Annotated in this window: 55 protein-coding genes, 2 tRNA genes and 1 rRNA gene (1 of these 58 running past the window's edge); 30 read left to right on the top strand and 28 right to left on the bottom strand. The window is 33.8% G+C overall.

All coding sequences use genetic code 11. The annotated features are described in order from the left end of the window. Window positions 1-447: the 5' portion of a DUF4251 domain-containing protein gene (locus tag BLR17_RS15665; RefSeq protein WP_066324588.1), read on the bottom strand. The gene continues 75 nt to the left of window position 1, outside the view; the window shows 447 of its 522 coding nt (coding positions 1-447); its start codon is at window positions 445-447; its stop codon lies off the left edge, out of view. A gap of 250 nt (window positions 448-697) precedes the next feature. On the opposite strand from BLR17_RS15665, the gene BLR17_RS15660 reads away from it, so the two are divergent. The 3 genes from BLR17_RS15660 (at window position 698) to BLR17_RS15650 (ending at window position 3,143) form a co-directional block, all read left to right on the top strand. Further along, the gene (locus tag BLR17_RS15660) at window positions 698-1,222 is read left to right on the top strand and encodes a hypothetical protein (RefSeq protein ID WP_066324586.1); all 525 of its coding nucleotides are present in this window, start codon (window positions 698-700) and stop codon (window positions 1,220-1,222) included. Between the two features lie 71 nt (window positions 1,223-1,293). Beyond that, a complete protein-coding gene (locus BLR17_RS15655; RefSeq protein WP_066324581.1) occupies window positions 1,294-1,821 on the top strand; it encodes a superoxide dismutase family protein in 528 nt (175 codons plus the stop codon). 122 nt (window positions 1,822-1,943) lie between these two features. Then, window positions 1,944-3,143, top strand: coding sequence for an LETM1-related biofilm-associated protein (locus BLR17_RS15650; RefSeq protein WP_066324574.1), 1,200 nt, complete (start codon window positions 1,944-1,946; stop codon window positions 3,141-3,143). A 37-nt stretch (window positions 3,144-3,180) separates the two neighbouring features. Here the strand turns inward: BLR17_RS15650 and pafA are convergent, their stop codons facing one another. Next, complete coding sequence (pafA, locus tag BLR17_RS15645; protein ID WP_066324568.1) at window positions 3,181-4,797, bottom strand: alkaline phosphatase PafA; 1,617 nt, start codon at window positions 4,795-4,797, stop codon at window positions 3,181-3,183. 207 nt (window positions 4,798-5,004) lie between these two features. Between pafA and BLR17_RS15640 the strand changes: the two genes are divergently transcribed. The 4 genes from BLR17_RS15640 to BLR17_RS15625 all read left to right on the top strand — a co-directional run bounded on the left by BLR17_RS15640 (window position 5,005) and on the right by BLR17_RS15625 (window position 11,311). After that, window positions 5,005-6,402, top strand: a complete 1,398-nt coding sequence (locus BLR17_RS15640) for an alpha/beta hydrolase family protein (RefSeq protein WP_066324565.1) — start codon at window positions 5,005-5,007, stop codon at window positions 6,400-6,402. 349 nt (window positions 6,403-6,751) lie between these two features. Continuing rightward, complete coding sequence (locus BLR17_RS15635; protein ID WP_066324563.1) at window positions 6,752-8,989, top strand: TonB-dependent siderophore receptor; 2,238 nt, start codon at window positions 6,752-6,754, stop codon at window positions 8,987-8,989. Window positions 8,990-9,104: 115 nt separating this feature from the next. Beyond that, complete coding sequence (locus BLR17_RS15630) at window positions 9,105-9,992, top strand: dienelactone hydrolase family protein (RefSeq protein WP_066324561.1); 888 nt, start codon at window positions 9,105-9,107, stop codon at window positions 9,990-9,992. Between the two features lie 86 nt (window positions 9,993-10,078). After that, window positions 10,079-11,311, top strand: coding sequence for an RsmB/NOP family class I SAM-dependent RNA methyltransferase (locus BLR17_RS15625; RefSeq protein WP_066324559.1), 1,233 nt, complete (start codon window positions 10,079-10,081; stop codon window positions 11,309-11,311). A 115-nt stretch (window positions 11,312-11,426) separates the two neighbouring features. On the opposite strand, the gene rho is transcribed toward BLR17_RS15625, so the two are convergent. After that, the gene (rho, locus tag BLR17_RS15620; protein WP_066324554.1) at window positions 11,427-13,271 is read right to left on the bottom strand and encodes a transcription termination factor Rho; all 1,845 of its coding nucleotides are present in this window, start codon (window positions 13,269-13,271) and stop codon (window positions 11,427-11,429) included. A 182-nt stretch (window positions 13,272-13,453) separates the two neighbouring features. Here rho and BLR17_RS15615 point away from each other — a divergent pair, with 182 nt between their 5' ends. From BLR17_RS15615 to BLR17_RS15605, 3 genes are all read left to right on the top strand, one after another. Further along, a complete protein-coding gene (locus tag BLR17_RS15615; RefSeq protein ID WP_066324552.1) occupies window positions 13,454-13,867 on the top strand; it encodes a DUF4293 domain-containing protein in 414 nt (137 codons plus the stop codon). A gap of 99 nt (window positions 13,868-13,966) precedes the next feature. Next, window positions 13,967-14,629 carry a response regulator gene (locus BLR17_RS15610; RefSeq protein WP_066324551.1) on the top strand — a complete coding sequence of 221 codons (663 nt, stop codon included), beginning with the start codon at window positions 13,967-13,969 and terminating at the stop codon, window positions 14,627-14,629. A gap of 154 nt (window positions 14,630-14,783) precedes the next feature. Beyond that, window positions 14,784-16,352 carry a tetratricopeptide repeat-containing sensor histidine kinase gene (locus tag BLR17_RS15605; RefSeq protein ID WP_245683153.1) on the top strand — a complete coding sequence of 523 codons (1,569 nt, stop codon included), beginning with the start codon at window positions 14,784-14,786 and terminating at the stop codon, window positions 16,350-16,352. On the opposite strand, the gene BLR17_RS15600 is transcribed toward BLR17_RS15605, so the two are convergent. Further along, window positions 16,353-16,850, bottom strand: a complete 498-nt coding sequence (locus tag BLR17_RS15600) for a metallophosphoesterase family protein (RefSeq protein WP_066324543.1) — start codon at window positions 16,848-16,850, stop codon at window positions 16,353-16,355. 211 nt (window positions 16,851-17,061) lie between these two features. Between BLR17_RS15600 and truA the strand changes: the two genes are divergently transcribed. The 4 genes from truA (at window position 17,062) to BLR17_RS15580 (ending at window position 21,375) form a co-directional block, all read left to right on the top strand. Next, on the top strand, window positions 17,062-17,802 hold the full coding sequence (gene truA / locus BLR17_RS15595) for a tRNA pseudouridine(38-40) synthase TruA (RefSeq protein WP_066324541.1): 741 nt from the start codon (window positions 17,062-17,064) through the stop codon (window positions 17,800-17,802). 22 nt (window positions 17,803-17,824) lie between these two features. After that, the gene (locus BLR17_RS15590; protein ID WP_066324540.1) at window positions 17,825-19,579 is read left to right on the top strand and encodes an ABC transporter ATP-binding protein; all 1,755 of its coding nucleotides are present in this window, start codon (window positions 17,825-17,827) and stop codon (window positions 19,577-19,579) included. 6 nt (window positions 19,580-19,585) lie between these two features. Then, window positions 19,586-20,371, top strand: coding sequence for an ABC transporter ATP-binding protein (locus tag BLR17_RS15585; RefSeq protein ID WP_066324538.1), 786 nt, complete (start codon window positions 19,586-19,588; stop codon window positions 20,369-20,371). Between the two features lie 149 nt (window positions 20,372-20,520). Then, on the top strand, window positions 20,521-21,375 hold the full coding sequence (locus BLR17_RS15580) for a DUF5602 domain-containing protein (RefSeq protein WP_066324534.1): 855 nt from the start codon (window positions 20,521-20,523) through the stop codon (window positions 21,373-21,375). A gap of 58 nt (window positions 21,376-21,433) precedes the next feature. Here the strand turns inward: BLR17_RS15580 and BLR17_RS15575 are convergent, their stop codons facing one another. The 5 genes from BLR17_RS15575 to BLR17_RS15555 all read right to left on the bottom strand — a co-directional run bounded on the left by BLR17_RS15575 (window position 21,434) and on the right by BLR17_RS15555 (window position 25,056). Next, window positions 21,434-21,898, bottom strand: coding sequence for a tRNA (cytidine(34)-2'-O)-methyltransferase (locus BLR17_RS15575; protein ID WP_066324531.1), 465 nt, complete (start codon window positions 21,896-21,898; stop codon window positions 21,434-21,436). Between the two features lie 54 nt (window positions 21,899-21,952). Next, window positions 21,953-22,531 (bottom strand): pseudouridine synthase, encoded by a 579-nt coding sequence (locus tag BLR17_RS15570; RefSeq protein ID WP_066324529.1) that lies wholly within the window; start codon window positions 22,529-22,531, stop codon window positions 21,953-21,955. Window positions 22,532-22,596: 65 nt separating this feature from the next. After that, a complete protein-coding gene (locus BLR17_RS15565; protein ID WP_066324528.1) occupies window positions 22,597-23,997 on the bottom strand; it encodes an outer membrane beta-barrel protein in 1,401 nt (466 codons plus the stop codon). A gap of 44 nt (window positions 23,998-24,041) precedes the next feature. Continuing rightward, window positions 24,042-24,590, bottom strand: a complete 549-nt coding sequence (locus BLR17_RS15560; RefSeq protein ID WP_066324525.1) for an RNA polymerase sigma factor — start codon at window positions 24,588-24,590, stop codon at window positions 24,042-24,044. A gap of 58 nt (window positions 24,591-24,648) precedes the next feature. Continuing rightward, window positions 24,649-25,056, bottom strand: coding sequence for a hypothetical protein (locus BLR17_RS15555; RefSeq protein ID WP_066324523.1), 408 nt, complete (start codon window positions 25,054-25,056; stop codon window positions 24,649-24,651). Window positions 25,057-25,204: 148 nt separating this feature from the next. Here BLR17_RS15555 and rmuC point away from each other — a divergent pair, with 148 nt between their 5' ends. Together rmuC and BLR17_RS15545 are read left to right on the top strand one after the other, a co-directional pair. Next, the gene (gene rmuC / locus BLR17_RS15550; RefSeq protein WP_066324522.1) at window positions 25,205-26,572 is read left to right on the top strand and encodes a DNA recombination protein RmuC; all 1,368 of its coding nucleotides are present in this window, start codon (window positions 25,205-25,207) and stop codon (window positions 26,570-26,572) included. Between the two features lie 200 nt (window positions 26,573-26,772). Continuing rightward, complete coding sequence (locus BLR17_RS15545) at window positions 26,773-27,312, top strand: YceI family protein (RefSeq protein WP_066324515.1); 540 nt, start codon at window positions 26,773-26,775, stop codon at window positions 27,310-27,312. A 24-nt stretch (window positions 27,313-27,336) separates the two neighbouring features. On the opposite strand, the gene BLR17_RS15540 is transcribed toward BLR17_RS15545, so the two are convergent. Together BLR17_RS15540 and BLR17_RS15535 are read right to left on the bottom strand one after the other, a co-directional pair. Beyond that, window positions 27,337-28,218 carry a DUF5777 family beta-barrel protein gene (locus BLR17_RS15540; RefSeq protein ID WP_066324513.1) on the bottom strand — a complete coding sequence of 294 codons (882 nt, stop codon included), beginning with the start codon at window positions 28,216-28,218 and terminating at the stop codon, window positions 27,337-27,339. Between the two features lie 6 nt (window positions 28,219-28,224). Then, window positions 28,225-28,614 carry an OB-fold protein gene (locus BLR17_RS15535; RefSeq protein ID WP_066324511.1) on the bottom strand — a complete coding sequence of 130 codons (390 nt, stop codon included), beginning with the start codon at window positions 28,612-28,614 and terminating at the stop codon, window positions 28,225-28,227. Window positions 28,615-28,705: 91 nt separating this feature from the next. On the opposite strand from BLR17_RS15535, the gene BLR17_RS15530 reads away from it, so the two are divergent. After that, window positions 28,706-29,074 (top strand): hypothetical protein, encoded by a 369-nt coding sequence (locus tag BLR17_RS15530; protein ID WP_083189163.1) that lies wholly within the window; start codon window positions 28,706-28,708, stop codon window positions 29,072-29,074. Window positions 29,075-29,079: 5 nt separating this feature from the next. Further along, the gene (locus BLR17_RS15525; protein WP_066324509.1) at window positions 29,080-29,625 is read left to right on the top strand and encodes a YceI family protein; all 546 of its coding nucleotides are present in this window, start codon (window positions 29,080-29,082) and stop codon (window positions 29,623-29,625) included. A gap of 16 nt (window positions 29,626-29,641) precedes the next feature. Here the strand turns inward: BLR17_RS15525 and BLR17_RS15520 are convergent, their stop codons facing one another. Further along, window positions 29,642-30,556, bottom strand: a complete 915-nt coding sequence (locus BLR17_RS15520; protein WP_066324501.1) for a TIGR01777 family oxidoreductase — start codon at window positions 30,554-30,556, stop codon at window positions 29,642-29,644. 108 nt (window positions 30,557-30,664) lie between these two features. Between BLR17_RS15520 and BLR17_RS15515 the strand changes: the two genes are divergently transcribed. Genes BLR17_RS15515 through BLR17_RS15480 form a run of 8 tightly spaced genes read left to right on the top strand, consistent with a single transcriptional unit; the run spans window position 30,665 to window position 37,296 of the window. After that, window positions 30,665-31,327, top strand: coding sequence for a TetR family transcriptional regulator C-terminal domain-containing protein (locus BLR17_RS15515; RefSeq protein ID WP_066324500.1), 663 nt, complete (start codon window positions 30,665-30,667; stop codon window positions 31,325-31,327). Further along, a complete protein-coding gene (locus tag BLR17_RS15510; RefSeq protein ID WP_066324497.1) occupies window positions 31,324-32,625 on the top strand; it encodes an ABC1 kinase family protein in 1,302 nt (433 codons plus the stop codon). Before BLR17_RS15515 ends, BLR17_RS15510 begins: the two co-directional genes overlap by 4 nt. Continuing rightward, the gene (locus BLR17_RS15505) at window positions 32,625-32,753 is read left to right on the top strand and encodes a DUF2256 domain-containing protein (protein WP_074517207.1); all 129 of its coding nucleotides are present in this window, start codon (window positions 32,625-32,627) and stop codon (window positions 32,751-32,753) included. The genes BLR17_RS15510 and BLR17_RS15505 overlap by 1 nt, the downstream gene beginning before the upstream one ends. After that, window positions 32,735-34,213 carry a cryptochrome/deoxyribodipyrimidine photo-lyase family protein gene (locus BLR17_RS15500; RefSeq protein ID WP_066324494.1) on the top strand — a complete coding sequence of 493 codons (1,479 nt, stop codon included), beginning with the start codon at window positions 32,735-32,737 and terminating at the stop codon, window positions 34,211-34,213. The genes BLR17_RS15505 and BLR17_RS15500 overlap by 19 nt, the downstream gene beginning before the upstream one ends. A 31-nt stretch (window positions 34,214-34,244) precedes the next feature. Continuing rightward, window positions 34,245-34,529 (top strand): TIGR03643 family protein, encoded by a 285-nt coding sequence (locus BLR17_RS15495; RefSeq protein ID WP_139068316.1) that lies wholly within the window; start codon window positions 34,245-34,247, stop codon window positions 34,527-34,529. Between the two features lie 24 nt (window positions 34,530-34,553). Continuing rightward, entirely contained in the window at window positions 34,554-35,237 is a 684-nt protein-coding gene (locus BLR17_RS15490; protein ID WP_066324491.1) for an SDR family NAD(P)-dependent oxidoreductase, read from the top strand. A gap of 12 nt (window positions 35,238-35,249) precedes the next feature. Next, window positions 35,250-35,861 (top strand): GTP cyclohydrolase I FolE, encoded by a 612-nt coding sequence (gene folE, locus BLR17_RS15485; RefSeq protein ID WP_066324489.1) that lies wholly within the window; start codon window positions 35,250-35,252, stop codon window positions 35,859-35,861. 16 nt (window positions 35,862-35,877) lie between these two features. Continuing rightward, on the top strand, window positions 35,878-37,296 hold the full coding sequence (locus BLR17_RS15480; RefSeq protein ID WP_066324487.1) for an SDR family oxidoreductase: 1,419 nt from the start codon (window positions 35,878-35,880) through the stop codon (window positions 37,294-37,296). Window positions 37,297-37,401: 105 nt separating this feature from the next. On the opposite strand, the gene BLR17_RS15475 is transcribed toward BLR17_RS15480, so the two are convergent. The 8 genes from BLR17_RS15475 to BLR17_RS15440 all read right to left on the bottom strand — a co-directional run bounded on the left by BLR17_RS15475 (window position 37,402) and on the right by BLR17_RS15440 (window position 47,615). Further along, window positions 37,402-38,697 carry a cryptochrome/photolyase family protein gene (locus BLR17_RS15475; protein WP_066324484.1) on the bottom strand — a complete coding sequence of 432 codons (1,296 nt, stop codon included), beginning with the start codon at window positions 38,695-38,697 and terminating at the stop codon, window positions 37,402-37,404. Continuing rightward, entirely contained in the window at window positions 38,697-39,158 is a 462-nt protein-coding gene (locus tag BLR17_RS15470; protein WP_066324482.1) for an SRPBCC family protein, read from the bottom strand. The genes BLR17_RS15475 and BLR17_RS15470 overlap by 1 nt, the downstream gene beginning before the upstream one ends. A gap of 156 nt (window positions 39,159-39,314) precedes the next feature. Next, window positions 39,315-39,755, bottom strand: coding sequence for a sterol desaturase family protein (locus BLR17_RS15465; protein WP_066324480.1), 441 nt, complete (start codon window positions 39,753-39,755; stop codon window positions 39,315-39,317). A gap of 24 nt (window positions 39,756-39,779) precedes the next feature. Then, on the bottom strand, window positions 39,780-40,622 hold the full coding sequence (locus BLR17_RS15460; protein WP_066324479.1) for a phytoene/squalene synthase family protein: 843 nt from the start codon (window positions 40,620-40,622) through the stop codon (window positions 39,780-39,782). Window positions 40,623-40,624: 2 nt separating this feature from the next. Further along, window positions 40,625-42,094, bottom strand: a complete 1,470-nt coding sequence (locus BLR17_RS15455) for a phytoene desaturase family protein (RefSeq protein WP_066324477.1) — start codon at window positions 42,092-42,094, stop codon at window positions 40,625-40,627. Window positions 42,095-42,128: 34 nt separating this feature from the next. Beyond that, window positions 42,129-43,025, bottom strand: coding sequence for a MerR family transcriptional regulator (locus tag BLR17_RS15450; protein ID WP_066324474.1), 897 nt, complete (start codon window positions 43,023-43,025; stop codon window positions 42,129-42,131). A gap of 69 nt (window positions 43,026-43,094) precedes the next feature. Further along, a complete protein-coding gene (locus BLR17_RS15445) occupies window positions 43,095-44,054 on the bottom strand; it encodes an ion channel (protein ID WP_066324471.1) in 960 nt (319 codons plus the stop codon). A gap of 120 nt (window positions 44,055-44,174) precedes the next feature. After that, a complete protein-coding gene (locus tag BLR17_RS15440) occupies window positions 44,175-47,615 on the bottom strand; it encodes a methylmalonyl-CoA mutase family protein (protein ID WP_066324468.1) in 3,441 nt (1,146 codons plus the stop codon). Window positions 47,616-47,734: 119 nt separating this feature from the next. Here BLR17_RS15440 and BLR17_RS15435 point away from each other — a divergent pair, with 119 nt between their 5' ends. The 3 genes from BLR17_RS15435 (at window position 47,735) to BLR17_RS16520 (ending at window position 49,956) form a co-directional block, all read left to right on the top strand. Next, window positions 47,735-48,442 (top strand): DUF4197 domain-containing protein, encoded by a 708-nt coding sequence (locus tag BLR17_RS15435; RefSeq protein WP_066324466.1) that lies wholly within the window; start codon window positions 47,735-47,737, stop codon window positions 48,440-48,442. A gap of 134 nt (window positions 48,443-48,576) precedes the next feature. Next, window positions 48,577-49,431, top strand: coding sequence for a formyltetrahydrofolate deformylase (gene purU / locus BLR17_RS15430; protein WP_066324462.1), 855 nt, complete (start codon window positions 48,577-48,579; stop codon window positions 49,429-49,431). Between the two features lie 384 nt (window positions 49,432-49,815). After that, window positions 49,816-49,956, top strand: a complete 141-nt coding sequence (locus BLR17_RS16520; protein WP_169817139.1) for a hypothetical protein — start codon at window positions 49,816-49,818, stop codon at window positions 49,954-49,956. On the opposite strand, the gene BLR17_RS15425 is transcribed toward BLR17_RS16520, so the two are convergent. The 5 genes from BLR17_RS15425 to BLR17_RS15405 all read right to left on the bottom strand — a co-directional run bounded on the left by BLR17_RS15425 (window position 49,951) and on the right by BLR17_RS15405 (window position 56,432). After that, on the bottom strand, window positions 49,951-50,751 hold the full coding sequence (locus BLR17_RS15425; protein ID WP_139068314.1) for an ABC transporter substrate-binding protein: 801 nt from the start codon (window positions 50,749-50,751) through the stop codon (window positions 49,951-49,953). The genes BLR17_RS16520 and BLR17_RS15425 overlap by 6 nt on opposite strands. Before the next feature lie 86 nt (window positions 50,752-50,837). Then, a complete protein-coding gene (gene pyrF / locus BLR17_RS15420; RefSeq protein WP_066324459.1) occupies window positions 50,838-51,653 on the bottom strand; it encodes an orotidine-5'-phosphate decarboxylase in 816 nt (271 codons plus the stop codon). Between the two features lie 197 nt (window positions 51,654-51,850). After that, on the bottom strand, window positions 51,851-53,917 hold the full coding sequence (locus tag BLR17_RS15415; protein ID WP_066324457.1) for a DUF5723 family protein: 2,067 nt from the start codon (window positions 53,915-53,917) through the stop codon (window positions 51,851-51,853). A 132-nt stretch (window positions 53,918-54,049) separates the two neighbouring features. Then, window positions 54,050-55,126, bottom strand: coding sequence for a peptide chain release factor 1 (gene prfA, locus BLR17_RS15410; RefSeq protein ID WP_066324452.1), 1,077 nt, complete (start codon window positions 55,124-55,126; stop codon window positions 54,050-54,052). 145 nt (window positions 55,127-55,271) lie between these two features. Further along, entirely contained in the window at window positions 55,272-56,432 is a 1,161-nt protein-coding gene (locus BLR17_RS15405; RefSeq protein WP_066324450.1) for an MFS transporter, read from the bottom strand. A 147-nt stretch (window positions 56,433-56,579) separates the two neighbouring features. Between BLR17_RS15405 and BLR17_RS15400 the strand changes: the two genes are divergently transcribed. Further along, entirely contained in the window at window positions 56,580-57,059 is a 480-nt protein-coding gene (locus BLR17_RS15400) for a DUF6265 family protein (RefSeq protein WP_066324448.1), read from the top strand. A 273-nt stretch (window positions 57,060-57,332) separates the two neighbouring features. Here BLR17_RS15400 and BLR17_RS15395 read toward each other — a convergent pair. From BLR17_RS15395 to rrf, 3 genes are all read right to left on the bottom strand, one after another. Continuing rightward, window positions 57,333-57,418: transfer RNA gene (locus BLR17_RS15395), tRNA-Leu, on the bottom strand. A gap of 7 nt (window positions 57,419-57,425) precedes the next feature. Then, window positions 57,426-57,498 (bottom strand) — tRNA-Phe (locus BLR17_RS15390). A gap of 59 nt (window positions 57,499-57,557) precedes the next feature. Continuing rightward, a 5S ribosomal RNA gene (rrf, locus tag BLR17_RS15385) occupies window positions 57,558-57,667 on the bottom strand. Between the last annotated feature and the right edge of the window lie 4 nt (window positions 57,668-57,671).

Below are 57,671 nucleotides of genomic sequence, written 5' to 3'. Positions count from 1 at the left end.
AGTCAAAATACCACTACCATCAAATGAAACCAGTAGTGTCAAATCAAAAAAATCATTTTGCCCCTTAACCGAAACCTTAATTTGATATTCTTTATTACTAAGTTTGGTATTGTATTTTTCAGGTTTACCTTCAAATTTTAAACCCGTATCACTGGTATAGCCTAATCCACTATACCCCCTTCCAAAAAACGGCATATCACTTTTTATAAAATCAGGTTTAAACTTTACAAAATTAGGATTCAAAGTTAAATCAATCATTCTAAAAGATTGTGAATTAGAATTGCGAGCTACAAATTGAAATTCTCTGGAATCAATCAGCTTTTCTACTTCTTTTTGCTTTTGTATTTTTTGTTCAGCTTTGATTTGTCTTCTCGTTTTTTCTTGTGAAAATCCGATTGAAACAGTAAAACAAAGTAAGAACAGAATAAGCATTTTACTTTTTTTCATAATTTTTATTTTTTAATTATATAATTAATCACTGACAAACAACAACTTAAATCAAAATAAAGATAGTACAAATGGATTTAATTAAATACTCTAATCAGAACTAATTCCTCTTTTGAAATCACAAAAATTGTTCCTATTTTAGATAAAAAGATAAGCATATGAAATGAGCATGACTAAAAATTGATTACAAGCACCAATAGTGTGATATGCGAATTACATATGACCAATAAAAACCAATAAATATCAACATATGAAAATACTAGGAATAGGATCCCGAATTACACATCCTGAATACGGAAAAGGAGTAATTACTAACGTTTCATCAACCGAATACTGGGTTACTTTTATTGACAACGGATTGGAAACAATCCCTTTGGACGACAGTTTCGAAATTATTGAAGCCGCCGAAAACGAAGTGGATACAGTAAGTTTCTCAGAAGTAGAAACAACTTTACGCAATCTTCTGAAAAAATGGTCGGATGTTTCCGAAATTGTTCCAATTGGAGACAAATGGAAAGGCGGAAAATTGATTTTGGAACCAGGTCAGGCAGGTTTGGCTTCGAAAGAAATTCCGATTGACACTTTTTTTCATAAAATAGTGATGGTGAGAGACCGACTGCGCGTAATGGAGCAAAAAGTTAATTCGAGTAATCTGGAAGAAATTGAAAAAATAGAATTACAACAATATATCACTAGAATATACGGCAGTTTAACTTCTTTCAATATTCTATTCAAATCGCCAACGAACCATTTTGTAGGAGAAAAATCAAAATAGAATGTTATTTTACTTTGATTTTCGTTGCTTTTTATAGTATTTTTATAGTTTAAAACCTATTCTACAAAATCATGAAAAATATTATTCTTCTCACACTAGGCTTAACAACAATTTTTATTGGGTGTAAACCGCAAAATAAATCAGCTGATACTAAAAAATTAAATATTGCATTTGAAGCAAAAAGTAACAGCAGTGTTTCAGGAACAGCTACTTTTATAGAAAAAAACGGAAAAGTAACTTTTGAGGCAAAATTATCAGGTTTAAAACCGGGAATTCATGCCATTCACATCCATGAAAAATCAGATTGCTCTGCTCCTGATGGAAGTTCGGCAGGCGGACATTGGAACCCAACTTTTAAAAAACATGGCAAATGGGGAGTTGGAGAATACCATAAAGGGGACATTGGCAATTTTACTGCTGATGAAAAAGGAAACGGTTCTATTAAATTAACTACCGACGAATGGTGTATCGGTTGTGGTGATCAGACTAAAGACATTTTAGGAAAAGGCTTAATCGTTCATGACGGAACAGACGATTTCACGTCTCAACCCGCAGGAAATGCGGGAGCAAGAGTAGCTTGTACAGCAATTATAAAATAGGAAACAGTATTTCGTTATTATTTGAAACCATCTTAAATTTAACAAAATTGAGATGGTTTTTTCATTTTTATATAACATCGAAACTAGAAAATAACATAGCTTTGTAGCTTCAAAACAAGACTATGATTAACCCTTCTGCATCTGGTTGGATTGATAAATTTTTTATCAAGCAGGAATTCACGAAACAGCATGTTTTCATGGATGCTGATTTATTTTATAAAAAAACCAGAGCTACTGGTTTTATCTATGGTCATATTATTTCGTTTGAAACACCATCATTTGTTGATACCAAAGGCTGGGTTCAAAATGAAACCCCTAAAGTTGCCTTATTAAACACCTTGTATAACATTTATGGATTAACCACTCAGGAAGTGGATCCGAATGCTTTTATCAAAAAATGTCTCGATTTTTATGATGACATGCATCCGCAGGGGTTTAATTTGTTTAAGAAAGTATTGCCAAACGGTGCTCCATCATTAAACTTAGAGAAAATCATTGATGAGCGCGTTCAAACCAATGTGGATATTATCAATAAAAACTTCTCCCATATTGTTACTAACGCCCTGCTTTTCATAGATATTTTAGCTTTTAGACAGTATCTAATCAATGGAAAAATTCCGGAGAAGTACCTAAAAAAGATTGAAGAAGCAGTAATTAGCGTGGTTACTTTAGCCTTAAAAATCAAAACTAATAAATCTAATTATGACGATTTATTAATCAAACTCTTTGAAGCTTCTGTACGCTACAGCAAATTTTCTAAAATTAACATTCAAAATATTGACGAACTCAAATTAGACTATTTTAATTCTGATTTAGAAAAATACTACCTGCTTGATATGGCTGGTATGGCATTATGGAGTGATGGAGAAATTGAAAACGAAGAAATTTATTTTCTACATAAGCTAGCCGAAAATCTTAAAATACCGGCTGATTTTGTATCAGAAAGCATCAAAAATACGGATACTTTTATAACTAAATACCAAAAGGAAATCCCCTATTTTAATTATTCCAATCCTGTAAAACATTTTTACGATCAAACTACGCAAAGTGTTTTTACATTAATGACGCGTAATAAAAACCGACTCATCAAGGAAATCATTCAAAGTAAGGAATTAATGATTTTATTGGCACATTCCACCAGAAGAGATTTGGACGAAAAAGAAAAAAAGAAAGTAAAAAAACAGTTATTGGATATTTGTAAAACAATACCTTCTCTGACTATCTTTTTACTTCCGGGTGGAAGTTTATTACTTCCCATTCTGATTAAATTTATCCCTACTCTGCTTCCATCAGCATTCAATGAAAACTTAGATAATGAATAAAAAAAAATAGGCTGTTATTTATACAGCCTATTTTTTTTTATTCATTATCTAAAATCTCAGTCAAAACATCTGCTTCCGTTCCGTTAGGAAAATCTATTTTTATTTTTTGAGCAATACTTGGAGCTATCTGAGAAATTACCTTCCTATCAAAAGAGGCTCCTTTTTTAATATTCCAACCGTAAAATAATAAAGGTACATGAGTATCATAATTAAAAGCTGTTCCGTGAGAAGTCCCTCTGCCCTCATGCGCACTATATCCCGGCTTGTCTAAAACAACCAAATCACCATTTTGTTTTGGATCATAACCTTTAAAAATATAATTCAAATAAAAATCGGTACCATTAGCACTTAAAATTTCTTCTTCAGTATATACTCTTTTTACCTGAGGCTGTGCCATTAAAAATTCTTTAAAATTCTTTTTAACCTCATCTAAAACCAAATTGTTTTCTTTGATTTTCTTTTTATCTAAAAACAAATTGTAATTTGAATAATTCAACACCAAGTCGGTTCCAAAAGTAGTTTTAGAAAATTCACGAAGCTTATTTGTAAATTGCTTATAAGCTACAGGTAGTAACGAATACTTATTGTCTTTTAAAAAATTTTGGTTCTCAGCTGCAGCATGATCCGAAGTAAGAAACAATAAATAATTATCCTTTCCCACTTTTTGATCTAAAAAACTCAGGAAATCAGCAATGGTTTCGTCTAATCTCAAATAAGTATCCTGAACTTCTCTTGAACGAGGTCCTGTCAAATGTCCAATATAATCTGTTGAAGAAAAACTAATGGCTAAAAAATCTGTTTCATTATCTGTCCCTAAATTTTCGTTTATTACTGCTTCTTTGGCAAAATCAGCTAAAATACTATTCCCAAAAGGCGTTGTTTTAATAACTTTAGCGCCATTTTTAACATACATCGATTTTAAATCATAAGGAAAAACAGGTTTTTCACTTCCATACAAAAGACCTTCGTACGTATTATCATCTGCTAAACTTTTATCATAAACAGATTCAGACTTCAACAAAGTCCAATCCTTATTTAAATAACTTTCGTAAAGTTTCTTCTCATTAAATCCTGATACCCAATCCGGTAATTGTTTTCCATAAAAAGTACTTGAAATAAAATTTCCTGAATCACTCATCCAAAATGCCCAATTCGCAAAATGTCCGGCAGGAAGTATAGCTCCGCGATCTTTTATACTAATACCAATAACTTTCCCTCTGAAATTTGTAGCCAAACGCAACTCGTCTGTAACCGTTGTTGCTTCTAAATTAACTGGCGACATTTTACCTTCATCAGCCTCTCCTTTTCCTAAAATACTAACCGAAGCATCATCAGTACAATATCTGGATTTCTCTAAGGACCTATCAAACCAGGTATTCCCTACGATCCCATGAATTGCCGGTGTAGTACCTGTATAAATTGAGGCATGACCAGGTCCGGTGTAAGTGGGCATATAATTATACTGTGTATTATGAAAAACATAACCAGCATCCATTAGTCTACGAAAACCCTTTCCGGAAAAATCATCCGAAAAACGATAGAGGTATTCCATTTTCATCTGATCCACAACTATCCCCACCACTAACTTAGGTCTTTGTTGAGCATAGGAATTAAAAATTACTACAGAAGTAAAAAGTAAGATTATTTTTCTCATAATATAAATTAGATATGAAAAACAAAAATACAAATTAAAGTGAGTGTTAAAGATTATTGGATCGTAATATAAATTACAACCAATATACTATTTAACTAATCCAAAATTGAAATTTAGCTTTGGCGACTAATTCAAACTTAAAAAACTTATTTTTGTATCCACAGAATTACTATTCTATCCGAAATACAAAGCTTACAAACCAGTATAATGAAATACATTTTAATCTCTTTTTTACCTTATAATTCTAAAAAAATCTTTTTTTTTCTAGTACTTTTTCTTTCTATAATTTTTAATTCGAATGCCAAGACTGGAAAATGGACTAGTAAAGTAACCGAAGGTACAATCGAATATAAAGTAAATGAAGCCAAAAATCCAATTAAAGATTACAACGGAAACTTTTTGACAGTCGTTTATTTAGAAAATCTTTCCCTGAAAAAAATTGGAAAATATAGTAACAAAAAAAATGTGAACTGGTTAGTAACTAAGGGCTACCGTGTTATTGAATTGGATTATAAAAAAAATAAAAATGCCAGAGCTCTTAAAATTAATGAGGACATTATTGCCATCAATGATTCGATAACAGCCGGAAACTTTTGCGGTTTAAAAAACTGCTCCATGTATAAATCTTATGTTTTGTTTGAAGGATATCGGATAGCCCGAGATGTTAGTTATTTTATAGATAATCCCAAAATTTATAATACACCGGAACAATACACCGTGGGCGATTCTTTGCATATGGATATTATTTATCCCGCTAATGCAAAAGTCAAAATACCAACTATTCTTTCTTTTTCATACAGCAACAGTTATGCTTTTTATGACAGTAATAAAGGAATGCTTACCGATGCCTATAAAGATCAAAGATTAAATCTGCCTTATACATTTGCCGGATTTAATGATTCATTTCTGGAAGGAGCACCTGCTAATGGTATGGCCTGGGCAATTGCGGATCATCCTAAATATTGTCCATGGGGTAAAGGTACAACCGTAAATGGTCCCAGTGATGCATATAAATCATTCGAAACGAATCCTGATGCTGCACAAAAAGTAAAATCGGCTATTCGTACATTAAGAGTTTTTGGAAGCAAAATGGGACTATCTGACAAAATAGGCATTTTTGGTTTTTCCAGAGGTTCCACAGCCGGATCTATGGCCATTGGGGATAAAAAAATAGAAGAAATTGAGAATGCAGGATTTCATACAGGTATTTCAGATGCTGTACAAGTAGCAGCTTTAGGACCTGGTGTTTTTGATTATACACAAATTTATAATACACCGGATGATGGTGATAAAAATTTAGAACAAAGATGTCCTTGGGTTTGGGGAACTTTAGAAAATAACAGAAAATTATGGGAATCGATGGGGTCTTCTTTCCTCGTTGAAAAAACTGCAGCTCCTACTTTATTCTTTTATAATACTGATGATGATTCTTATTATGCAGATCAAATTAAACATTTCAAAAGCAAATTAGATAATTTAGGAGTTCCAACAGCTACGCTGATTAATTATGGAAAAGGACACGCCATTCCACAAACTGCAACTACACTAAATAGCCTCTATAGTTTCTTTAAAAACTACCTTTCTCCTCCAAAATTGGACAAATAACATTTAAATTTAACTGTAAAACATCCTGTACAAGGTAGCTATTAGCTAAAAAAACATTTTATTATTTAGAAAGATTAAATTCTATTTTCAAATCCTTTTCTTCGACTTCTACAATTAACAGCTCACCAAAAAAAACACAACAACCTAAAAAACAACACATTAAAAAACCACATCTCTTCTCTATAAAAACTTCAAAGCAATTTTTAAAACTCCTACTAAAGAAATAACAAACAACTTATCAATGTTTTGTTAATTTTTATTTTTATTTATTCTAAATAATATTTGCTTAAACCATTTTTACAATTTACATTTGCAGTGTTATTTTAAATGAATCCAAATAAACAACGATATGAAAAAAATTTTACTGCCCACAATAGCACTATTATTTTCAATACCAAATCACGCTCAAGAAATCGCTTCAGCATCAAACCACAATACCTCAGAAATCATTTCAAATCCTTTTGATACTATCAAAAACAAAAAAGGACAAATCCTAAAAGAAATAACCATTACTGGTAACAAACCTCAAAAACCGGTTTCGGCAGCAAGATCAGGTATCAAAATCATGGATTTACCACAAAGTGTTCAGGTTATTGATAACGAAATCATCACACAACAACAAGCCATTCGTTTAAGTGATGTCATCAAAAATGCCAACGGTGTTTATGTAGGTTCTGCTCGTGGCGGTGCTCAGGAATCCTTTTGGTCCAGAGGCTACGATATGTCCAGCAACAATATGTTTAAAAATGGATTCAGATATAATGCTGGTTCAATTCCGGAAGTTTCTGGTTTAGAAAAAGTAGAATTCTTAAAAGGAGGTTCTGCCCTTTTATTTGGAAATGTTGCTCCGGGAGGAATTTTAAACTTGGTTACTAAAACTCCAAAATTCGAAAAAGGTGGTGAAATCTCAATGCAGGCAGGAAGTTATGACTACTATAAACCATCAGTAGATTTTTATGGTCCTTTAAATAAATACATTGCATACCGTTTTACAGGTTCATATGAAAACTCAAAAAGTTTTAGAGATTATGTAAAAAATGACCGTATCTATTTCAACCCGTCATTTCTATTTAAAATTAGCGAAAAAACACAAATTATCGCACAGGGAGATTACCTAAGTGCTGACTGGACTCCGGATTTTGGTACAGGAATTATTGGAGAAACTGTTTTAAATATCCCTCGTAACACTTACTTTGGAGCACTATGGTCAACCGGAAATACTAAATCATCCAGTGCTTCCTTGTTATTCAACCATGATTTCAATAAAAACTGGAAATTAGCTTTCAATTCTTCTTTCCAATCCTATAGAAGAACTCAAAAATCTACAGCTCAAATGAATGGTGTCACTTCAAGCGGTAACTGGAAACGAGGCTTAACACAGGCTGATGCTGCCGAAATAATTTTTGGAGACCAATTAAGCTTACAGGGAACTTTCAATACAGGAAAAATCAAACATCAAATTTTTACAGGAGTTGATTATGAAAATTCGATTGCTCCAAGTTATACTTTTGCTTTTGCATTAGCTGATTATGGCACAATTAATCTTTTTGATTACGACTATAGTACACAAAGTAAAGAAGCTCCATTTTCTAAAGCTACACAATTAGCTACAACTAACACACAACGTTTTGGAGCCTATGCTCAGGATTTAATCTCTATTAATGAATACATTAAAGTTTTAGGAGGTATCCGTTGGTCTTGGCAAGAGGCTGATGTTGACACAAAAAATCTATCAACAGCTATAACCACTACAAGTGCTAAAACCTTAAACAAAGCTTATTCACCAAAAGCAGGATTGGTAATTCAACCAAATAGAGACATGTCTATTTTTGCCAGTTATTCAAACTCATTCACTCCAAACACAGGAACTACAGTAGATTTAAAAACATTAGCTCCGTCTATCATTGATCAATTTGAGGTAGGTATTAAAAAAGACTTCTGGAGAGGAATTTTAAGCACAAATGTGACTTTATACCAAATAAGCAATAATAACTTAGCGCAAACTGCTCAATTCCAGGCCGACGGAGTAACACTAAATGTAAACAATAATTTAAAAGAATTAGTAGGAGCTACAAAAGGAAAAGGTATCGAGGTAGATGTCACTGCAAAACCTACAGAAGGTTTAAACATTATCGCCGGATATAGTTTCAATGAGACTAAAATCTCTAAATCTTCTGGAACAAGCGGAAGTTTAGTAGTTGGAGATATTCTTGCAAGAACACCAAGACATACTGCTAACCTGAGCTTTTTCTACAAATTACCTAGTGGTACACTAAAAGGATTGAGTTTTGGAGCTATCGCAAGTTACATTGGAGACAGAACCGGAGGATGGAATGACCGTTATGTGTGGACAGAAGTTCCAAATTCTAACCCAAAAGCATATACTGTTACAATCGAAGACCGTGATATCCCATTAAAAGGCTATACTACAGTGGATGCTTCAGTAGGTTACGAGTGGAAGAAATTCTCAATCTTATGTAAATTATCTAACATCACTAACGAGTTGAATTATACTGTTCACGAAAACTACAGTGTGAACCCAATTGCTCCTCGTCAGGTAATGACCAGCTTAAAATATAAGTTCTAATCCTGATAATTTTATTTTTTTTCAAAGCTCCTGATTTCAGGAGCTTTTTTATTTAAAATCAATTGGATAAATTTAAGTATCTTTAAAATACCATTGAAAACCAAGCCTTTTTATTATGAAAAAAATATCCAAAGAAGACATCAGTCAGGAAATATTTGACTTATACGACGACTACGCCCACAACAAAATTGAGCGCAGACAATTTATCGAAAAACTTTCGGTATTTGCCGTTGGAACCTTAACACTACCATCGTTATTAAGTTTCATTACACCAGATTATGTTAATTCAATTACTATTCAGCCAGATGACCCGCGTATTGACTCTGATTATATTTTTTATGAATCACCAAAAGGCGGAGGAAAAATAAAAGCGCTACTTTCTAAACCAAATAAAAAAACTAAAAAACTTCCGGGAGTAATCGTAGTACACGAAAACCGGGGACTAAATCCCTATATCGAAGATGTAGGACGACGATTAGCCGTAGATGGATTTATTAGTTTAGCTCCCGACGCCTTAACTCCATTAGGTGGTTATCCCGGAAATGATGACGCTGGAAGAGAGTTACAGAAAAAAAGAGACCGCTATGAAATGCTGGAAGATTTTATTGCCGCTTATTATTATTTAAAAAATCATCCGGATTGCAACGGTCATATAGGCGTAGTTGGATTTTGTTTTGGAGGATGGATTGCTAATCTAATGGCTGTAAAAATTCCAACATTAAATGCTGCCGTTCCTTTTTACGGTGGCCAACCCACAGCCGAAGAAGCCGAACAGATTAAAACACCTTTATTATTACAATATGCAGGCTTAGACAGCCGGGTTAACGAAGGATGGCCAGCTTTTGAGACTATTTTAAACAAAAATAAAGTTCCAAACACCGCTTACATTTATCCAAATGTAAATCATGGATTTCATAATAACACTACTCCTCGTTATGATGAAAAAGCAGCAACTCTGGCTTGGGAAAGAACAATTGATTTCTTCAAAAAACAACTGAAATAATTGAAAACGAAATCATTTTCACAGAATTAAAATTTTAATTTACTTTCAAATCATTTAATAGTACCTTTGCAGCTCAAATAATTAAAATGAGATTACACCGAAATTTAGTATATACTACTATTGATTCTCTAAATGCGATATTTAACGAAGGAGAATATGCCGATAAAGTAGTAGCAAGAGCCTTAAAAAAAGACAAACGCTGGGGAAGTTCCGATAGAAAATTTGTTGCCGAAACTATCTACGAAATTGTTCGTTGGAAACGTTTGTATGCAGAAATTGCTGAAGTAAAAGAACCATATGACAGAGACAATCTTTGGAGAATGTTTGCTGTTTGGGCTGTTTTAAGAGGTTACCCAATTCCTGACTGGCGTCAATTAGAGGGAACTCCTGAACGAAAAATCAAAGGACGTTTTGACGAATTATCAAAAAACCGAGTTTTCAAAGAATCCATTCCGGACTGGATGGATGAAATAGGTGTTAAAGAATTAGGCGAAAAAGTTTGGGCTAAAGAAATTGCAGCTCAAAACCAACCTGCTAAAGTCATTCTAAGAACCAATACTTTAAAAACAACTAAAGAAAAATTAAGAGCCATCTTAATGGATTTAGATATTGAAACGGAATTTCTTCCGGATCAGGCTGATGCTTTAGTCTTAAAAGAACGTGCCAATGTTTTCCTGACTGATGCTTTCAAACAAGGATTATTTGAAGTACAGGATGCAAGCTCTCAATTAGTCGCTCCTTTTCTGGATGTAAAACCAGGAATGCGCGTAGTAGACACTTGTGCAGGTGCAGGAGGAAAAACGCTGCATATCGCTTCTTTAATGGAAAATAAAGGACAATTGATTGCTATGGATTTATACGAAAGTAAATTGAAGCAATTAAAATTAAGAGCAAAAAGAAACAGTGTTTTCAATATCGAATACCGTGTTATTGATACTACCAAAGTAATCAAGAAGCTTCATGAAAAAGCAGACCGCGTTTTGATTGATGCTCCTTGCAGCGGATTAGGAGTTTTAAAAAGAAATCCGGACGCCAAATGGAAATTACAACCGGAGTTTATTGACAACATCCGTAAAGTACAAGCTGAAGTTTTAGAAAACTATTCTAAAATTGTAAAACCGGGTGGAAAATTGGTTTATGCAACCTGCTCTGTACTTCCATCAGAAAATCAGGAACAGGTTGAACGCTTTTTGAAAACAGAAATTGGTAAACAATTTACTTTTGTTGAAGACCGAAAAATCTTAGCTTCTGAATCTGGATTTGATGGTTTTTATATGGCTTCGTTAGAACGTAAAGAAAGTGTGAAAAAACAAGAATAAAGAGAATAGAATTTAGAAAATAGACAATGGCGCATAAAAAAATCCTCGATATACTCGAGGATTTTTTTTATTCAATTTTTATCTTTTCTCTTTATTCTTTCTTCTATTCTCTTTTTTAATCGTTCATCGAAATCAAAAACTCTTCATTATTTCTGGTTTTCTTAAAGCGATCATTGATAAATTCCATTGCCTCAACCGGATTCATATCTGAAAGATATTTACGCATAATCCACATTCTTTGCAATGTTTTATCGTCTAATAATAAATCATCACGACGTGTACTTGAAGAAGTCAAGTCAATTGCCGGGAATATACGTTTGTTAGCAATTTTTCTATCCAATTGCAACTCCATATTACCAGTTCCTTTGAATTCTTCGAAAATAACCTCATCCATTTTCGAACCTGTTTCGGTCAAAGCAGTAGCAATAATACTCAAAGAACCTCCTTTTTCTACATTACGGGCAGCACCAAAAAAGCGTTTTGGTTTCTGCAAAGCATTTGCATCAACACCACCGCTTAATACTTTTCCTGAGGCTGGCTGTACAGTATTATAAGCTCGGGCTAAACGCGTGATAGAATCTAATAAAATCACCACATCGTGACCACATTCTACCAAACGTTTTGATTTTTCAAGAACAATATTAGCAATTTTAACGTGTTCCTGTGGCTCTCTGTCAAAAGTTGAAGCAATTACCTCACCACGTACTGAACGCTGCATATCGGTTACCTCTTCAGGACGTTCGTCAATCAATAAAACAATAAGATATACTTCAGGATGATTAGCAGCAATTGCATTAGCAATTTCTTTTAACAACATGGTTTTACCTGTTTTAGGCTGAGCCACAATCATACCACGTTGTCCTTTACCTATTGGAGAAAACAAATCGATAATTCGGGTTGAAATCGAACTTTGTCTTTCAGCTAATTTAAATTTTTCAGATGGAAAAACAGGAGTTAAATGTTCAAATGAAATTCGGTCTCTAACTACCTGTGGATCGTGTCCGTTAATTTTTAAAACACGAACTAAAGGAAAAAATTTCTCTCCTTCTTTAGGAGGCCTCACTACTCCTTTTACAGTATCACCGGTTTTTAAACCAAACAATCTGATTTGGGAAGTTGACAAATAAATATCATCAGGAGAGGCTAAATAATTATAATCCGAAGAACGTAAAAAACCATAACCGTCAGGCATCATTTCTAACACCCCTTCACTTTCTATAATTCCGTCAAATTCAAAATCAGAGTCTCTAAAATTATTGTTCTTTTTATTTTTAAAATTCTGATTTTGGTTTTGATTCTGATTCTGATTAGAATTTTGGTTTTGGTTTGGATTCTGTTTGTTTTGATTTACTTCGTCAGTTCGCTTACGCTCGTGTGGGTTGATTTTCTTTTGAGGAGCAGGAGTAATCACTTCTGAAGTTATTTCCGCCTGATTCAATTCTGATGAATTCGTTTCTTTTTGAACTCCCTCGGCAGTAACATTATTATCAACAACGTTTTCCTTATTTTCTTTGTTCTTTTTTAAAGCAATCTTTTTTTCATAATTTGCTTTATTAAACTTTACAGCCTTATTTTTTACAGAACTTCCGTCTTCTTTTATTGTTTCTTCTGTTTGTTCTTTTACAACTTCTTTTTCTACAGTTTCAGTCAAGGAATCCGGCTTTTCCTCACTTTTTACCTCAACAGGCACTTCTGTATTTGCAGATGTAATCGTTTTATTTTTAGGAGTCACTTGCTTTTTAACCGGTGCAATACGAGCCCTTTTAGGCTTATCATCTGTATCAGCTGCCATCGTTTTTTCTTCAGTAACTGTAGCGGTTTCTAAAGATTTTTGAAAATCTAAAATACTTGTAATTAAAGCTTCTTTTTTAACACCGTTGTATTTTATTGTTTTAGCAGCTTTAGCTATTTGTTGAAGCTCAGAAAGCTTCATTTCTTTTAATGCAGAAATATCAAACATGAATGTTCTATGAGTTTAATTTAAAATGGGGAACCTTGAAAAATTTAGGTGTATTTTTTTCTTTGAATTGACCGCAGTATGAAGTGCTTACGGTATTATATTGCAATAATACGAATAAAAATTAAGGATACAATAGTATTTTAAAAAAAGAAAATATATTTTTGTGGAGCAATAATGATAATATGATACAACGTATTCAAACCGTATATTTACTCTTAGCTTTTGTTATCACAGGAGTTTTGCCTTTTGTATTTCCTTTATGGACATTGGATAATGGCAAAATATTTTTGTTCATGCAAAATCAGCTTTATGTAGTTTTATTTGGATTGAGTACAACCCTGTCAATATTAAGCATTTTATCCTATAAGAAAAGACAAAATCAATTTGTTATTAACAGATTGAACATCATATTAAATTTGATTTTATTAGGATTGTTTTTATATCATTCACTAAATTTATCTGGAGAAACTCCTGAAGTTTCTGAGAAAGGTATTGGGATGTTTCTGCCTATTTTTGCTATCGTAGCATTAGTTTTAGCTAATAAAGCAATCAAAAAGGATGAAGATCTTGTAAAATCTGTGGATAGATTGAGGTAAACCTATAAATTTTAATTTATTAGTGCGAAGGAAACCCGAATATAAATTCGGGTTTTTTTGTTTTATTTTTTTTACATTTGAAAACAATAGAATCTCGTTATGAAAAAAACAATACGAATTCATTTAGCCGACGACCACAAAGTATTAATTGATGGTATGCGTACCCTATTGAATTCGATACCAAATTTTAATGTTGTTGGTTTTTCTCTAAAAGGGACTGACCTTTATGAAGAAGTTTCTAACAATGCTACTGATATTTTAGTTTTAGACATCAGTATGCCCGAAAAAGACGGCATCGAAGTACTAAAAGAATTCGCTAAAAATGGCTTCCCTTGCAAAGTAATTGTTCTTTCCACCTATGACGACATCAAAATAATTCAGGAGGTGATGAAATTAGGTGCTAGTGGTTATTTAACTAAGCAATGTGCAGGTGAAAATATTGTTGAAGCCATACAAGTAGTGAGTACTGGTGAAGAATATTTTTCGAATCAGGTTCGGGAAACAATATTCAATTCGGCAACTAAAAAAAATCCAAAACTCAACAAAACTACTATTAGCACAGAATACCAACTAACTGGAAGAGAAATTGAAATCATCACTTTGATTGCTTTAGAATATAGTGGAAAAGAAATCTCAGAAAAGCTTTTTATTAGTTCGAATACTGTAGAGACACATCGTAAAAATATTTTAAAGAAATTAAATGCTAAGAACACTATTAGCTTAGTCAAATTTGCCCTAAAAAACAATTTGATTAAACCTTAAACTAAAGTCGCTTCAACTTTTTACCATGTTTCAAAAATGTTTTCATAGTTTGTTCTTAGTACTCATTTTGTGCAGTACTAATATCTTGTTTTCAAGAACAAAAAATGAAACACAAAAAAAAGTTGCTATTTTAACACAAAAAGCTACCAATTTAATGAAGTCTGAAAGATTTGAAGAATCCTTAATTCTTTCCCGACAAGCTTTAGGCAGTGCCGTAATCTTAAAAGACAACAATCTTATTGCTTTAAATTACAACACCATAGCCGCTAATTTTGACGAACTTGGCGAATTCGAAAAAGCATTATTTTATTACAAAAAAGCAATAATTTATGCTAACAAAACTACGAACTCGCACCTTAAAAACTGGCTTTATAACAATTTAGGAAATATTCATTGTTTTAATAAAAAAGAATACAACAAGGGAATTTATTACTACAAAAAATCCCTGGCATACAGTACAAAAATTGGGGATTCATCAGAAATTTTCCTGACTAAATTCAACATTACCTGGGCTTATTTTGACATTCGAAAATTTGATTTAGGTCTTCCTTATTTGAATTACATTAATAAATACCAAGAAAAAAACAGTGACAAATCAACTCTTGTCATATTAAACATGCTTAACGGCATGTATCAGTCACATATTAACAACTCAAAAAAAGCTACTTTTTATTTTGAAAAAGCAATTAAACTAGGCCAAGAAGACAAAGACAAAACCGACTTATCATATGCCCATCAGGAATATTCCTTTTTTTTATTTAAGATAAAAAAATTCAAAAAAGCCTATGAAAACCTAAATGCTTACAACAAAATCACTAACGAACTTAAAAACGAAGAAAAATTAAAAAAACTAAACGTCTTAGGTATCAATCTGGAAATTGATGAGTACAAAAGAGAAATTGACCACATAAAAACAGAATACAAAACCAGTCACCAATTACTATTAGAAAAACAATCTAAAAACCGATTAATTAGTATTGCTATTATATCTGCACTACTACTCGTTATCGTTTTTTCATATTTGTATTTTCAAAACATTCAGTTAAAACAAAAAAATAAATTAAAAGAAATCGAAAGTAAAATCCAGGAAAACATCATTACAGCTTCGGTAAATGGTCAGGAAATGGAACGTAAAAGAATTGCTTCGTTTTTGCATGACAACATCAGTGCTTTACTTTCTTCGGCGGCCCTGCACTTAACTGTTTTTTCTTCAAAAAACGACACTAACAGTGAAGAAATTACTAAAACAAAGTCGATTCTTATCCAAACTCATTATAAAATCCGTGATTTATCACATCAGCTTTTACCTTCCTTATTGGCTCGTTTCGGATTATTTTATGCACTAAACGACTTGTGCGAATCAAATTCTAACTCTTCTATCCATTTTGATTATTCTACAAATGTGAACAATGAAACCCGATACAATGAAGAGTACGAAATGAAAATGTATTTCATAGTGAGTGAATTATTAAACAATATTATCAAACATAGTAAGGCTAATAAAGCCAAAATAAACCTAAAAGAAATTGATTCCCATCTTCACATCAGCGTAAAAGATAACGGAATAGGTTTTGAAATCAACAATTACCAAACAATTGAAGGCTTTGGATTGAACCAGATTAAGGCTAGAATCAACACAATGGGGGGAAAGTTTAGAATTATTTCAAGCACCAATAACGGAACTACGATTAAAATCATAGCACCAATTGAATACAAAACTTAATTACACTCTTTTTTCTAATTCTATTATTTCCAAATCTTTGATTTTATCTCCATCGATTAAAAATCGTAACATAGTACGCACTTGATGAAATCCACTTTTACCACAGGCACCAGGATTCATATGTAAAAGATTGTGTTTTTTATCAAACATGACTTTTAAAATATGTGAATGTCCACATATGAATAATTGAGGTGGATTAGCAGTCATTTCGGTTTTTATATTGGGGTTGTATTTTCCCGGATAACCGCCAATATGTGTAATCCAAACGGCAACTTCTTCGCACATAAAACGATTATGCAAAGGAAATTCTAAACGTGCCTGAGCATCATCAATATTACCGTAAACAGCTCTTAAAGGTTTGTATTTTTTTAAAGTATCCATCACTTTTAAATCACCTATATCTCCTGCATGCCAAACTTCATCAGCCTGTTGCACATATTTTAAAATGCTATCATCGATATAGCTGTGAGTATCCGAAAGCAAAAGGATTTTTTTCATTTTTTTTTAAGAATCTAAGATTTCAAGACGCTAAGATACTAAGGTTTTTCAAGGTTTAGCCTTGATAATTCGGGAGGTTTTTCCAGAAAAAACAATAGTTGTACCAAATACCTCATCAGATACCTCTTAACAAAAACTTAGTATCTTAACGACTCAGTACCTTAGCTACTTTTTTGTACCTTTGAAACTCTGAAACTTTGAGATAAAAAACTTGAGATATTTTATAAAATTAGCCTACAACGGAACCCCTTATCATGGTTGGCAAATACAGCCAAATGCCGCTTCAGTACAGGAAACTTTGAATAAGGCTTTTTCCGTTTTATTGCATTCTGAAATTAGCTTAATGGGAGCCGGACGCACAGACACCGGTGTTCATGCCAAGGAAATGTATGCCCATTTTGATTTTGAAACTCCTTTTGATATTCCAAAGTTAACGCACAAACTCAATTCCTATCTTCCTAAAGATATTGTGATTTATGGTATTTTCCCCGTAAATGAAGAGGCACATTGTAGATTTGATGCTATTAAAAGAACATACGAATACCATATCAATATTTATAAAGATGCTTTTTTACAAGAACAAAGTTGGTATTTCAATCAGACTTTAGATGTCGGTTTAATGAATGAAGCCGCCAAATTATTATTGAATTATACCGATTTTCAGTGTTTCTCAAAAGTGCATACCGATGTAAATACATTTGATTGCAGCATTTTTGAAGCTTATTGGAAAAAGGAAGGAAACAAACTAATTTTTACAATTTCGGCCAATCGTTTTTTGAGAAATATGGTGCGTTCAATTGTAGGAACATTGGTAAATATTGGATTACATAAAATAAATTTAAACGATTTTATTGCTATTATCGAAAGTAAAAACAGAGAAAAAGCCGGTTTTTCGGTTCCTGCACATGGATTATATTTAACTAAAATTGAATATCCTTATTTAGATAATTAGCACTTAGGATTAAAACAAACAAATGAAAGCAAAAGCATTCGACACTCGATTATTCAAACGAATATTACACTATACAAAGCCTTACCAATGGCGTTTTAATGGCGTGGTGGTATTTGCCATTTCATTGTCTGTTTTTTCAGCGTTACGTCCCTATTTACTAAAACAAACCGTTGACAGTTATATTCAAACAGAAGATGCTTCGGGGCTTTTGCTCTATATCTCTTTGATGGGAATTGTACTGCTGCTGGAGGTTTTTTCTCAATTTTATTTTGTGTATTGGGCTAACTGGTTAGGGCAGGATATCGTAAAGGACATTCGTCTCAAATTATTCAAACACATTTTGAGTTTCAGAATGAAATATTTTGATTTGGTTCCTGTTGGGCAACTGGTAACTCGCTCTGTATCGGACATTGAATCGATTGCGAGAATTTTCAGCCAGGGTCTGTTCATGATTATAAGTGACTTAATGAAAATGGTGGTCGTACTCATCTTTATGTTTTACATGAACTGGAAACTCACCTGGATTGTTATTGTTGCCATGCCAATTTTAGTTTACATCACACGAATTTTCCAACGCAAAATGCAGGTTGCTTTTGAAGAAGTACGCACACAAATTGCCAACATGAATACTTTTGTACAGGAACGGGTTACAGGAATGAAGATTGTACAATTGTTTAATCGCGAAGATATTGAATTGGAAAAATTTAAAATAATAAATGAAAAACATCAAAATGCCTGGATAAAAACGATCCTTTACAACTCCATCTTCTTCCCTATTGCCGATATTATTTCATCTTTAACTTTGGGATGTGTTGTATTGTATGGCGGTATAAAAATCCTAAATGGAGACCATTTTACTACTTTCGGAGATTTGTTTTCTTATACAATGTTTATCAGTTTATTGTTCAACCCTTTGCGTCAAATTGCTGATAAATTCAACGAAATGCAATTAGGAATGATTTCGGCTAATCGAGTTTTTGAAATCATTGACACTCAGGATCAAATTCAGGATAACGGAACAATTGAAGCTCCTGTTTTTAATGGAAATATAACCTTCAAAGACGTTCGTTTCAGCTATATCGACAATGAAGAAGTCATAAAAGGCATTGATTTACAAGTCAAGTCAGGTGAAACCATCGCTATTGTAGGTTCGACCGGTGCAGGAAAATCAACCATTATCAACTTACTGAATCGCTTTTATGAAATAAAAAGTGGTACAATTTGTATTGACAATATAAACATCGAAAACTACACTTTGAATTCGCTTAGAAAACAAATTGCAATCGTTTTACAGGATGTATTCTTATTTGCTGATACCATTTACAATAACATCACTTTAAACAATCCGAACATCAGCAGAGAGGATGTTTACGCTGCCGCAAAAAAAATAGGGGTTCATGAGTTTATCATGAGTTTACCTGACAATTATGATTTTGATGTAAAAGAACGCGGAGTAATGCTTTCTTCCGGTCAACGCCAGTTGATTGCTTTTTTAAGAGCTTATGTGAGTAATCCAAGTATTTTGATTCTGGACGAAGCGACTTCTTCTATTGATACCTATTCCGAAGAATTGATTCAGCGGGCTACCGAAACCATTACCAAAGGAAGGACTTCTATTGTTATTGCACACCGACTGGCAACCATTGTCAATGCTGATAAAATTGTTGTAATGGACAAAGGTTTAATCGTAGAAGAAGGAAGTCATCAGGAGTTAATCAACAAAGAATCGGGTTATTACAAAAACCTTTATGATTCTCAATTTTCATTAGCTGAATAATTCAAAATGAGCAATTCTGACAGCATATTACAAGCAGAGCAAATAAGTATTGGCTATACCCACAAAAAGGAACAAAACATTGTGGCTTCCAATATTGACTTAAAGCTGGAAAAAGGAAAACTTGTGGCATTAATTGGTGCAAATGGTATTGGAAAATCAACCTTATTACGAACAATAACAGGCATCCAAAAAACAATTTCAGGAACTGTTTTATTGAACAAAAAAGACATTCACCGTATGAATCCTTTGGCTTTAGCCAAAAATTTAAGTGTGGTTTTGACCGAAAAATTGCCTCCAAGCAATCTTAGTGTCTTTGAATTGGTAGCTCTAGGAAGACAACCTTACACCAATTGGATTGGAACACTTACCGAAGAAGACATCGAAAAAGTCAATCAGGCTTTAAAGCTTACGCAAATTGAGCACTTGGCAACCAAAAGACATCACGAAATTAGTGATGGACAATTACAAAAAGTTTTAGTAGCAAGAGCTTTGGCACAAGACACTCCACTAATCGTTTTAGACGAACCCACTACACATTTGGATTTATTGCACAAAGTTTCCTTATTCAGACTTTTAAAAAAACTAACTCAGGAAACTCAAAAATGCATTCTGTTTTCTACCCATGATATTGATTTAGCTATTCATTTAAGCGACGAAATGATTATCATGACTCCTGAAACGGTAGTTCAGGATCAACCTTGTAATTTAATTTCTAAAGGTATATTTGGTAATCTTTTTAAAGACGAACATATTACTTTTGATGCAGAAAAAGGAAGATTTATTTTTTCTTAATCTCTTGATAAAACGACAAACCATCTTCTTAAAAAAACACTGTTTTTCAATTAATTACAATAAAAAAATCGTACTTTTAATACTCTTTTTTTTGCTGCTCCAAAACTAAACTTATCTACATCATTAAATAATCTTTAAATTTTTTAATCATGGAAAATTTGTTTACCCTGCCCAAAAAAATGATTACCCTGGTAATCCTACTCTTCCTTTTTGCCTGTAGTTCAGACGACATGACAAACAGTGATTTACAAAGTAATTCTACAGCATTACTGTCCGGAAAAACCAATACAGATAAACTCCTGGTCTTTAAAGGTCCCGAAGTCCAGTTTGGATACGGAAAAGTTCGTTCCTGGATAAGTGTCTCCCAAAGTGGAACCCCAAACGAAATAGGTCTTGAAATTACACCTGAGGCTTTTAAAAATCTTACCGATGAAAATGACAAAAAAATCCCTGCCGACCATTCAACCGTTATTGTCCCATTACACCTAAAAGCCAAACAACTTACCCCGTTCAATCACATAGGACTCAACTGGAATCCACGTGGTCACATACCTGAAGGCGTTTTTGATGTCCCACATTTTGATATTCATTTTTACATGATTTCTATAGCCGATCAAATGGCAATTCCTGCCTGGTCTCAGGAAACTGATGCCGCATTCAATAATTATCCGCCGGAAGGATACATGCCTGCCGATTACTTTACTCCTCCCGGAGATGCAACTGCCGAAGCTCAAATGGGAAAACACTGGTTACCTGTAAATTTAGGTGCTTTTTTACCTTTCTCAAAAATTATGATTTATGGTTCTTATAACGGGAAAGTAATTTTTACAGAGCCCATGATTACACTTGACCATCTACTTTCACATGTTGATAGTAGCACGGATTATTCCCAACCGCAATTTTTCCAAAAACCCGGAAATTACCCAACAAAATACAATATTTATCACAATCCCGATAATGGCAACACTTATATTACTTTAAGTGGATTTGTTGCACGGGAATAATGCTCTAAAACAAAAAAAGAGGAAGCTTTTGCTTCCTCTTTTAATACTTTTCTAAAAACTAAATCCCCCGGATTGCAATCTGTCTCTTTGCTTCGCCAACCACAAAAGCCACCGAATTAGCAATATTAAAACTTCTGATTAAAGAAGACATTGGTATTGTCAATTGATTCTTTTTTTCAAACAAATCCATAAATTCCTTACTCAAACCAACACTTTCTTTTCCAAAAACCAACCAATCACCATCTTGAAATTCATTTTCTAAATACGATTTTTCAGCATGGGAACTCATCAGGAAAACCCTTGATTTATCCGAAATTTGCTTTAACCATTCATCTGCATTTTGATATTCGGTAACATCAAGATGCACCCAATAATCCAAACCGGATCGTTTTAAGTTTTTATCATTAATCACAAAACCAAAAGGATGAATTAAATGCAAACGGCTCTCGGTTCCTACACACAAACGACCAATATTTCCGGTATTATTAGGGATTTCAGGTTCTACTAAAACGATATTTAACATCTTATTTTTTAAATTGATTATTGGATTTTGATATTGCAATTGTGATTGTCATTGCTATTTATCATTTAAATTGAAATCTTCGACTTCCTTTACTTCTCCGGCCTGCAAATTATCTAAATACACATTACCTACACGAACACGCACCAAACGTAAAGTAGGAAACCCAACAGCTGCTGTCATTTTTCGCACTTGTCGAAATTTCCCTTCATTCACTGTGATAGAAGCCCAGGAAGTAGGCCCATGGCGTTCATCTCTTATTTTTCTTCCTCTGATTCCAAACTCAGGAATTTCATGAATCAATCTGGCTTCGCAAGGTTTCGTTATGTATTTTCGCCCTTTAAAACCTATCTCAACCCCTTTTTTCAATTCTTCTATAGCTTGTTGTGTAATAATGCCATCCACCTGAACGTAATACTCTTTATATACTTTTTTGGAACGAACAAGTTCACTCATCTTCCCATCGGTAGTGAGCAACAATAAGCCTTCGGAATCTTCATCTAAGCGACCGATTGCCATAGTTCCTTCAGGAAAATCATATAATTCACCCAAAAGCTTCTTTTTTCGTTTCAATTCGTAAATAAATTGACTCAAATAACCATAAGGTTTATGAAGAATAAAATGATGATGCGACATGCCTTGAAGTAAAATTTGGGCAAAAATACACAAATCAAAGCATTGTTAAGTCATTATAAATCGATTTAAAAAGACACATTCAAACCAAAATTAAAAACTACCTGAAACTGATTAAAATTTTGATTTTGAACCGGCTGAGAATAATAATTCATACCCGGTTCCACAAAAATGCTTGTTTTCTTATACAATTCGTATTGCAATGTACTGCTTAAAACGGTTCCAAAAACCATATCATTAACATCTGAATTCTCTCCAATTTTACTGTTATTAAGCAACACTTTATTCGAAATTACTTTCCCAACAAAGCCTCCGGTATTCAGGTTAACACGTGCTTTTCCTTTATTTAAAACAGCATAAGAAACCTCCATTGGCATTTCTGCATACTGTACTTTTTGAGATAAATCGGCGGTTTCATAAAAGGAATTACTTACTGCATTTTGAGAATAATTTTGATTTTTCGGAATAAACAAATAATTCGCATTATTAGTTATACTCCCTTTTTCTTTAGGAGAAGCTGAAAAAGAAGATTTGGAAACATTAATCAAACTTTTTGCCGAATTTACATAAGAAACATTGACCATCTTCTGCCCTAGTTCACTAATTTTCAAACCTGTACTTACAGCCCAACGACGATTAAGCTTATAATTGGTTTTTACCCCATAATTGTATCCTTTTTGAGATTCAATAGTATTTCCTAAGGATTTTTGATTGTTTATATTTTGTGAATTGTTAATTCCTGCAAAAAGCTGCAACGACCATCTGTCTTTTTCTGATACTGTTTTTTCTTTCTTTTGAAGTTCTTTTTCTATCGCTGCCAGTGGATTTTCTTTCTCTTCAATTGAATTTGGCATTTCTTTTATTTTATCCTCAACAACTGATTTTTCAACTATAATTTTATTTTGCTCCACAATTGAATTGGGTTGATTTCTAAATATTTTTTGAGTACTTTTTATTTCTTGTGCAGATGTTAGATTCTCATTTTTATTGGCTAAAGCAGTCGTGGTTTTGTTTGTAATTACCGTTGCTGTCTTTTTATTTTGATTCGAATTTTTTAGTTGATCCGAATTTAAAAAAGTTGCTTTTGTACTCGTTGATTGTTCTTGTTTTCCGCTTGCAACCGTAGCATTAGATTTTAAAAAAGACTTTTTTAAATTATGCTTTTCTGTTTCTGTTTTATTTTCAATACTTACTTTTTCCGCTGCATCTTCTGTTCCTGACTGATTAACCACTCCTTTTTTTGATTCGGCAGGCAGAATTACCGCATTAGTATCAGGATGAGAATTAAAAATAACCAAAAGTCCTAACCCAACAACTAAAGTTGCCGCTACAGACCACCAAAAGGGAAACCTTCTTTTGGTTTCCGAATTATCTAATTTCTCCTCAATCCCCTGCCACAAATCATCCGGAGGGGTTTTAGAAAAATCTTCCAAAGAAGAAAACAGTTTATCTATATCGTCTTTTCTCATATGCTCTTATTATTGTATTTCTAAGCGAAATTCAAAATTCATTTTTACTCATTTTTTAAAGCCATCAAGGCTACAATTTTCTTTTGTAAATTGCTCTTTGCCCGATTCAAATTAGACTTTGATGTTCCTTCCGAAATATTCAAAGCAAGTGCAATTTCTTTATGTTTCATTTTTTCAAAATAATACAAGTTGAAAACTAAACGGTATTGATCCGGGAGTTGCTGAATACATTCTAATAATTTTTCTTGCGGAATTGAAAAAGTATCTATTTCTTCTTCGTCAAGAATATCATCCTGATAAATCTCTTCTGCAAAAAGCACATCTCTTTTTCTTTTATTTAATGTCTCTATCAACTTATTGATAAAAATACGTTTTAACCAACCCTCAAAACTTCCTTCAAAACGATATTGATTCATTTTTTGAAACGCGATTACAAAAGCTTCCTGAAAAACATCTTTGGCATCCTCCTCATTTTTCATATATTTCAGACACAAACCATACAATACAGGAGCAAACAACTGATAAATTCTCTGTTGTCCTCCTCTATCATTTTCGATACATTTCCGGATATAATAATCTATAGATTCTTTCAAAAAAAAGGTCTTAAAATAATTTGACGTAAACAAATTTAAGCATTCCCAACCATTTAAATTACTTGGTGTAAGTCAAAACATAACCATCGGGAAAATTGTCCTGAATACTCATTTCTTTATTATCAACATTCAAAATCACATAACTCATTTGATTGAAATTCAACAAATAGTGTAATTCATTATCAAAAATAGTTTTTCCCATTTTTACAGTATATTCATAAATTCCCGTTTCGACATCATTAGTAAAAACTATCACTTTTTTATTTGCTCCAAAAACCAATTTTATAGTAACACCGGTACTTTCGGGAGTAACAATTTCATTTCCTGAAAATCCACCTCTGGATTCTTTCCAATGCCAGGTCCCAATAATAGCGTGCTCATTGATAACATCTTCCTCATTCTTTAACGAACAAAACGAAAGAAAGAATGCAAAAACAATCAAATAAGCCAGGTTTTTTCTACTCATGATAGTACTTTTTGATATTTATTTAGAGTACAAAACTCAAAAAAGGTTGCGTATGAAATCTTTAAAAAATATCTTTTCCATTCAATAAAAAATGCTTTTAATCAGCATTAATCTTTATTTTTGCTTACTTTACCTATAAAACATTCTTATGCTTACTATGTTTCCTCTTTTATTATCATTTGTTATTGCTCTTGCCATTGGTATCTACATTGGAAAACTCATTTTTTCTGCCCGTTTTCAATCTGAAAAAACAAGTTTAGAAGAAAAATTGATTGCACTTACTTCCCAAATCAATCAATTGAAAGAACAATTTTCTAATGACAAAATCAATTTCGAAAAACAATTAGAAAACAGCAACCAGGAAAAAGAAGCGATTCGAACTGAAAAAGACAGTCTGGCTATCCAACTTTCGAAAAAAGAAGTCGATTTTGATAATCTTTGGGAAAAAAACAAAGAACAAAAAGAAGAAGTAGAAAAACTTCAGGAAAAATTCACCAAAGAATTCGAAAACCTGGCCAATAAAATTCTGGACGAAAAATCAAATAAATTCACCGAGCAGAATAAAGAAAACATGAAAAACATCCTGACTCCGCTTCAGGATAAAATTCAGTTATTCGAAAAAAAAGTCGAAGATACCCACAAAGAAAGCATCGATTATCATGCGGCTTTACGCCAACAAATTTTGGGCTTGCGCGAAATGAATATTCAAATGAGTAAAGAAACCCTGAACTTAACCAAAGCCTTAAAAGGTGATAGTAAAATGCAGGGAAACTGGGGCGAATTAGTTTTAGAACGCGTATTAGAAAAATCAGGTTTAGAAAAAGGCCGTGAATACGAAGTACAACAAAGTTTCACAACCGAAGAAGGCAATCGTGTCATGCCCGATGTGGTTATTAATTTACCTGACGGCAAAAAAATGATTGTGGATTCTAAGGTTTCATTGGTAGCTTATGAAAAATACATTAATGAAGAAGAAGAGGATTTAAAAAATATTTATTTAAAAGAGCATACTAATTCTATTAAACGTCACGTAGAGCAATTAGGAAACAAAAACTACCAGGATTTGTACCAAATTGAAAGCCCTGACTTTGTGTTGCTTTTTATTCCTATCGAACCGGCATTTGCTATTGCACTAAACGATGATGCATCATTGTACAACAAAGCATTTGAAAAAAACATTGTCATTGTAACTCCTGCCACTTTATTAGCCACTTTACGAACTATTGACAGCATGTGGACCAATCAAAAACAACAGGAAAATGCATTGGAAATAGCCAGACAAGCAGGAGCATTATATGATAAATTTGAAGGTTTTGTTGCCGACTTGATTAAAATAGGCAAAAAAATTGACGAAACTAAAATAGAATACACCGGCGCCATGAACAAACTAGTTGACGGAAGTGGAAACCTGATTACAAGAGTTGAAAAGCTCAAAAAGATGGGGGCTAAAGCTAAGAAAGCACTCCCAGAAAGTATTATCGCCAGAGCAAAAAAAGATGATAATCTCATAGAATAAAACAACAGCCGTTTCAACAATTAATGATTTAATGAAACGGCTTTATTTTTGTTTTTTCAAATTATAAACCCTTTCATACATAAACCTTTTATCTCGGATAAAAAGCATTAAAAAACCGATATTCCACCTATTCTTTACTCTTGTTTTATTAGGATTTTTACACTTTTTTTTCTAACTTTAAGTAGAAAATTAATGCTGCGATGAAAAAAATTCTACTCCTTTTTTTGTTTTTTTTCGGCATTCCAATAGCTGCTCAGGATAAAAAAATGACCACTACTGGCACTATTACTTTTGAAGCATCTGTACCTTTTTATGAAGCCGTTGAAGCTAAAAACAACAAGGTTTACGCTCTTTTAAACTCTAAAAACGGAAATATTAATTTTGTTGTTTTCGTAAAACTTTTCCATTTTGAAAGAAGCCTAATGGAGGATCATTTCAATGCTAATTATATGGAAAGTAAAAAATATCCTAAAGCAACGTTTAAAGGTCAGATTGAAAAATTTTCAATTACTAAAATCAACAGTATTCCAACTGATTATTTCATCAAAGGACGTATCAATATTCACGGAGTAACTAAGAATATCAAAGTACTTGCTAAAATCTCAAAAACTGCTGAAAACAAAGTTTTAATTCAATCTGATTTTAGTTTGGACACCGACGATTATAACATTGATATTCCTTTCATTGTACGCAATAAAATATCTAAAAATGTCAATGTCAATATTAATTGCATTTTATAATAAAAAAGAAAACTACAAAGCAGTTTAAAAAACCCGTATTAAATTAAATCCAAAGGAAATCTCTCCTTTCCCCCAGTCTCCTGTTGTATGACCTAAAAAACCGGCTTCATGCATGGCTTTGGAATTAGTAAAAAGTACCTGAAAAATATGTCCGCCTGTATCAATATCTAAACCTACTGACAATGGATTTTTAAAAACCGATTGACTGGCTCTGTTTAGATGCGCTCCATAATCCATATTCAATGATAATCTTTTGGATAACTTATATCTCCCTCCTATTCCGACGGCAAACTGGTTTTTGTCCTGAGGATTAGGCGTAACAACATTATTGTTTTCATCTAAAATTTCCACCAGAAAACCTTCATGAAAAAAAGTTGGCGCAACTTCTAAAGAAAGCTTATCCGTAATTTTTCTTGAAATCAATAATTGGCTTACATAACTCAAACGATCCTGAAAATCAAGTGAAGGATAATTAGCTTTATCCAACTCGGTATTTGCGGCTAAACTATTAAAAAAAGCAATAGCTACCGGAGAACCATTTGTTTTCTGATTAATTATTAAATATTTCAAACCTAAATCATAAGTTTTTTGAAATCCGCTTCTTGCAGCCTGAATTGTAAATTTATCAGTTATACCATAAGCAAATTTGAGTTGCGTAAACGCATTATCCAGTCCAAAAAATTCTTTAATTCCTTGGTCCAGATAATCAAAACGGTGTGAAATAATCAAATAAAAATCTCCTTTGCCAATTAATTTTGTAGATTCAAAATTTACAATTTTCAATGCTTTAAAGGCAGGATTAGCAGTGCTTTCCATCGACTTATCGTCAATCTCTTTTAATAAGTCATTTTGAGCCAAAAGTAACAAAGGGAAAAAGAATGCAAGGAACGTATATTTTATCTTCATATTCGTTTAATTTAAAATTACACATTGATCCATCTTAATTTGTTCCAAAAGGGAATCATACCCAATAAGACGCCCTTTTATCTTTAAATTCGATTTTATTCTGATACCACTTACCAGTTTAGTTGAAAAGACAGCAAATAATTTTTCATCTAAAACGACAGACTGTGTTTCAATGCTTACCATACTAACTGCACCATTAACAACAATTGTCTTATTTAAATATTTCGAATCAGCTGCTGTTTCATTATTCTGATAGGCAGAAAAAAGAGTTTTTACATCCATAGTATAACTCTCCTCTTCAGTTGAAATATTGCGATGGTCTTTATAAACATAAAAATATACCGCCATAAAAAGAAGCGTCATAACTAAAATCCCTATTCCTATTTTTTTTCTCATAACCTCAAAAAACAAACAAAATAACACATTGATTTTAAGACAAATACAACAATTATTTAGTAAATTTACTTAAAATTTAAATACAAATGCCATGAGAACTATTTTTAAATTATATTCAGCAACATTACTTTTAGTAATGAGCAGTTGTTCGTCTGGCGGTGATTCCAATTCGGATCCAGACCCTGATCCTACCCCAACAACAATTACCTATACGAACACAATTAGTTCTATAATATCAGCCAATTGTATTTCATGCCATGCCAGTACTCCTACAAACGGTGCAACAATTTCTTTGAACACCTATGCCAAAGTTAAAACCGCTGTAGAAAGTAATGGTTTAATAGACCGAATTTCATTACCGCAAGGAAACACAAGTATGATGCCTAAAGATGGTACCCGATTGCCCCAGGCTACTATTGACAAATTCACCAATTGGAAAAATAATGGCTATCCAGAATAACACAGATGAGACTTTTATTTCTTTTTACCGCTATTTTTTTCTTAGGAAAAACAACTGTTTTTTCACAAGACAAAAAAATTACTAAAACCGGACAAATTATTTTTGAAGCTTCTGTTCCTTCTTTTGAAGAAGTAAAAGCTACAAATCAATCTGTGAGTTGTATTATCGATACTAAAACAGGAGAAATTGCCAGTTTAGCTTTAATGAGAGGTTTCCACTTTAAAGTAGCTTTAATGGAAGAACATTTTAATGAAAATTTTATTGAAAGCGATCAATTTCCAAAAGCCATTTTTAAAGGAACAATCAAGGATTTCAATCTATCCGCAATAGAATCTAAAGGAACAAAATTCAATGCAAACGGCACACTTACTTTACACGGAGTATCTAAGCCAATTGCTGTGACTATTTTACTTAAAAAAATGGGAAACGACCTTGAATTAACTTCAAATTTCAATTTAAATCCAAAAGATTTCAATATTACTATTCCCAAAATCATTCAGCCCAAAATGGCTGAAACAGTTCAGGTTCAAATCGATTATTTATTGAAATAATTATTTTAATAAAAACTTACTCTTTAATACAATCCCGTAAAGCTTCTTCAAGATTGTTAAATTGAAATTCAAACCCGAGTTCCTTTATTTTTTTATTAGATATCCTTCTTCCTGTTAGGATTAGTTTAGCCATTTCTCCTAAAAAGAATTTTATTAAAAATGAAGGTACACCTGGCAACCAAACAGAATAACCATAAATCTTTGCCAATACTTCAGAAAATGTTTTGTTAGTAGTATCATCAGTAATAGCAGCATTGTAAGCTCCTCTCATTGTCGAATTTTTGATGGCTTCCAAATAAATACGACACAAATCATCTATATGAATCCAGGGCATATACTGTTTTCCTGAGCCTAAAACCGAACCCAATCTTAACTTAAAAACAGGAGCTAATTTTTTCAAAAAACCATCCTCTTTTCCTAACACTAAACCCGTACGGATTTTAACTGTTCGGATTCCCAGTTTTTCAAATTGATTAGCTGCCGCTTCCCATTTTTGACAGGTCAAACCTAAAAAGTCATTTGTTGGTTGCATTTCTTCAGTACAAATAGCACGGCCATTAATCGCTCCATAAATTCCAACAGCAGAAGCCGATACAAAAGCTTCTGCTTTTTTATTAGATTTTACTAAAGTATCAAAAATCAATTGTGCTGAAAGCTCTCTACTGGACAAAATAGACGCTTTTCTTTTCTTTGTCCAGCGTTTTTCTACAATACTATCTCCAGCCAAATGAATAATGTAATCAGCCTTTCGGATGGCTTCTTCTTCAATAAACTGTTTTTCTACATCCCAGCAGTAATAAAAAACATTTGCTGTATTTACTCTTTTATTTCTGCTCAGAACAGAAACCGAAAAACCATTAGCAATTAACAGTTGTGTTAAATGCCTGCCTACAAATCCAGTTCCTCCGGTTATCAATACATTTTTTTTCATTTCATCTTTTTAATCAATATTCAAAGATACGAAGATATTTTGTTTAACATTAGTGAAAAATAGTTAAACAATTAGTACCTTTATATTCTAATATAAAAAACATAAAAAATGGCAACTAAGAAAACTAAAATAACAAAAGAATCTATCATCTCAATGTATATGAGTTTTGTCTTAGAACATAATGAGAAACCCCAATCAGTATACCTATTCGCAATATTAAATGGTTTTGAAGAAACCGAATTTTATAATTTCTTTGGAAATCTTGCATCCCTAGAAAAGGAAATTTACAGTCATTTTTTTGAGAAAACCATAGAATTATTGCACAAAGACAACAATTACGAGTCTTATGACATGAAAAATAAACTACTGAGTTTTTATTTTACCTTTTTCGAATTATTGACTGCCAATAGAAGTTATGTAAGCATTAGTTTGAATGAAGGTAAAAATCAGTTACAAAACCTTATGAAACTTTCAGGATTGAGAAACAATTTTAAAAAATTCATTGCCGAAATAACTACTGATGAAATTCGTATTCAGCAAGATAAAATACAAAATTTTCAGGAAAAAGCTATTCAGGAAAGTGCCTGGATTCAGTTTCTATTCACCTTAAAATTTTGGTTGGAAGACGGCTCTGCTTCTTTTGAAAAAACAGACATTTTTATTGAAAAATCAGTAAAGCTGAGTTTCGACTTAATGAACACGGCTCCTATCAACAGTTTAATCGATTTTGGAAAATTTATTTTTAAAGAAAAAATGCAAACTAACTCATGAAAACAATCGATTATATTCCGACCTCTAAAATTGAACGAGCCACAAAACTGGTGCAAACCGGAGCCAAAGTGGGTGTAAACTATATTAAATATTACGGCGAAAAAATAGTGAATTCCGACTTAAGTCGTGATAAACTCAATGAAAACAACGCCGAAGATATTTATGACGGACTAAAAAGTTTGAAAGGCAGCGCTTTGAAAGTGGCTCAAATGCTGAGTATGGATAAGAATTTCTTACCTCAGGCTTATGTGGAGAAATTTTCATTGTCTCAATTTTCAGTTCCTCCGCTTTCGGCACCATTGGTATTAAAAACCTTCAAATCTAATTTTGGAAAAACACCTTATGAGATTTTTGACGAATTCAACCCAAATTCGGTGAATGCAGCAAGTATAGGTCAGGTGCATTTGGCAGTAAAAAACGGTAAAAAACTGGCGGTAAAAATTCAATATCCGGGTGTTGCCAACAGCATTTCGTCTGATTTGGCTTTGGTGAAACCCATCGCCATTCGAATGTTTAATCTGCAAGGCAAAGATTCTGATAAATATTTCAAAGAAGTCGAAGATAAATTGATTGAGGAAACTAACTATTTATTGGAACTGCAACAAAGTCAGGAAGTAGTTGATGCTTGCAAAAAAATTGACAATCTGGTTTTTCCTGAGTATTATCCTGAATATTCATCCGAGAAAATCATTACAATGGATTGGGTGACAGGAGTTCATTTATCCGAATTTAAAAATTCAGATACTGAAATTGCTAATAAACTAGGTCAGGCCTTATGGGATTTTTATATGTACCAAATTCATATTTTGAGAAAAGTCCATGCCGATCCGCATCCCGGGAATTTCTTAATCAATGACAAAAACCAATTGGTTGCATTGGATTTTGGTTGCATGAAACAAATCCCGAATGATTTTTACATTCCTTATTTTGAATTAATCAACAAAGAAGTCATTGACAACAAGAAACTTTTTAGAGAAAAATTATTCGAATTGGAAATCCTCAGAACTGACGACAGCAAAGAAGAAATTGCCTATTTCACACAAATGTTCTATGATTTATTATCGCTGTTTACCAAACCGTTTCAAACGGATACTTTCGATTTCTCTGATGAAGTATTCTTTGAGAATATTGCCCAGTTAGGCGAACGCTTTTCAAAAGATACGAATCTGAAAAAAATGAATGGAAACCGTGGCTCCAAACATTTTATTTACATGAACCGAACTTTTTTTGGATTGTACAATTTGATGTTTGATTTGAAAGCCAAAATTGTCGTGAACGCTTTTGAAAAATACAACTAGTGAAGAAAGAAAACCTTCCGTCTAAAATTTGTCCGGTATGTCAGCGGGCTTTTAATTGGCGTAAAAAATGGGAAAAAGTTTGGGATGAAGTCAAATATTGTAGCGAAAAATGCAAAAGAAACAAATAAATGTGGTTTGGTTTAAAAGAGACCTTCGTTTACAGGATAACGAAGCGATTTTTAATGCTGTAAAAACAGCTACACCTACTTTGTTGCTTTACGTATTTGAAAAATCTTTAGAAAATGATCCGCATTATAGCCAGAGACACTGGAATTTTATCAAACAATCGCTGGTGGATATCAACAAACAGCTAAAAAAATTAAATACTCATGTTTTAGCGATATCTTCAGAAGTGGCTCATGTATTCAACACACTTCAGGAAATTTATAAAATCGACAGTGTTTTTTCACATCAGGAAACTGGTTTAAAAATTACTTATGAAAGAGACAAAACCTTCAAACGCTTTTGTAAAAACAACCAAATCAATTGGGTAGAAAATATCAATAACGGCATTTTCAGAGGATTAAAAAACAGAACCGATTGGGTTTCCAAATGGGAAAAATACATGAACGAACCCCAATTTATTTTTGATGCTAAAGCCGAAAATTTTCTTCCTTCAGAAGCAATTGTCGAACTCGAAAAAATAGTAGAGAAAACCGCTTTAGAAACTATTCCGGATGCTGTTTTTCAAAAAGGAGGCAGCACGATGGGATATAAATATTTGGAGAACTTTCTTGACGAACGCTATCACAATTACAGTTCGCATATTTCAAGTCCTGTATTAGCCCGAAGAAGTTGCAGCAGATTATCGCCTTATATCGCCTGGGGAAATCTGTCTTCAAGACAGGTTTTACAAAAAGCGGCTACGTTTAGACTCACTTGCAGCCATAAAAAACAAATCGATTCTTTTGTATCCCGACTCACATGGCAGGCTCATTTCATTCAAAAATTTGAAATGGAAGAAATCATGGAATTTGAGAGTATCAATAAAGGTTTTCATTCGTTAAAAAAGAAAATCAACCCGACATACATTGAAGCCTGGAAAAAGGGACAAACAGGATTTCCATTAATCGATGCCTGCATGCGTTGCCTGAATGAAACCGGCTATCTGAACTTTAGAATGCGCGCCATGTTAGTCTCATTTTTTACGCACAATTTATGGCAGCCCTGGCAGGAAGCTACACAACATTTATCGCAAATGTTTCTCGATTTTGAACCCGGAATTCATTTCCCGCAATTGCAAATGCAGGCCGGCGAAACCGGAATCAATATGTTACGCATTTACAACCCAATAAAAAACAGCCATGAGTACGATCCCAATGGCGAATTTATTAAAAAATGGGTTCCTGAATTACGTCATCTGCCCATAGCATTTGTACACGAACCCTATAAAATGACCTATTTAGACCAAAAATTCAACGATTTTGAAATAGGAATTCATTATCCAAAACCTATTGTCAATTTGGAACGAACCAGAAAATTTGCCAGTGATTTTTTGTGGAAAATGAAAAAGAATCCACTGGTAAGGGAAGAAAATGCCCGTATATTAAGATTACACACCATGGCTGATATTGGTGACAGCGAATAAAGATTCAATTTCAATTTTTAAATAAAATAACGTGACAATAAAAAAAGAACTCACCGATTTAGACAAAGACCGCATCATCGAAATGGCGTGGGAAGACCGAACTACTTTTGAAGCAATTCAGCTGCAATTTGGATTAAAAGAACAAGAAGTCATCGACCTGATGCGTGCTGAGATGAAACCTTCTAGCTTTAGAATGTGGCGCGAAAGAGTACAAGGCAGAAAAACCAAACACGCCAAATTGAGAATTTTTAATGAAGGACGTTTTAAATGCAGCAGACAACGACAAATTAACAACAACAAAATCTCGAAAAGATAATTCAAACAAAAATAGTTTTCAAACATGAAAAACATCGTCATCATCGGAGGCAGTAAAGGAATTGGAAATGCTATTTTATTGCAACAATTAGAGACTAATTGTGTTTATAACATCAGTAGAAATCCTCCTGAAATTTCACACCCAAATCTTAAACATTACAGCATGGATGTTTTACAAGATACATTGCCGGAAATTGAATCTATAGATACTTTAATCTATTGTCCCGGATCGATTAATTTAAAACCAATCACAAATTTAAGCATTGACGATTTTAGAAATGATTTTGAAATCAATGTAATTGGAGCGGTTAAATGTATTCAGCAATACCTGCCTCAGTTGAAAAAAGGAAACCATCCATCGGTTCTTTTATTTAGTACGGTCGCTGCTAAATTAGGGATGCCATTTCATGTCAGCATTGCGACTGCAAAAGCGGGTGTAGAAGGATTGGTAAAATCACTCGGAGCCGAATTAGCTTCATCAGTCAGAATCAACGCCATTGCACCTACAATTACCGAAACATCGCTTTCGGCAAACATTTTACGAAATGATCGAATGAAAGAAAACATGGTAGAACGCCACCCAATGAAAGGCTATTTAAAAGCGAATGAAGTAGCGGAAATGGCTGATTTTTTAATTTCAGAAAAGGCAAAATCCATCTCAGGACAAATTTTTGAAATGGATTACGGAATAGTAACTTTTAAAATTTAAATACTAAACAACATGATAAAAGAAATGAAAAGTTACGAGAAAATCGAACAATACGATACTGAAATAACCGAATCACTAGCCGATAATTATAGAATAATCATTGATAATTTAGGTGAAGATGTAACAAGAGAAGGTCTTGAAAAAACACCGGAACGCATAGCCAAAGCAATACAATATTTAACTCATGGTTACGGATTAGATCCATTGCAAATACTAAAATCGGCTTTATTTACCGAAGATCACCAACAGATGATTGTGGTAAAAGACATCGAAGTATATTCGATGTGTGAACACCACATGTTACCTTTTTTTGGAAAAGCTCATGTGGCTTATATTCCGAATGGAAAAATTGTAGGATTAAGTAAAATTCCCCGAGTGGTGGATGCTTATGCCCGAAGAATGCAAGTACAGGAACGCTTGACAGATCAAATTAAAAACTGCATTCAGGAAGCCCTGAATCCGCTTGGAGTGGCTGTTGTAATTGAAGCGCAACACATGTGCATGCAAATGCGGGGAATTCAAAAACAAAATTCTGTTACAACGACTTCTTCCTTTACGGGAGCGTTTGAAAAAGACAAAACCAGAAAAGAATTTATCAGTTTAGTTGCTAATAAATTAAGCTAATTTTAAATTAAAAACCATGAAAATTCTCTTAACAGGTGCTACAGGTTATATCGGCAAGCGACTTTTACCTATTTTGGTGGAGAAAGGTCACGATGTGGTTTGCTGTGTGAGAGATAAAAACAGGTTTTACTGTCCGGATGAATTACAGCACAAAGTAGAAATAATCGAAGTCGATTTTCTAAAAAAAGAAAGTTTATTACAAATTCCGGACAACATTGATGCAGCCTATTATCTGATACATTCCATGTCGAGTTCTTCGGATAATTATGATGAATTGGAACAAATTTCGGCTCATCATTTTGTAGAAAGAATCAATCAAACCAATACCAAACAAGTGATTTACCTCACTGGAATTGTAAACGACAACAGCCTTTCCAAACATCTGTCGTCCCGAAAAAATGTAGAAACTATTTTAGGCACAGGAACTTTTGCTTTAACAGCCTTAAGAGCGGGAATAATTGTAGGTTCCGGCAGTGCTTCTTTTGAAATTATTCGGGATTTAGTTATCAAACTTCCTGTTATGATTACACCCAAATGGCTCAATACCAAATGCCAGCCCATTGCCATAACTGATGTCTTGGAATTCCTGATCAAATCTCTTTTAAATCCGCTTACTTATAATCAGAGTTTTGATATTGGCGGACCGGACATTTTAACATATAAAGAAATGTTACTGGGTTTTGCCAAAGCCAAAAACCTAAAAAGATGGATTTTTACAATTCCGGTGATGACTCCTAAATTATCATCCTATTGGTTGTATTTTGTGACCTCAACTTCCTATAAACTCGCTACTGCATTAGTGAGCAGTATGAAAGTGGAAGTAATTTGCAAAGATTCCGGCATCAATGAATTACTAAATATTCATCCCATGTCTTATGAAGAAGCTTTGTCTCGAGCATTGATAAAAGTCAATGAAGACAAGGTGGCATCGAGCTGGAAAGATTCCTTAGTTAGCGGACGTTTTAAAAATAATATTTCGAAATTTATGAAAGTCCCTAAAAAGGATTGTTTCATCGACAGACGAAAAATGGAAATCATAAACCGTGATTATACCATGGAGCGTATTTGGTCTATTGGTGGAGAAACGGGTTGGTATTATGGCGATTGGCTGTGGAATATCCGGGGCTTTATCGATAAATTATTTGGTGGCGTAGGATTAAGACGAGGCCGAACCAATAAACATAGCATTCATGCTGGAGATGTATTGGATTTTTGGCGTGTTTTGTATGCCAATAAAGAAGAGGGAAAATTAATCCTATTTGCCGAAATGAAACTCCCGGGAGAAGCCTGGCTCGAATTCAAAATCATTGGAAATACATTGTATCAATCCGCGACATTCAGACCAAGAGGAATATTAGGGAAATTGTATTGGTATTCCGTTTTACCGTTTCATGGGTTTATTTTTAATGGAATGTTGCGAAGATTGATACAATAACTAATTCATCTGAAAAGAATTAAACCATTAAGGGATTTAAGAAAATTAAGCAAAACTTAATGAATCTTAAATCCCTTAATGGTTTAAAAATATATCGCAAAACATTTACTTCAAAATTCCGGCTTTATAAGTTGCAACCGCTCTGTCTCTTGCCATGGCGTGATCGACCACGGGTTGGCCATAACCCAAATCAAATTCCGGAATCCATTTACGGATGTAAATTCCTTTTTCGTCAAACTTTTTTAATTGAATATCCGGATTAAAAACCCTGAAATAAGGCGCAGCATCACAACCTGTTCCTGCTGCCCACTGCCAGTTACCGACATTAGCAGACAAATCATAATCCAATAATTTTTCGGCAAAATAGGCTTCGCCCCATTGCCATTGAATCAGTAAATGTTTGCACAAAAAACTCGCCACGACCATTCGTACCCGATTGTGCATATATCCGGTTTCATTCAGTTGGCGCATGCCCGCATCCACCATCGGATAACCGGTATTTCCGGAACACCAACGCTTGAAATCTTCTTCGTTATTGCGCCACTGAATGCCATCATAATCCGATTTGAAATTCTGTGTCACTACTTTGGGAAAATGAAACAGAATTTGCATAAAAAACTCCCGCCAAATCAATTCACTCAAAAAAGTATCATTTGTTTTTGCTGCAAAATTCACCATTTTACGAATACTTACCGTCCCAAAACGCAAATGCGGCGACAAATAGGATGTGGAATCTACAGCCGGAAAATCACGGGTTTCCTGATAATTTTCAAGATTGTTGAGTGTAAATGGTTTTACTTTGATGGAACTTTTCACAAAACCAATTTGTTCCAGGGAAGGAAAAGCAAAATCGCTTTTATAAAAATTCGAAAACAATTCTGAAGTCTCATATTCCCATACAGGCTTAAGTTGATTGAATTTTTCGAGCCATTTATTTTTATACGGTGTGTAAACCGTATATGGCAAACCATCGGCTTTTGTTATTTCTTTTTCTTCAAAAATGACCTGATCTTTGAAGGAATATATAATGCTTTTATTGGTTTCTAATAATTGACAAATGGCTTCATCCCGATTGATAGCAAAGGGTTCGTAATCTTTATTGAAAAAAACTTCTTTGATATCGAACTCAGTAATTAATTCCTGCCAAACTCCTAAGGTTTTTCCTTTTTTGATTAAAAGAGAACTTCCTATTTCATTAAGTTGACTATTGATTTTAGAAAGTGATTCATGGATAAAAGCGACTCTGGCATCGTCTTTAGGCAAACTATCCAGAATAGCTTCGTCAAAAATAAATAAAGGAATAACCGGAAATTCCGACTGTAAAGCCTGATACAAACCAATATTATCTTCGAGTCGTAAATCACGTCGAAACCAAAATACAGAAACTGCTGTTTTAGCCATTACTTTGAATTAAAAATTTCGTTTACTCTATTTGCCCGATATTCAAAAATTTCATTCAATTTATTTTTAACAACCAAAGCATTCATCATCCGTCCGATAAAACCAAACGGAATAGCATAATGAACCAAATCAGTCATTTTTACGCCATTTTCTGTAGGTTCAAAAAAATGTTTGTGATGCCATAAGGTATAAGGCCCAAATCGTTGCTCATCTACAAAATAACGTTGCTCTTCCACAATCGTAATTTCGGTAACCCAAATGAGTTTAATTCCAAAAAGCGGCGAAACTTTGTATTGAATAATTTGTCCCGGATACATATTTTCCCCATCAAAATCAGTGATTTCAAATCCCATGGTTTTTGGAGTCATTTTTTGCAAATTACGCGGACTGGAAAAAAACGCCCAGCATTCTTCAATAGAAGCATTGACATGCTGGACACTCTTTTTTGAATATACTTTCATTTGATTTTATCGTTAGTTGACTTTGCGTGAAGGATGGAAGCGGCATCCTTTTATGTAGTCCCGACACTTCGGGACTATATAAAAGATATAGCGTACAGCCTGACCTTTTTGAAAAACATTTTTCTTGTTTTTTAAAAAGGACACGCCCAAATTATTTTAGATTTTATAATATTTAAAAGGAACAAAAAGCATCCCAAAACACTCACCTTCTTCTTTACCTAAATGTTTGTGGTGTACTTTATGGGCTTTACGTAAACCAATCAGGTATTTGTTTTTGGTATTTTTAAACCATTTGAAACGCTGATGAATTAATACATCGTGAATCATAAAATAACAAAATCCGTAAAGTGTGATTCCAAGTCCAATGAAAAACAAATAATTGATTCCGCCTTCAACTCCGTAGTAAAAAAGGACGATACTGGGAATGGCAAAAATGACAAAAAAGATGTCATTGCGTTCAAAAACGTGCTCGTATTTGGGTTGGTGATGATCGGCATGGAAGTACCACATGAGTCCGTGCATCACGTATTTATGAGTGAGCCAGGTGACACCTTCCATTAAAAGAAATACACCCAATGTAATTAAAAATGAAATCATTTTTTAATGTTTAAAATCGTTTGTTTATTCAACCAATCGCAACTTATAAGTAACGAAAGATTGCGCTAAAAGCGTAGCTTTGGTATAATTAGAAACCCGGATTCGGGAATTTCCTATTTCCTTACAAGGCGTGTTTTCTAATTTTTTAAGCAATTTTTTATAATATACATAAGCGGTATAAACGCCAAATTTAGCTTCGATAGGTAATTTTACAATTCCCTGATATGCAATTTTGAAATCTTCTTTAATCTCATTAATGATGGATTTTTTAGCTTTTTCATCAAAAGAATTCAAATCAACACCCGGGAAATAATTGCGGTTTAAAATCAAGTTATCATCTTTTAAATCACGAAGGAAATTCACTTTCTGAAACGCAGACCCCAATCGCATGGCCTGATCTTTTAACTCCTCGTATTTGTGCTCTTTTCCGGATACAAAAACTTTCAAACACATCAAACCCACCACATCGGCAGAACCATAAATGTATTCTTCGTATTCGGCTTTCGAATTGTAATCTAATTTGATTAAATCCATTTTCATGCTTTTCAAAAAAGCCTGAATCAAATCGTCTGAAATATTGTATTGCTTAACCGTTTGCTGGAACGAATTCAAAATAGGATTCAGACTAATTCCGGAATTATAAGCTTTGTAATAGTCGTTTTCGAAATCGTTGATTAAATTTTCTTTGTCAAAACCATGAAAAGAATCGACAATTTCGTCTGCAAAACGTACAAATCCGTAAATGCTGTAAATAGCATCCCTGATGCTTGGCGAAAGCATATATACCGCCAATGAAAACGAAGTACTGTAGTTTTTAGTCACTAACCTACTGCATTTAAAAGAAACATCGTCAAATAATTGCTTCATAGTTATTGTTTTAGAAATTGTTTATCTATCAAATCAGACACTAATTTTCCCGAAATTAATGCCGGTGGAACTCCGGGTCCAGGAACGGTTAATTGTCCTGTAAAATATAAATTACGAACTTTTTTACTTTTTAGTTTTGGTCTTAAAAAAGCCGTTTGCAATAAGGTATTTGCCATTCCGTAAGCATTTCCTTTATAGGAATTGTACTGTTCTACAAAATCATTTTTGCAAAAGGATTCTTTAAATATAATATTTTCTTTGATGCTTTGCTGCGTTAACTTTTCAAAACGATCAATAATTTTATCAAAATATTCTTCCCTTAATGCTTCTGTATCGTTGATTCCGGGCGCTAATGGCACTAAGAAAAAACCCGATTCCATTCCCTCCGGCGCAGCCGTTTTATCAGTCAACGACGGAAAATTGGCATAAAATAAAGGTTCTGCAGGCCATTTTGGTTCGTCATAAATGTCTTTTGCGTGTTGGTTAAAATCGGTATCAAAAAACAAGGCATGATGCGAAATGTTTTCTATTTTTTTATTGAAACCAACATAAAACAACAATGACGAAGGCGCAAAAACACGAGATTCCCAATATTGTTCGGAATACATTCTATGTTCTGCATCCAATAAAGTTTCGGTATGATGGTAATCAGCGCCACTTAAAACCAAATCCGATTCTATTCTCTCACCATTAATAACAATTGCTTTGGCAGTTTTATTTTCTACAATTATTTTTTCGATATTCGAATTAACAAAAAACTGCACTCCTAATTCTGTTGCTAGACTTTCCATTGCACGAACCACATCAAACATTCCTGTTTTGGGATGCCAGGTTCCGAGACCAAAGTCGGCATAATTCATAAAACTATAGAACGAAGGCGTATCAGAAGGTTTGGCTCCGAGGAACAAAACCGGAAATTCTAAAATTTGAATTAATCGTTCGTCCTTAAATTTCCTGCGCACATCCCTACTGATGTTGCTAAAAAACTGTCCTATCTTCTTAGTTGTTTCTACAGTAACTAATTCTAAAGGGGAAACTCCCGGACGGTACACCAAATCCTTAATCGCAATATCATAATTGCTTTGGGCTTCGGACATAAACTCCCTTAGTACTTTGCCGCTTCCTTTTTCAATAGCTTCAAATGTCGATACAATTTCGTCCAGATTATCAGCAATGGCAATGAATTCGTTCACTCCAAAATACACCCGATAAGCCGGAGACAATTTTATCAACTCATAATAATCGGAAGTTTTCTTTCCAAAATCGGCAAAAAAACGTTCAAAAACATCAGGCATCCAGTACCAACTCGGCCCCATATCAAATGTAAAACCGTCTTTTTTCAATTGCCTTGCCCTCCCGCCGATAGTTTGATTTTTTTCAAAAACCAAAACCTTATGACCTTTTTTAGCCAAATAACAAGCCGCAGACAACGCTGAAAACCCCGAACCAATGATTGTAATCTTCTTTTTCATTTGTTTAACAAATATACAAAATAATTAAACAAAATTACAATTGCGATGTTAATTCTGCCATAGAGTTAAAAACAGAAACTTTCTTCAATACTATTTCTGAATCAATATAAGAAACCAATCGGCCTGTAAACCATAATTCGGTAGTTTCATCTAACAATTCATTTACCATTTCCTGAACATACTCATTTACTTCGTCTCTGTCCGGCTTGACAGTCAAACAGGAAACATAAACAATAGAATCGAAATGTTTTTTCAGATCTTTTAAATTATGAATTGGCATGCTCTCGCCCAAATAAATACTTCTGTAACCACTTAAAAGTATTTCATAATGCAAATACATCAATCCCAGTTCATGGATTTCATTCAATGGAAGAGACAAGACAAAAACTTTATCTTCTTTAGCAGGTTTTATATACTGAAGCTTTTCAGAATTTAAGATAATTTTTTGCCTTATTAAATAACTAACAAAATGCTCGTGAGCCGGCGTAATAGTATCAGTTTGCCATAACAAACCTATTTCATCTAAAAGCGGAATAAATACCTGATGAAAAATTTCTTTAAACGACTTTTCTTCTGCCAACCAATTGTATGTATTTAAAAAAAGCTGTTGATCAAAATTCATCATTGCCATCTTAAAAGCATTAATGGCATGATTTTTTGAGTTTTTTGAAGAAACTATTTGCTTTACTAATTCCTGAATTTCACTCTCTGAGTAATTGGAAATTTTAGATATTTTATAGCCGTACTCATGCAAAAAAGTAATATTCAACAATTTTTGCAAACTGACTAAATCATACAGTCGAATATTGGTATCCGTCCGCATGGGTTCAAGAACCTGATATCTTTTTTCCCAAATACGAATGGTATGTGCCTTAATCCCTGAAAGATTTTCAAGGTCTTTTATACTAAAAACGCTTTTAACATTGTTCATTTATTCAAAAATAAAGTTAAACAAATATACGTTTTTATCACAAGAACTCACTAAGAAAGCAAGAACATATTATATAACACATTCTTCGTAATGATTAAGTTTGTCCAAATCCAGAATAGTTTTGGTATTATCAGTACTTCTTTGATACATTGGCACAAATTTCGCCCCATAAATCACCTCGTCAAAAGTATACGAAGTTCGGGTTGCCACCGTATTAGAAAACATATCATCAAATGTTTTAATATATACAAAAATCTCTCCCACTATAGTTTCAAAATCTTCTTTTACAAACTGATACAAAGGGCTGTTCTCTGTTATAGGATGTACCAATGTCCAACTCAAAGTGAGAGCATTAATTCTTTCGAGTTCTAAATCCAAAGAATAAAACTTATTTACTTTCACCCCATTTTCCTCAATACTCATCCCTAGAGTCATTTTTGCTTCGGCATCTGTGAAATTGGTATTTTTAAAAGGAGTCATTCTAACCATCAATCCAGCACCTTCCCCATAAGGAGCAATCAGGGCATTGTGAGAAAATTTTAAAAAGGCCGTGGGTTTACTAAATCGTCCAAAAAACAATCCGGTAGCAATAGCAAAACTCAACAATCCTATCAAAGCTTCGGCTGCTGCCAATAAACTGGTCAAAAAACCAACCGGGCTTATATGACCATACCCTACTGTGGTAAAGGTTTGAGCACTAAAAAAATAAGCCTGACCAAATTTGGCCCAATTACTATCTGTCATAGGAATACCATCAAGGTGTTCGATCCCAATTCCAAAATAAACCATCGCAAAGAGTAAATTGATTCCCATATAGAAAGTAAGGATAACCAACATGAATTTCCAGGCCGGCATATCAATCATTGTATGATACCAGCTAATGCGATGCAAAAAGTGCATTCCTCTTTTTTCAATATTAGCTGTTCCGTCTTTATTTACAAAACGACCTCCGTAACTATTTGCATTGGTTCCAAATCCCGTATTTCTGTCCAATACAGCATGTAAGTTGATTTTATTTAAAAAAGCCATCTAATTCCCCGATTAATTTTCAAGGTAAATTTAGTTAAAACACAATCAAAAAAGGAATGCTATTTTAGTATAAAACCTAAAAAAATCTCCACTTTGGGAGATTTAGAATTTTGACAGCTATTACATATTCCTTCTATACTGCCCTCCTACCTCAAATAAAGCCGAGGTAATTTGTCCCAAAGAACATATTTTAGTCGCCTCCATCAAATAAGCAAATAAATTTTCATTGTTTACAGCCGCTCGTCTTATCGCTTGCAATTGCTCTTTTACTTTATCCTGATTTCGTTGCTGTAAATTGTGCAGCATCTTAATTTGGTATTGTTTTTCTTCCTCAGTCGCCCGAATAACTTCGGCTGGAATTATTGTTGGAGAACCTTTTGAATTTAAAAAAGTATTTACCCCAATTATTGGTAAATTTCCTGTATGTTTTAAATTTTCATAATACAGACTTTCTTCCTGGATTTTAGATCGCTGGTACATGGTTTCCATGGCTCCTAAAACTCCTCCCCGCTCAGAAATTTTATCGAATTCCTCCAAAACAGCGGCTTCTACTAAATCGGTCAGTTCTTCTATAAGAAACGAACCCTGCATTGGATTTTCATTTTTCGTCAAACCTAATTCTTTATTGATAATGAGTTGGATTGCCATTGCCCTGCGAACTGATGCCTCTGTAGGCGTGGTAATGGCTTCGTCATAAGCATTGGTATGCAACGAATTACAATTATCATAAATAGCATACAAAGCCTGTAAAGTGGTTCGAATATCATTAAAATCAACTTCCTGAGCATGAAGCGAACGTCCTGAGGTTTGAATATGGTATTTCAACATTTGCACCCGTTCATTGGCATGGTATTTATTTTTCATGGCTTTCGCCCAAATTCTGCGCGCCACCCTGCCTATTACAGCATATTCAGGATCTAATCCATTCGAAAAGAAAAAAGACAGATTAGCACCAAAATCGTTAATATCCATTCCGCGGTTCAGAAAATACTCCACATAGGTAAATCCATTAGCTAATGTAAAAGCCAATTGCGTAATGGGATTCGCTCCCGCTTCGGCAATATGATAGCCCGAAATAGATACCGAATAAAAGTTTCTGACATTATTCGAAATAAAATAATCCTGCACATCACCCATCAATCGTAAGGCAAATTCGGTTGAAAAAATGCAGGTATTTTGCGCCTGGTCTTCTTTCAAAATATCAGCCTGAACAGTTCCACGCACTTGCGACAAAGTCCTTGCTTTTATTTCATTATAGACTTCCAAAGGTAAAACTTCGTCTCCGCTCACTCCTAAAAGCAATAATCCCAATCCGTCATTTCCTTCAGGTAAATCTCCCTGATAACTAGGTCTTTCAATTCCTTTTTGCTCAAAAATGTGATTGATTTTTTCTTCTACCTCTTTCTCTAATTGGTTGGCTTTAATATAAATTTCGCATTGCTGATCAATCGCTGCATTCATAAAAAAACCTAATATAATGGGAGCCGGACCGTTGATAGTCATGCTTACCGAAGTCATGGGATGGAGCAAATCAAAACCGGAATACAACTTTTTAGCATCATCCAAACAGCAAACAGCCACTCCTGCGTTTCCTATTTTCCCATAAATATCAGGACGCATATCGGGATCGTTGCCATACAAAGTCACACTATCAAAAGCCGTAGACAGGCGTTTTGCCGAAAATCCTAAACTCAAATAATGAAAACGCCTGTTGGTTCGCTCTGGTCCTCCCTCACCGGCAAACATTCGGGACGGATCTTCGCCTTCTCTTTTAAAAGGATATATTCCTGCCGTAAACGGAAATTCTCCCGGCACGTTTTCCTGTAAAGACCAATGAAGAATGAAACCCCAATCCTCATATTTAGGCAAAGCAATTTTAGGAATTTGAGCATGAGAAAGTGACTCGGTGTGGGTTGTTCGTTTTATTTCTTTATCCCTAATCTTAAAAGTATAAAACGGATTTTTGTATTTATTTACTTTTTCGTTCCACCCGAGAATAATTTCCCAATTATGTGGCTCTAAATCTTTTTTTAACTTATCAAATTGATTCAGCAAAAGATTGATAAAAATTCGTTGGTCATTGTGCTCTACAAGCGCACTTGGAAAAACGGAATCATCATCGATTCCCCTTTCATTAATGAGTGGTACTTTACCACAAACACTTTCCAATGTTTTGAATATGCCGTATAGTTTTTGGGCAATTTCCTGTTGGCTTTTTGCCTTTTCATCATAATTACGAATTGTTTCGACAATTTCGGAAAGATAACGTGTTCTTTGTGGAGGAATCACGTAAACCTTCTCGCTGATTTCTGACTTAGCTTCAAAAGTTGAAAGTAAATCAGCATTTGTTTTTTCAACTATAGCATTCATTACCGCCTGATACAATCGATCCATTCCTGAATCGTTAAACTGCGATGCCATCGTACCAAAAACAGGAAGATCGTCTAAATTAGTATCCCAAAGATTATGATTGCGTTGAAATTGTTTTTTCACATCCCGCAAGGCATCGGGAGCTCCTCGTTTGTCAAATTTATTGATAGCTACCACATCCGCAAAATCAAGCATATCGATTTTCTCCAATTGGGTAGCAGCACCAAATTCGGGTGTCATTACATACAAAGTTACATCGGCATAGTCCACGATTTCGGTATCTGACTGACCAATTCCGGAAGTTTCAACAATAATAATATCATATTGTGCTGCCTTTAAAACCTGAATAGCATCCTGAATCGATTTTGACAAAGCCCTGTTGGATTCACGGGTAGCCAATGAACGCATATACACTCTGGAATTGTTTATAGCATTCATTCGAATTCGGTCACCCAATAATGCACCTCCTGTTTTGCGTTTTGAAGGATCAACAGAAATTATCCCCAAGGTTTTCTCCGGAAAATCAGTCAAAAAACGACGAACAAACTCATCCATCAAAGACGACTTGCCTGCTCCTCCGGTTCCTGTAATGCCAAGAACAGGAACTTTACTATTGGCAGTCATTTGAGCAATCGAACTTAAAACAGTTTTCGCTACATCAGGAAAATTTTCGGCTGCCGAAATAATCCTTGCAATCGCTGATGCATTTTTTGTTTTTAGAAGACTTATTTCATCATGTAACTCATTACCGATAGGAAAATCGGAACGCTGCAATAAATCATTAATCATTCCTTGCAATCCCAATCTTCTGCCATCATCAGGGGAATAAATTGCTGTGATTCCATAAGCCTGCAATTCAGCAATTTCAGAAGGCAAAATAACTCCGCCGCCACCGCCAAATATTTTGATATGCCCTGCTCCTTTTTGCAGTAGCAAATCATACATATATTTAAAAAACTCATTATGTCCTCCCTGATACGAAGTAATCGCAATGGCATTAACATCTTCCTGAATGGCGGTATTGACTATTTCTTCAACACTTCGGTCATGTCCTAAATGAATAACTTCAACTCCACTGGCCTGCATAATTCGGCGCATGATATTGATTGCCGCATCGTGACCGTCAAACAAAGCCGCAGCAGTTACAATTCTTATCTTATTTTTAGGATGATACACTTTCATTTGAATCAGAATTTGAATTTCGATTAATTATGCCTAAAAAAAACTTTTATCCGGAACGAATTAAGCCACTTTTTCAAAACAAAACGATGTTTGTGTATCTTTGACCAAAATCTAATACACATAAAGTTATGAAAAAAATCGCTCTGTTTTTTATATGTTTCAATCTAATTAGTTGTGCCGAAATGCAACAGGTAATCAATCAACTGCCTCAAAGCGGAACTGCCGGAATGATTGATATTTCAGGAGGATTAAAAGAAGCTTTAAATAATGGAATTACTAAACAAGTAAGCAAATTGACGGCTACAGACGGTTTTTATAAAAATGAAGCGGTTAAAATTCTATTACCCGAAGAGTTGAGAAAAGTTGATAGCGGATTGAGAAGAATTGGACTAAGTTCGTTAGCCGATGAAGGATTAAAAGTAATGAATCGTGCTGCAGAAGATGCCGTAAAAGAAGCCACTCCTATTTTTGTTGATGCTGTAAGAAACATGTCTTTTACTGATGCTAAAGGAATTTTAATGGGAAATGAAAGTTCAGCGACCACTTACTTACAAAATACTACTTCAACTTCCTTATATGGCAAATTCAATCCTGTTATAAAAAGTTCTTTTTCAAAAGTTGGTGCCGATAAAGTTTGGCAAAATATCATCACTAAATACAATAGCATTCCGTTAGTAAGCAAGGTAAATCCTGACCTGACTGACTACGTGACGAATCAGGCCATGAAAGGAGTTTTTAAAATGGTCGCGGTTGAAGAAAAAAATATCAGAACCAATATCAGCGCCAGAACATCGCCATTGTTACAAAGAGTTTTTGCGTTACAAGACAAAAAATAAAAGTGTTAAGCACTTAAACAAACAGGTGAAACAGCATTTGTTTTGTAAAAAAATAAGTTTAGTTTTGAATCCTTTAGAACTTCAATAAAAATTGATTTCAACAGACTTTCTTGAAATCATGAAATAATTATAAAATGCAAAAAATAACAATACTTATCCATTGTGAGGATCAAAAAGGAATTATCGCTTCTGTAACCAATTATATTGCAGGAATCGAGGGAAATATCATTTATCTGGACCAGCATGTTGATGCAAATGAAAACGTATTTTTCATGCGCTTAGAATGTGAATTCAGCACCCAAAACTGGGATTTAGAATTAATCAAAAAAGATTTTCAAGCCAATCTGGCCGATAAATTCAATATGTCCTGGGAAATCTATACTCAGGAATACAAACCCCGAATGGCGCTTTTTATTTCTAAATATGACCACTGTTTGTACGATCTTTTAGGACGTTACAGTGCCGGCGAATTACCGCTGGAAATTCCGTTAATTATTAGTAATCATGAAGATTTAAAAGGAGTAGCGCAACGTTTTGATATTCCGTTTCACCATGTTCCTTTTACTAAAAACATCAAAGAAGAAGGTGAAAAACAACAAATAGCCTTATTGAAAGAATACAACATCAATTTTATTGTTTTGGCCCGATACATGCAAATTATCACGCCTAAATTAATTGAACTGTATAAAAACAGAATCATCAATATCCACCACTCTTTCTTACCTGCATTCCCGGGAGCAAAACCCTATCATTCAGCTTTTGCCAGAGGAGTAAAAATTATTGGTGCAACCAGTCATTATGTAACCGAAGAGCTGGACGAAGGACCAATTATTGAACAAGACATCACCAGAGTTTCACACAGTCATTCCATAGAGGATTTTATTGTAAAAGGACGTGATTTAGAGCGCAGCGTATTGGCAAGAGCCGTAAAACTGCATGCTGAACGTAAAACAATGGTTTACAACAACAAAACAGTTATTTTCTCTTAAACGGCCATTAACTTTATTAAACAACCGTTTAAATCTTAACGTATAACCAACAAAGTAATAACATATCCTTAACAGCTTTTCCCGCCGTTATGTGGCATCTTTGCAATGTAATAAACTGGTTATTTATTATATTTGGTTTTGGTTAGTTAAAACAAGTGCTAGTATTTTCAAATGCTAGCACTTCTTTTTTTTAGAACATAACTCTTTTGTTCTGCACAATAATTATGTTATCCTTAAAAAATAATTTGCCTCTAAATTTCTATTGACACAAGTTTAGTATTATTCTTAATTTTTGGTCCAAAACCCCTTTAAATTGCTAAACTTAACACAAAAAACTAGGTTTTTAATGTTGTGTTAATGTAAATTTGCCGAAAATTTACTGTTATGAATGGACTTTTGAAAGAGACGAGTGAAATTGAAAAACTACAGGAAGAATTTAAAATTCTAACTCAGATAAAACAAAAAAAGACTGCTACAACTAAAAATGAGCAGGAAGAATTAGTTTTGGAAGAATGCGAATTATAACTTTTGATGTAATTCTTTAAAATAGTCAAAAGCTTTTAACAATCTACTTCCGTACCACGAAAACATTTCACCATCTACTAAAACAATTTTGGCTGGTTGCGTAAAAATGTGCATCTCTAAAACATCTTTTTCTTTAAAAGGATAAGGTTCTGACGAAAGAAAAATAAAGTCTAAATCCCCATTTGCATTTATTTTTTCAGGCTCAACCTCAGGATATCTTTGTTGGTTAGCAAAGACATTTTCAAAATGATTTAATTCCAATAATTCATTGATAAAATTAGCTGAACCCGACACCATATAAGGCTTTTTCCAAATAAAATAAGCGACTTTTTTTACAGGCTTAGTTTGGATAAAACTTTTGAAATCACTTAAAGCTAAAGTCAGTTTTCTGTTCCAATTTTCAGCTTCAGCAACACAATCAAAGAGATTTCCAAAATCGCTTATCATCTTAAAATTATCTTCAACTGTAACAATATCAGTTACCCAAACCGGGCATATTGTTCGAAGAGTTTCTACCATTTCTAAGGTGTTTTCTTCTTTATTACAAATAATAACATCAGGAACTAAGGCTTTAATTTTATCACAATCTACTTTTTTTGTACCGCCAACAATTGCTTTTTTAGATCTCAAATCTTTTGGATGAATACAGAATTTAGTAATCCCAACAATCTTTGATTCTAAACCTAAATCAACCAATAATTCCGTTTGTGAAGGCACTAACGAAATAATACGCTGTGGTACTTTATGAAAAGTATGCTGGGTTCCGATGGAATCGATTAAGGTGTAGTTTTCCAATTGATTCAATTTAAAATTTGAATTAAAAAAACCATTAAAAAGCGTTGCTCTCTAATGGTTCTTAAATTTAATAACTTAATTTATGTTTAAGACTGCATTATTGCTTCCATTTCCTGTTGGATTTTCAAAGCTTCTGCTCTTGCTTTTTCGGCAAAATCTGCTTCTTTGGATGCATAAATAATTCCTCTTGAAGAGTTAATTAACAATCCTACATTTGCATTCATTCCGTATTTACACACTTCTGACAAACTTCCTCCCTGAGCACCAACTCCTGGTACTAAAAGGAAACTATCCGGAACAATTTTTCTAATTTCGGTAAAATATTCTGCTTTGGTAGCTCCCACTACATACATTAAATTCTCAGAATTCTTCCAGGTTTTAGAAGTTTCTAAAACACGTTTGTACAATTCTTTTCCATCAACATCCAGCGTTTGAAAATCAAAAGCACCTTCGTTAGAAGTTAGTGCTAACATGATAGTGTGTTTGTCTTCGAAAGCTAAAAATGGCTCTACAGAATCTTTCCCCATATAAGGTGCAACAGTGATACTATCAAAGTTTAAATCTTCGAAAAAAGCTCTGGCATACATCGAAGAAGTATTTCCAATATCGCCACGTTTTGCATCGGCAATAGTAAAAATATTAGGGTAATTTTCGTTGATATAATTGATTGTCTTTTGTAAAGAAATCCATCCTTTAATACCATAAGCTTCAAAAAAAGCAGTATTAGGTTTGTAGGCAACTGTCAAATCATGGGTAGCATCGATTATTGCTTTATTGAATTCAAAAATAGGATCTTCTTTCTCTAAAAAACTTTGAGGAATTTTATTCAAATCAACGTCTAATCCTACGCATAAGAAAGATTTTTTAATCTTGATTTGTTCAATTAACTGTTGTGTAGTCATTTATTTTTATTTTCAAAGCGCAAAGTTACAAAGCCAATTGTAATTAATATAAGAATTGTATAAGTTTCTCCTAAAATTCTATCCCAATCGCATTTACCACTGTGTGTTTTTAATACAAAACACAAATAAAAAAACTTTATTTTAAAAAAAATGAGGCTATAAAGCCTCATTTTTTTTTATTAAATTAAGATATCTGATTATTTTACTAAAATAATTTCCACTCTACGGTTTTGAGCTCTTCCTTCAACAGTTTTGTTAGAAGCAATTGGCTTGGTAATTCCATAACCCTCAGATGAAAGTCTTTCAGCACTAATACCTTTAGCAATTAAATAATCCTTAACCGCAGCAGCTCTGTCTTTAGACAATTGAAGGTTTTTAGCAGCATTACCTGTACTATCAGTATGTCCTTCTAATTTAAAATTAGCCGTATTGTATTCGTTCATCACTTTAACAATTTCTTCTAACTTAGCGTTAGATTCTGCTTTAATAGTCGCTTTAGAAGTATCAAATAAAATCGATTTAGAGAAATCATTTAATTTTTTAATTACTTCAGTAGTTACTTCCGGACAACCATTATTAGCAAGAGTTCCTTTTACTTTAGGACATTTGTCATCTTTATCTAAAACACCATCACCGTCTGTATCTGGCCAAGGACAACCGGCATTTTCTTTTGGACCGGCAATAGTAGGACATTTATCATCTTTGTCTAAAACACCATCTTTATCCTTATCTTCCCACGGACATCCTTTATTAGCGGCAGGACCGGCTACATCAGGACATTTATCGTCTTTATCCAAAATTCCGTCGTTATCTCTGTCTCCCCATGGACATCCTTTATTTTCAACAGGACCTGCTACAGTAGGACATTCATCATCTTTATCCAAGATACCATCCCCATCCTGATCTTTCGCTTTCTTTTGATAAACAGGAATCTTAACTCCTAAATGGATATCAGCTGCTTTTGAATTTTTTGAAACTACATTAGACAGAATCGAACCCGATCCAATAAAGAATACTCCTGTTCTTAAACCTAAACCTACCTGAGCTTGTTTACTATAATCCATGTACGAAATTGGCATATAAGCACTAAACCATTTTGATTCATAACGAGGAGTTACGCTTACACGGTTAGCAATACTGTTTTGGTTTAATTTTGTTTTGCTTACAACTCCAATATCACCAATAGCATTCAAATAGAATTTATTGTGAATATTCCAATCTACATCAGCATGTATAGCTGTAGGCAAATAAGATCTCACTGTCCCATTAACAGGAACATTGGTATAATTATTTTTCAAAAATTCATCAAAACTGTCTGCATTATCATAATTAGCCTGCGTAATCGTTTTATTTAGATCATACATATTACGAACCCCTTTAGCGTATTTCATAGAACCTAAATCAGTAACAGAAAGTCCAAAACGCAGTTTGTATTTATTTACTTCTTTTAAGTCATTAATATCAGCTCTGTCAGCCGTATATTCAGGTCTCCATTCGTAAACCAAACCTAAATCAACTCCAAAACCTCTTGATTTCGAATCAATATCTAAATCTGAATTAGCTGCAAAATCCTGGCTAGAACCATAAACAACTGAACCTGTAGTAGTATAGGTACTATTTTGTGGTAAAATTACATTTTCATTGTATGCCATTGTAACTCCATTAGCTTGTAAATGGTAATTAGCAATTCCCTGCAAATATTTAGCTGTAATACCTCCTTTTAAGAAATGCTGTCCTCTTTGGTATAAAACAGCTGCATAAGAAATACCTAACTCTCCCCATGAATTACCTACTCCATTTAAACTGCCTACATTAGCAGAAGGGAAACTGGAAGAGTTATCTTTTGTAATATCATTAATTACTTTTCCATTAACATCAACAACATTTAAAAAGGCTCTTGCTCTTGTAAATACTGCTAATGAATGCTTAGGAGCAATATTAAACATAACCGATGGCCCCATAACATCTGTATTAAAGGCCGCATTATTAGCATTACTAAAACTCTTTTTAGCCTCTAAATCAAAATCGTAACCATCTTTAAAAACATCAAAAATCTTTACTCCGTACAAGTCATTTGTAACGGAAGAACTAGTCGAAAACAAATTAATATCTGTTTTAAAACGAGAGTCAACAATAGACGCAGGATTATACAACACACTTTGAACTCCAGCGTAATTATCATGGACATAACCTAAATAAGACTGGGCATTTGCTGAGCAAAAACCTGCTAGAGCAAATAACGAAAGAAAAATTCTCTTCTTCATACTTAATAATATTAGTTAATGAATTTGGGGCAAAAAAAAACACCTAATTTGATAACGCAAATTAAGTGCTTTTTCTTATTAATAATATTAAAAAGTTTTTACTTTTTTTAACAATTAATTATTACTTAACCATTAGAAAACCTCACTGGCTTCTTTTAGTTTTTCGGTATTATTAACTAACTGTAACTCATCTACAATCTTCTGAATATCACCATTCATGATGTTTCCTAAATCGTATAAAGTCAATCCAATTCTATGATCGGTTACACGACCCTGAGCATAATTATACGTTCTGATTTTTGCCGAACGGTCTCCGGAACTTACCTGAGAAGTTCTTTTAGAAGCATCTTCAGCTTGTTTTTTAGCCAATTCCATTTCGTACAAACGGGAACGCAAAACCTCTAATGCTTTATCCTTATTTTTATGCTGCGATTTTTGATCCTGACATTGTGCCACTAATCCGGTAGGAATATGCGTTAAACGCACCGCCGATTTCGTAGTATTTACCGATTGTCCTCCTGGTCCTGATGAACAGAAGAAATCAACACGCACATCATTCATATCAATTTGAACATCAAATTCCTCCGCTTCCGGTAACACCATAACTGTAGCTGCCGATGTATGCACACGTCCCTGAGTTTCTGTTTGAGGAACACGTTGCACACGGTGAACTCCAGCTTCAAATTTCAAAGTTCCGTAAACATCCTCTCCCGTTACTTCAAAAATAATTTCTTTAAATCCTCCTGAAGTTCCTTCGTTCATATCGACAACCGATGTTCTCCAACCACGGCTTTCACAATATTTAGTGTACATTCTGAATAAATCCCCTGCAAAAATACTTGCTTCGTCTCCACCCGTTCCGGCACGAACTTCCACCATAACATTCTTCGCATCCTCAGGATCTTTAGGAATCAACATAAACTTGATTTCTTCCTCAAGAATTGGTAATCTTTCCTTAGCTTCATCAAGTTGCATTTTAGCCATTTCGGTCATATCTGCATCACTTCCATCAGCAATTATCTCGTTTGCTTCATCAATATTTGCCATCAAAAGAACATATTCATCTCTTTTTTCAGCCAAAGCCTTTAGATCTTTATACTCTTTATTCAACTGCACATAACGTTTTTGATCGGCAATAACATCCGGTTGGATGATTAAATCCGAAATCTCATCAAAACGTTGTTTCACTATTTGAAGTCTGTCTAACATAGTTATAGTCCTTATAATTGGAGTGCAAAAATACAAAAAAGATTGCACAATTTTGTTTCAGTATTTCAGATTTTTTCAGGAGCTTTTTAGCTCCGCTGAATCTTCGATTTCCTGCTTTAAGCTCAAGGAATTCATTCTGGCCAAATCAATTCTCCTCCGAAATTTTAGTTACCATAAAAATCATTACACTTCCCAAAAGAGCCATGATTAAAAAAGCCCATTTCATACTCAAGGCTTCAGAAATAAAACCAACCATTGGCGGAACCACTAAAAAACCAAGATATCCAATAGTAGATATCGAAGTCAGCGCCGAACCACTACTCAATTTTTTTGATCTTCCCGCTATACTAAATACTAACGGAACCGTACAGGAAACACCAACGCCAATCAACACAAAGCCCAGAATCGTTGGAATAATAAAAGGCAGAAGAAAGCAAATTAAAAATCCAACACTAATCATTATAGCACTGTAAAACAAGATACTTTTGATTCCAAAACGCATCACCGCATAATCTCCTAAAAAACGTCCAAGGGTAACCGCAGTCATAAAAAACACAAAAGCAGCTGTTGTTATTTTTTGCGAAGCCTGTAATACATTTTGAAAATAAATCCCACTCCAGTCATACATTGTATTTTCGCAAGCCATCGATACAAAACAGATAATAGCAAACTTCAACAGATTCTTATCAGGCATCGAAAAAAACTTACTTTCCTCCTTTGATGGTTCACTCTCTATTGTTAACGGATAAAAACAACTCACCACCGCCAGCATAGCCACACCAATACCCAATAAATGGAAAGATGGATCAATATGTTGTGTTACCATAACATAGCCCAATCCTGCTCCTGCAAATCCGGCCAAACTCCAAATAGCATGAAATGTAGTCATGATCGATTTAGGATACAAACGCTGTACTTCTAAAGCCTGGGCGTTCATCGATAAATTCAAAATATTTCGTGAACCGCCAAAAATTAAAAGAATGAGAACCAACTGCCATACATATGCCGCAAAACCAGGCAAAGCCAGAACTATGTTAAACAAAATCGCTCCCGATAACATACAATAGCGACTGCTGAAAAGATTCAAAATTCTTCTCGTAAACGGCATCGTTAACATTAATCCAATTGGAAAAGCGAATAAAACTGCTCCAAATTCAGCTTCCGATAAATGCAATTGAGCTTTTATCGCAGGAATTCGGGATGCCCATGACGAATATCCAAAACCGGAAATAAAAAAAAATACAGTAGTTGCCAATCGATAACCTTTAGGCGATTGGCGTAAATTATTAAAATAGCCTAAAATCATTAATTCAACTCCTTTTTATTGGAGTGCAAAATTAAGCCTTTTAAATGGCTCCCAAATGTTAAAAATACCTAAATAACATTCTTAAAAACTATTGGTATTTTTAGTAATTTTGTTTTGAATTCGACACAAAATCAATTCATTTTAATTATGCAAAAAACAGCCTCATTACTATTCCTGCTTTTGATTGCTTCTGCTTGTCAAAAAAACAATAATGCCGAAAAAGATCTGATAAAAAAAGCCGATTGGCTCATTGGAAATTGGGAAACCAAAAACAATATTGGGACACTTTCTGAAAATTGGGAGAAAGTAAACGACAGCACATTTAAAGCCAAATCACTCTTTATAAAAGACAAAGACACTATTCATAACGAAAGTATCATTCTGGAACAAAAAGGGGAAAATTTAAGTTATACCACAACTATAATAGGTCAAAATGATAACAAACCTATTCGCTTCCAATTAAAAGAAGGCATTGAAAACGAACTGATTTTTGAAAATCTGAAAAACGATTATCCTCAAAAAATCAGTTATAAAAAAACATCTAAAACCAGTTTTATCGCTCAAATTTCAGGATTGCAATCAGGTAAGACAAGTGCTGAGAAATACAATATGGTTAAAACTAAATAAATTATAATTAACATCATTCTACAAACCTCACTTTATTAAAGCGAGGTTTTTATTTTAAAAACCAAATATGCATTTACTCTTTGAATTGATATGAGAGTCTTCTATGCGCACTCAATAAAAAAAATAGGCCACGGATAATACAGATTGAACAGATAAAAACGGTTTTTTTCTGCTCTGTAGATTATATAAACAAAAATCCGTTAAAATCAGTTTTATTAAAATTAAAAAAACATATAAAAAAAGCCTCAATTAGAGATCTAATTGAGGCTTTAGTACTCAGAGCGGGACTTGAACCCGCACGAACATTGCTGTTCACTGGATTTTAAGTCCAGCGTGTCTACCAATTTCACCATCCGAGCAATGATGTGGTACCTCCAGGGATCGAACCAGGGACACATGGATTTTCAGTCCATTGCTCTACCATCTGAGCTAAGGTACCATAAATCTTCCTTTTACAAAGATTTAAAAAAAAACCCCGTAATAAACGGGGTTTTCAAAGAAAGGCGACGACATACTCTCCCACAAAACTGCAGTACCATCTGCGCAGGCGGGCTTAACTTCTCTGTTCGGGATGGGAAGAGGTGAGCCCCGCCGCAATAACCACCTTAAGGT

It is taken from the genome of Flavobacterium glycines (assembly GCF_900100165.1).
In the GTDB taxonomy this organism is placed as follows: Bacteria; Bacteroidota; Bacteroidia; order Flavobacteriales; family Flavobacteriaceae; genus Flavobacterium; species Flavobacterium glycines.
Note: the sequence above shows the minus strand (reverse complement) of the source record. Positions and strands in the feature narration are given on the sequence as shown.

Excerpts from the sequence above, each read along its gene's own strand:
- folE (WP_066324489.1), top strand. The coding sequence starts at position 35,250 with ATGATAAAAGAAATGAAAAGTTACGAGAAAATCGAACAATACGATACT.
- BLR17_RS15630 (WP_066324561.1), top strand. The coding sequence starts at position 9,105 with ATGAAAAAAATATCCAAAGAAGACATCAGTCAGGAAATATTTGACTTA.
- BLR17_RS15435 (WP_066324466.1), top strand. The coding sequence starts at position 47,735 with ATGAAAAAAATCGCTCTGTTTTTTATATGTTTCAATCTAATTAGTTGT.
- BLR17_RS15515 (WP_066324500.1), top strand. The coding sequence starts at position 30,665 with ATGGCAACTAAGAAAACTAAAATAACAAAAGAATCTATCATCTCAATG.
- BLR17_RS15625 (WP_066324559.1), top strand. The coding sequence starts at position 10,079 with ATGAGATTACACCGAAATTTAGTATATACTACTATTGATTCTCTAAAT.
- rho (WP_066324554.1), bottom strand. The coding sequence starts at position 13,271 with ATGTTTGATATTTCTGCATTAAAAGAAATGAAGCTTTCTGAGCTTCAA.
- BLR17_RS15590 (WP_066324540.1), top strand. The coding sequence starts at position 17,825 with ATGAAAGCAAAAGCATTCGACACTCGATTATTCAAACGAATATTACAC.
- BLR17_RS15490 (WP_066324491.1), top strand. The coding sequence starts at position 34,554 with ATGAAAAACATCGTCATCATCGGAGGCAGTAAAGGAATTGGAAATGCT.
- BLR17_RS15635 (WP_066324563.1), top strand. The coding sequence starts at position 6,752 with ATGAAAAAAATTTTACTGCCCACAATAGCACTATTATTTTCAATACCA.
- BLR17_RS15575 (WP_066324531.1), bottom strand. The coding sequence starts at position 21,898 with ATGTTAAATATCGTTTTAGTAGAACCTGAAATCCCTAATAATACCGGA.
- BLR17_RS15545 (WP_066324515.1), top strand. The coding sequence starts at position 26,773 with ATGAAAAAAATTCTACTCCTTTTTTTGTTTTTTTTCGGCATTCCAATA.
- BLR17_RS15655 (WP_066324581.1), top strand. The coding sequence starts at position 1,294 with ATGAAAAATATTATTCTTCTCACACTAGGCTTAACAACAATTTTTATT.
- BLR17_RS15445 (WP_066324471.1), bottom strand. The coding sequence starts at position 44,054 with ATGGCTTTTTTAAATAAAATCAACTTACATGCTGTATTGGACAGAAAT.
- purU (WP_066324462.1), top strand. The coding sequence starts at position 48,577 with ATGCAAAAAATAACAATACTTATCCATTGTGAGGATCAAAAAGGAATT.
- BLR17_RS16520 (WP_169817139.1), top strand. The coding sequence starts at position 49,816 with ATGAATGGACTTTTGAAAGAGACGAGTGAAATTGAAAAACTACAGGAA.
- BLR17_RS15460 (WP_066324479.1), bottom strand. The coding sequence starts at position 40,622 with ATGAAGCAATTATTTGACGATGTTTCTTTTAAATGCAGTAGGTTAGTG.
- BLR17_RS15565 (WP_066324528.1), bottom strand. The coding sequence starts at position 23,997 with ATGAGAAAAGACGATATAGATAAACTGTTTTCTTCTTTGGAAGATTTT.
- BLR17_RS15615 (WP_066324552.1), top strand. The coding sequence starts at position 13,454 with ATGATACAACGTATTCAAACCGTATATTTACTCTTAGCTTTTGTTATC.
- BLR17_RS15660 (WP_066324586.1), top strand. The coding sequence starts at position 698 with ATGAAAATACTAGGAATAGGATCCCGAATTACACATCCTGAATACGGA.
- BLR17_RS15650 (WP_066324574.1), top strand. The coding sequence starts at position 1,944 with ATGATTAACCCTTCTGCATCTGGTTGGATTGATAAATTTTTTATCAAG.
- BLR17_RS15480 (WP_066324487.1), top strand. The coding sequence starts at position 35,878 with ATGAAAATTCTCTTAACAGGTGCTACAGGTTATATCGGCAAGCGACTT.
- BLR17_RS15470 (WP_066324482.1), bottom strand. The coding sequence starts at position 39,158 with ATGAAAGTATATTCAAAAAAGAGTGTCCAGCATGTCAATGCTTCTATT.
- BLR17_RS15535 (WP_066324511.1), bottom strand. The coding sequence starts at position 28,614 with ATGAGAAAAAAAATAGGAATAGGGATTTTAGTTATGACGCTTCTTTTT.
- BLR17_RS15570 (WP_066324529.1), bottom strand. The coding sequence starts at position 22,531 with ATGTCGCATCATCATTTTATTCTTCATAAACCTTATGGTTATTTGAGT.
- BLR17_RS15540 (WP_066324513.1), bottom strand. The coding sequence starts at position 28,218 with ATGAAGATAAAATATACGTTCCTTGCATTCTTTTTCCCTTTGTTACTT.
- BLR17_RS15510 (WP_066324497.1), top strand. The coding sequence starts at position 31,324 with ATGAAAACAATCGATTATATTCCGACCTCTAAAATTGAACGAGCCACA.
- BLR17_RS15600 (WP_066324543.1), bottom strand. The coding sequence starts at position 16,850 with ATGAAAAAAATCCTTTTGCTTTCGGATACTCACAGCTATATCGATGAT.
- BLR17_RS15455 (WP_066324477.1), bottom strand. The coding sequence starts at position 42,094 with ATGAAAAAGAAGATTACAATCATTGGTTCGGGGTTTTCAGCGTTGTCT.
- BLR17_RS15580 (WP_066324534.1), top strand. The coding sequence starts at position 20,521 with ATGGAAAATTTGTTTACCCTGCCCAAAAAAATGATTACCCTGGTAATC.
- BLR17_RS15465 (WP_066324480.1), bottom strand. The coding sequence starts at position 39,755 with ATGATTTCATTTTTAATTACATTGGGTGTATTTCTTTTAATGGAAGGT.
- BLR17_RS15555 (WP_066324523.1), bottom strand. The coding sequence starts at position 25,056 with ATGAGTAGAAAAAACCTGGCTTATTTGATTGTTTTTGCATTCTTTCTT.
- pafA (WP_066324568.1), bottom strand. The coding sequence starts at position 4,797 with ATGAGAAAAATAATCTTACTTTTTACTTCTGTAGTAATTTTTAATTCC.
- BLR17_RS15500 (WP_066324494.1), top strand. The coding sequence starts at position 32,735 with ATGCAAAAGAAACAAATAAATGTGGTTTGGTTTAAAAGAGACCTTCGT.
- BLR17_RS15605 (WP_245683153.1), top strand. The coding sequence starts at position 14,784 with ATGAAGTCTGAAAGATTTGAAGAATCCTTAATTCTTTCCCGACAAGCT.
- BLR17_RS15525 (WP_066324509.1), top strand. The coding sequence starts at position 29,080 with ATGAGACTTTTATTTCTTTTTACCGCTATTTTTTTCTTAGGAAAAACA.
- BLR17_RS15610 (WP_066324551.1), top strand. The coding sequence starts at position 13,967 with ATGAAAAAAACAATACGAATTCATTTAGCCGACGACCACAAAGTATTA.
- BLR17_RS15450 (WP_066324474.1), bottom strand. The coding sequence starts at position 43,025 with ATGAACAATGTTAAAAGCGTTTTTAGTATAAAAGACCTTGAAAATCTT.
- BLR17_RS15400 (WP_066324448.1), top strand. The coding sequence starts at position 56,580 with ATGCAAAAAACAGCCTCATTACTATTCCTGCTTTTGATTGCTTCTGCT.
- BLR17_RS15405 (WP_066324450.1), bottom strand. The coding sequence starts at position 56,432 with ATGATTTTAGGCTATTTTAATAATTTACGCCAATCGCCTAAAGGTTAT.
- BLR17_RS15585 (WP_066324538.1), top strand. The coding sequence starts at position 19,586 with ATGAGCAATTCTGACAGCATATTACAAGCAGAGCAAATAAGTATTGGC.
- BLR17_RS15475 (WP_066324484.1), bottom strand. The coding sequence starts at position 38,697 with ATGGCTAAAACAGCAGTTTCTGTATTTTGGTTTCGACGTGATTTACGA.
- BLR17_RS15640 (WP_066324565.1), top strand. The coding sequence starts at position 5,005 with ATGAAATACATTTTAATCTCTTTTTTACCTTATAATTCTAAAAAAATC.
- rmuC (WP_066324522.1), top strand. The coding sequence starts at position 25,205 with ATGCTTACTATGTTTCCTCTTTTATTATCATTTGTTATTGCTCTTGCC.
- BLR17_RS15520 (WP_066324501.1), bottom strand. The coding sequence starts at position 30,556 with ATGAAAAAAAATGTATTGATAACCGGAGGAACTGGATTTGTAGGCAGG.
- prfA (WP_066324452.1), bottom strand. The coding sequence starts at position 55,126 with ATGTTAGACAGACTTCAAATAGTGAAACAACGTTTTGATGAGATTTCG.
- BLR17_RS15415 (WP_066324457.1), bottom strand. The coding sequence starts at position 53,917 with ATGAAGAAGAGAATTTTTCTTTCGTTATTTGCTCTAGCAGGTTTTTGC.
- pyrF (WP_066324459.1), bottom strand. The coding sequence starts at position 51,653 with ATGACTACACAACAGTTAATTGAACAAATCAAGATTAAAAAATCTTTC.
- BLR17_RS15530 (WP_083189163.1), top strand. The coding sequence starts at position 28,706 with ATGAGAACTATTTTTAAATTATATTCAGCAACATTACTTTTAGTAATG.